This window comes from Streptomyces sp. NBC_01166, from assembly GCF_045039765.1.
Lineage (GTDB): Bacteria > Actinomycetota > Actinomycetes > Streptomycetales > Streptomycetaceae > Streptomyces.
Window position 1 is genome coordinate 3,246,184 of the sequence record NZ_CP108613.1, and the last position, 54,857, is coordinate 3,301,040.

59 protein-coding genes, 1 tRNA gene and 1 riboswitch (1 of these 61 running past the window's edge) are annotated in these 54,857 nt (G+C 70.2%); of the genes, 27 read left to right on the forward strand and 33 right to left on the reverse strand.

The genetic code is table 11. The features are described from left to right. The first annotated feature begins 87 nt into the window (after window positions 1-87). Window positions 88-396, forward strand: a complete 309-nt coding sequence (locus OG379_RS14930) for a hypothetical protein (protein ID WP_405662933.1) — start codon at window positions 88-90, stop codon at window positions 394-396. 22 nt (window positions 397-418) lie between these two features. Here OG379_RS14930 and OG379_RS14935 read toward each other — a convergent pair whose 3' ends face one another. The 3 genes from OG379_RS14935 to aac(3) form a co-directional block, all read right to left on the reverse strand. Beyond that, window positions 419-1,501 (reverse strand): tyrosine-protein phosphatase, encoded by a 1,083-nt coding sequence (locus OG379_RS14935; RefSeq protein WP_405662936.1) that lies wholly within the window; start codon window positions 1,499-1,501, stop codon window positions 419-421. Between the two features lie 111 nt (window positions 1,502-1,612). Beyond that, entirely contained in the window at window positions 1,613-1,981 is a 369-nt protein-coding gene (locus OG379_RS14940; protein WP_405662938.1) for a hypothetical protein, read from the reverse strand. 96 nt (window positions 1,982-2,077) lie between these two features. After that, the gene (aac(3), locus tag OG379_RS14945; RefSeq protein WP_405662941.1) at window positions 2,078-2,950 is read right to left on the reverse strand and encodes an aminoglycoside 3-N-acetyltransferase; all 873 of its coding nucleotides are present in this window, start codon (window positions 2,948-2,950) and stop codon (window positions 2,078-2,080) included. 208 nt (window positions 2,951-3,158) lie between these two features. On the opposite strand from aac(3), the gene OG379_RS14950 reads away from it, so the two are divergent. From OG379_RS14950 to OG379_RS14970, 5 genes are all read left to right on the forward strand, one after another. Continuing rightward, a complete protein-coding gene (locus OG379_RS14950; RefSeq protein WP_405662943.1) occupies window positions 3,159-3,827 on the forward strand; it encodes a hypothetical protein in 669 nt (222 codons plus the stop codon). A gap of 172 nt (window positions 3,828-3,999) precedes the next feature. After that, window positions 4,000-5,679 carry a cellulase family glycosylhydrolase gene (locus OG379_RS14955; protein WP_405662945.1) on the forward strand — a complete coding sequence of 560 codons (1,680 nt, stop codon included), beginning with the start codon at window positions 4,000-4,002 and terminating at the stop codon, window positions 5,677-5,679. A gap of 76 nt (window positions 5,680-5,755) precedes the next feature. Continuing rightward, complete coding sequence (locus tag OG379_RS14960) at window positions 5,756-6,043, forward strand: hypothetical protein (protein ID WP_405662947.1); 288 nt, start codon at window positions 5,756-5,758, stop codon at window positions 6,041-6,043. Between the two features lie 29 nt (window positions 6,044-6,072). Beyond that, window positions 6,073-6,657 carry a cysteine hydrolase family protein gene (locus tag OG379_RS14965; protein ID WP_405662949.1) on the forward strand — a complete coding sequence of 195 codons (585 nt, stop codon included), beginning with the start codon at window positions 6,073-6,075 and terminating at the stop codon, window positions 6,655-6,657. Window positions 6,658-6,829: 172 nt separating this feature from the next. Continuing rightward, window positions 6,830-8,170: an SGNH/GDSL hydrolase family protein gene (locus OG379_RS14970; RefSeq protein ID WP_405662951.1), complete on the forward strand. Its 1,341-nt coding sequence runs from the start codon at window positions 6,830-6,832 to the stop codon at window positions 8,168-8,170. Between the two features lie 75 nt (window positions 8,171-8,245). Here the strand turns inward: OG379_RS14970 and OG379_RS14975 are convergent, their stop codons facing one another. Next, window positions 8,246-8,608: a hypothetical protein gene (locus OG379_RS14975; protein ID WP_405662953.1), complete on the reverse strand. Its 363-nt coding sequence runs from the start codon at window positions 8,606-8,608 to the stop codon at window positions 8,246-8,248. Between the two features lie 163 nt (window positions 8,609-8,771). On the opposite strand from OG379_RS14975, the gene OG379_RS14980 reads away from it, so the two are divergent. Together OG379_RS14980 and ligD are read left to right on the forward strand one after the other, a co-directional pair. Continuing rightward, complete coding sequence (locus OG379_RS14980; RefSeq protein ID WP_405662955.1) at window positions 8,772-9,365, forward strand: dihydrofolate reductase family protein; 594 nt, start codon at window positions 8,772-8,774, stop codon at window positions 9,363-9,365. 46 nt (window positions 9,366-9,411) lie between these two features. Then, the gene (ligD, locus tag OG379_RS14985; protein ID WP_405662957.1) at window positions 9,412-10,371 is read left to right on the forward strand and encodes a non-homologous end-joining DNA ligase; all 960 of its coding nucleotides are present in this window, start codon (window positions 9,412-9,414) and stop codon (window positions 10,369-10,371) included. A 141-nt stretch (window positions 10,372-10,512) separates the two neighbouring features. Here the strand turns inward: ligD and OG379_RS14990 are convergent, their stop codons facing one another. The 3 genes from OG379_RS14990 to OG379_RS15000 form a co-directional block, all read right to left on the reverse strand. Continuing rightward, window positions 10,513-11,445 carry a Ku protein gene (locus tag OG379_RS14990; RefSeq protein ID WP_405662959.1) on the reverse strand — a complete coding sequence of 311 codons (933 nt, stop codon included), beginning with the start codon at window positions 11,443-11,445 and terminating at the stop codon, window positions 10,513-10,515. 168 nt (window positions 11,446-11,613) lie between these two features. After that, entirely contained in the window at window positions 11,614-12,099 is a 486-nt protein-coding gene (locus OG379_RS14995) for a GNAT family N-acetyltransferase (protein ID WP_405662962.1), read from the reverse strand. A 66-nt stretch (window positions 12,100-12,165) separates the two neighbouring features. Beyond that, the gene (locus OG379_RS15000; RefSeq protein ID WP_405662964.1) at window positions 12,166-12,861 is read right to left on the reverse strand and encodes an SDR family oxidoreductase; all 696 of its coding nucleotides are present in this window, start codon (window positions 12,859-12,861) and stop codon (window positions 12,166-12,168) included. 231 nt (window positions 12,862-13,092) lie between these two features. Here OG379_RS15000 and OG379_RS15005 point away from each other — a divergent pair, with 231 nt between their 5' ends. The 4 genes from OG379_RS15005 (at window position 13,093) to OG379_RS15020 (ending at window position 16,812) form a co-directional block, all read left to right on the forward strand. Then, entirely contained in the window at window positions 13,093-13,914 is an 822-nt protein-coding gene (locus OG379_RS15005) for a helix-turn-helix transcriptional regulator (protein ID WP_405668515.1), read from the forward strand. 254 nt (window positions 13,915-14,168) lie between these two features. Beyond that, on the forward strand, window positions 14,169-15,014 hold the full coding sequence (locus OG379_RS15010; RefSeq protein ID WP_405662966.1) for an excalibur calcium-binding domain-containing protein: 846 nt from the start codon (window positions 14,169-14,171) through the stop codon (window positions 15,012-15,014). Between the two features lie 146 nt (window positions 15,015-15,160). Beyond that, entirely contained in the window at window positions 15,161-16,003 is an 843-nt protein-coding gene (locus tag OG379_RS15015) for a ketose-bisphosphate aldolase (RefSeq protein WP_405662968.1), read from the forward strand. 29 nt (window positions 16,004-16,032) lie between these two features. Then, the gene (locus OG379_RS15020) at window positions 16,033-16,812 is read left to right on the forward strand and encodes a DeoR/GlpR family DNA-binding transcription regulator (RefSeq protein ID WP_405662970.1); all 780 of its coding nucleotides are present in this window, start codon (window positions 16,033-16,035) and stop codon (window positions 16,810-16,812) included. Between the two features lie 9 nt (window positions 16,813-16,821). Here the strand turns inward: OG379_RS15020 and OG379_RS15025 are convergent, their stop codons facing one another. Next, window positions 16,822-17,349: a hypothetical protein gene (locus OG379_RS15025; RefSeq protein ID WP_405662973.1), complete on the reverse strand. Its 528-nt coding sequence runs from the start codon at window positions 17,347-17,349 to the stop codon at window positions 16,822-16,824. A gap of 133 nt (window positions 17,350-17,482) precedes the next feature. Between OG379_RS15025 and argG the strand changes: the two genes are divergently transcribed. Then, complete coding sequence (gene argG / locus OG379_RS15030; protein WP_362926923.1) at window positions 17,483-18,931, forward strand: argininosuccinate synthase; 1,449 nt, start codon at window positions 17,483-17,485, stop codon at window positions 18,929-18,931. A gap of 109 nt (window positions 18,932-19,040) precedes the next feature. After that, window positions 19,041-19,346 (forward strand): hypothetical protein, encoded by a 306-nt coding sequence (locus tag OG379_RS15035; protein ID WP_405662975.1) that lies wholly within the window; start codon window positions 19,041-19,043, stop codon window positions 19,344-19,346. Window positions 19,347-19,494: 148 nt separating this feature from the next. Here the strand turns inward: OG379_RS15035 and OG379_RS15040 are convergent, their stop codons facing one another. After that, window positions 19,495-20,820, reverse strand: coding sequence for a DUF445 domain-containing protein (locus OG379_RS15040; RefSeq protein WP_393766686.1), 1,326 nt, complete (start codon window positions 20,818-20,820; stop codon window positions 19,495-19,497). Window positions 20,821-20,973: 153 nt separating this feature from the next. Between OG379_RS15040 and OG379_RS15045 the strand changes: the two genes are divergently transcribed. Beyond that, window positions 20,974-22,236 (forward strand): SGNH/GDSL hydrolase family protein, encoded by a 1,263-nt coding sequence (locus OG379_RS15045; RefSeq protein ID WP_405662978.1) that lies wholly within the window; start codon window positions 20,974-20,976, stop codon window positions 22,234-22,236. A gap of 3 nt (window positions 22,237-22,239) precedes the next feature. Here the strand turns inward: OG379_RS15045 and OG379_RS15050 are convergent, their stop codons facing one another. Genes OG379_RS15050 through OG379_RS15065 form a run of 4 tightly spaced genes read right to left on the reverse strand, consistent with a single transcriptional unit; the run spans window position 22,240 to window position 25,630 of the window. After that, a complete protein-coding gene (locus OG379_RS15050) occupies window positions 22,240-22,923 on the reverse strand; it encodes a DUF1707 domain-containing protein (RefSeq protein WP_405668517.1) in 684 nt (227 codons plus the stop codon). A 54-nt stretch (window positions 22,924-22,977) separates the two neighbouring features. Continuing rightward, window positions 22,978-23,946 (reverse strand): ATP-binding cassette domain-containing protein, encoded by a 969-nt coding sequence (locus OG379_RS15055; RefSeq protein WP_405668519.1) that lies wholly within the window; start codon window positions 23,944-23,946, stop codon window positions 22,978-22,980. An 18-nt stretch (window positions 23,947-23,964) separates the two neighbouring features. Beyond that, window positions 23,965-24,837 carry an ABC transporter permease gene (locus OG379_RS15060; protein WP_405662981.1) on the reverse strand — a complete coding sequence of 291 codons (873 nt, stop codon included), beginning with the start codon at window positions 24,835-24,837 and terminating at the stop codon, window positions 23,965-23,967. After that, window positions 24,830-25,630, reverse strand: a complete 801-nt coding sequence (locus tag OG379_RS15065) for an ABC transporter permease (RefSeq protein ID WP_405662984.1) — start codon at window positions 25,628-25,630, stop codon at window positions 24,830-24,832. Before OG379_RS15065 ends, OG379_RS15060 begins: the two co-directional genes overlap by 8 nt. Before the next feature lie 147 nt (window positions 25,631-25,777). Here OG379_RS15065 and OG379_RS15070 point away from each other — a divergent pair, with 147 nt between their 5' ends. After that, window positions 25,778-28,204, forward strand: a complete 2,427-nt coding sequence (locus OG379_RS15070; protein WP_405662987.1) for a transglycosylase domain-containing protein — start codon at window positions 25,778-25,780, stop codon at window positions 28,202-28,204. A gap of 358 nt (window positions 28,205-28,562) precedes the next feature. Next, entirely contained in the window at window positions 28,563-30,404 is a 1,842-nt protein-coding gene (asnB, locus tag OG379_RS15075) for an asparagine synthase (glutamine-hydrolyzing) (protein WP_405662989.1), read from the forward strand. Between the two features lie 56 nt (window positions 30,405-30,460). Here asnB and OG379_RS15080 read toward each other — a convergent pair whose 3' ends face one another. The 3 genes from OG379_RS15080 to OG379_RS15090 form a co-directional block, all read right to left on the reverse strand. Next, window positions 30,461-30,781 carry a multidrug efflux SMR transporter gene (locus OG379_RS15080; protein ID WP_099172860.1) on the reverse strand — a complete coding sequence of 107 codons (321 nt, stop codon included), beginning with the start codon at window positions 30,779-30,781 and terminating at the stop codon, window positions 30,461-30,463. 35 nt (window positions 30,782-30,816) lie between these two features. Further along, window positions 30,817-30,883, reverse strand: a riboswitch (guanidine-III (ykkC-III) riboswitch). Between the two features lie 53 nt (window positions 30,884-30,936). Further along, window positions 30,937-31,272, reverse strand: coding sequence for a co-chaperone GroES (locus tag OG379_RS15085; RefSeq protein WP_099173024.1), 336 nt, complete (start codon window positions 31,270-31,272; stop codon window positions 30,937-30,939). 76 nt (window positions 31,273-31,348) lie between these two features. Next, entirely contained in the window at window positions 31,349-31,696 is a 348-nt protein-coding gene (locus OG379_RS15090) for a DUF3618 domain-containing protein (protein ID WP_405662991.1), read from the reverse strand. Between the two features lie 129 nt (window positions 31,697-31,825). Between OG379_RS15090 and bcp the strand changes: the two genes are divergently transcribed. The 4 genes from bcp to OG379_RS15110 all read left to right on the forward strand — a co-directional run bounded on the left by bcp (window position 31,826) and on the right by OG379_RS15110 (window position 34,702). Beyond that, complete coding sequence (bcp, locus tag OG379_RS15095; protein WP_104786200.1) at window positions 31,826-32,293, forward strand: thioredoxin-dependent thiol peroxidase; 468 nt, start codon at window positions 31,826-31,828, stop codon at window positions 32,291-32,293. A gap of 129 nt (window positions 32,294-32,422) precedes the next feature. Then, window positions 32,423-33,919 (forward strand): glycine betaine/L-proline transporter ProP, encoded by a 1,497-nt coding sequence (gene proP / locus OG379_RS15100; protein WP_405662993.1) that lies wholly within the window; start codon window positions 32,423-32,425, stop codon window positions 33,917-33,919. Between the two features lie 504 nt (window positions 33,920-34,423). Beyond that, window positions 34,424-34,555 (forward strand): hypothetical protein, encoded by a 132-nt coding sequence (locus OG379_RS15105; RefSeq protein ID WP_405668521.1) that lies wholly within the window; start codon window positions 34,424-34,426, stop codon window positions 34,553-34,555. Between the two features lie 63 nt (window positions 34,556-34,618). Continuing rightward, a tRNA-Leu gene (locus OG379_RS15110) sits at window positions 34,619-34,702 on the forward strand. A gap of 52 nt (window positions 34,703-34,754) precedes the next feature. Here the strand turns inward: OG379_RS15110 and rdgB are convergent. The 4 genes from rdgB to OG379_RS15130 form a co-directional block, all read right to left on the reverse strand. After that, window positions 34,755-35,357: an RdgB/HAM1 family non-canonical purine NTP pyrophosphatase gene (rdgB, locus tag OG379_RS15115; RefSeq protein ID WP_405662995.1), complete on the reverse strand. Its 603-nt coding sequence runs from the start codon at window positions 35,355-35,357 to the stop codon at window positions 34,755-34,757. Window positions 35,358-35,378: 21 nt separating this feature from the next. Further along, complete coding sequence (locus OG379_RS15120; RefSeq protein ID WP_405662998.1) at window positions 35,379-35,765, reverse strand: hypothetical protein; 387 nt, start codon at window positions 35,763-35,765, stop codon at window positions 35,379-35,381. Between the two features lie 112 nt (window positions 35,766-35,877). After that, window positions 35,878-36,615: a ribonuclease PH gene (rph, locus tag OG379_RS15125; RefSeq protein WP_405663000.1), complete on the reverse strand. Its 738-nt coding sequence runs from the start codon at window positions 36,613-36,615 to the stop codon at window positions 35,878-35,880. 127 nt (window positions 36,616-36,742) lie between these two features. Next, window positions 36,743-36,976 (reverse strand): glucose PTS transporter subunit EIIB, encoded by a 234-nt coding sequence (locus tag OG379_RS15130; protein ID WP_014156020.1) that lies wholly within the window; start codon window positions 36,974-36,976, stop codon window positions 36,743-36,745. A 221-nt stretch (window positions 36,977-37,197) separates the two neighbouring features. Here OG379_RS15130 and OG379_RS15135 point away from each other — a divergent pair, with 221 nt between their 5' ends. Together OG379_RS15135 and OG379_RS15140 are read left to right on the forward strand one after the other, a co-directional pair. Then, window positions 37,198-38,457 carry a PTS transporter subunit EIIC gene (locus OG379_RS15135; protein WP_405663003.1) on the forward strand — a complete coding sequence of 420 codons (1,260 nt, stop codon included), beginning with the start codon at window positions 37,198-37,200 and terminating at the stop codon, window positions 38,455-38,457. Window positions 38,458-38,708: 251 nt separating this feature from the next. Next, the gene (locus tag OG379_RS15140) at window positions 38,709-39,962 is read left to right on the forward strand and encodes a PTS transporter subunit EIIC (RefSeq protein WP_405663006.1); all 1,254 of its coding nucleotides are present in this window, start codon (window positions 38,709-38,711) and stop codon (window positions 39,960-39,962) included. A 76-nt stretch (window positions 39,963-40,038) separates the two neighbouring features. Here the strand turns inward: OG379_RS15140 and OG379_RS15145 are convergent, their stop codons facing one another. Next, window positions 40,039-40,791, reverse strand: a complete 753-nt coding sequence (locus tag OG379_RS15145; protein ID WP_405663009.1) for an MBL fold metallo-hydrolase — start codon at window positions 40,789-40,791, stop codon at window positions 40,039-40,041. A 172-nt stretch (window positions 40,792-40,963) separates the two neighbouring features. Between OG379_RS15145 and OG379_RS15150 the strand changes: the two genes are divergently transcribed. Continuing rightward, window positions 40,964-41,434: a type II toxin-antitoxin system PemK/MazF family toxin gene (locus tag OG379_RS15150; RefSeq protein WP_405663012.1), complete on the forward strand. Its 471-nt coding sequence runs from the start codon at window positions 40,964-40,966 to the stop codon at window positions 41,432-41,434. 81 nt (window positions 41,435-41,515) lie between these two features. On the opposite strand, the gene OG379_RS15155 is transcribed toward OG379_RS15150, so the two are convergent. The 7 genes from OG379_RS15155 to clpS all read right to left on the reverse strand — a co-directional run bounded on the left by OG379_RS15155 (window position 41,516) and on the right by clpS (window position 46,315). Next, window positions 41,516-42,466, reverse strand: coding sequence for a PLP-dependent cysteine synthase family protein (locus OG379_RS15155; RefSeq protein ID WP_405663015.1), 951 nt, complete (start codon window positions 42,464-42,466; stop codon window positions 41,516-41,518). After that, window positions 42,466-42,744 carry a MoaD/ThiS family protein gene (locus OG379_RS15160; protein ID WP_104786217.1) on the reverse strand — a complete coding sequence of 93 codons (279 nt, stop codon included), beginning with the start codon at window positions 42,742-42,744 and terminating at the stop codon, window positions 42,466-42,468. Before OG379_RS15160 ends, OG379_RS15155 begins: the two co-directional genes overlap by 1 nt. A gap of 111 nt (window positions 42,745-42,855) precedes the next feature. After that, window positions 42,856-42,969 (reverse strand): putative leader peptide, encoded by a 114-nt coding sequence (locus OG379_RS15165; RefSeq protein ID WP_362926943.1) that lies wholly within the window; start codon window positions 42,967-42,969, stop codon window positions 42,856-42,858. A gap of 119 nt (window positions 42,970-43,088) precedes the next feature. Further along, on the reverse strand, window positions 43,089-43,523 hold the full coding sequence (locus OG379_RS15170) for a Mov34/MPN/PAD-1 family protein (protein WP_393766304.1): 435 nt from the start codon (window positions 43,521-43,523) through the stop codon (window positions 43,089-43,091). A gap of 112 nt (window positions 43,524-43,635) precedes the next feature. Then, window positions 43,636-45,066 carry an amino acid permease gene (locus OG379_RS15175; protein ID WP_405663020.1) on the reverse strand — a complete coding sequence of 477 codons (1,431 nt, stop codon included), beginning with the start codon at window positions 45,064-45,066 and terminating at the stop codon, window positions 43,636-43,638. A gap of 311 nt (window positions 45,067-45,377) precedes the next feature. Beyond that, window positions 45,378-45,965, reverse strand: coding sequence for a DUF2017 domain-containing protein (locus tag OG379_RS15180; RefSeq protein ID WP_393766306.1), 588 nt, complete (start codon window positions 45,963-45,965; stop codon window positions 45,378-45,380). Window positions 45,966-46,006: 41 nt separating this feature from the next. Further along, a complete protein-coding gene (gene clpS, locus OG379_RS15185; protein ID WP_031100168.1) occupies window positions 46,007-46,315 on the reverse strand; it encodes an ATP-dependent Clp protease adapter ClpS in 309 nt (102 codons plus the stop codon). A gap of 88 nt (window positions 46,316-46,403) precedes the next feature. On the opposite strand from clpS, the gene OG379_RS15190 reads away from it, so the two are divergent. Next, entirely contained in the window at window positions 46,404-47,732 is a 1,329-nt protein-coding gene (locus OG379_RS15190) for a nicotinate phosphoribosyltransferase (RefSeq protein ID WP_405663023.1), read from the forward strand. A gap of 235 nt (window positions 47,733-47,967) precedes the next feature. Continuing rightward, a complete protein-coding gene (locus OG379_RS15195; protein WP_362926948.1) occupies window positions 47,968-48,552 on the forward strand; it encodes an isochorismatase family protein in 585 nt (194 codons plus the stop codon). 19 nt (window positions 48,553-48,571) lie between these two features. Here the strand turns inward: OG379_RS15195 and OG379_RS15200 are convergent, their stop codons facing one another. Together OG379_RS15200 and OG379_RS15205 are read right to left on the reverse strand one after the other, a co-directional pair. Beyond that, window positions 48,572-48,916, reverse strand: coding sequence for a hypothetical protein (locus tag OG379_RS15200; RefSeq protein WP_362926949.1), 345 nt, complete (start codon window positions 48,914-48,916; stop codon window positions 48,572-48,574). A 122-nt stretch (window positions 48,917-49,038) separates the two neighbouring features. Continuing rightward, window positions 49,039-51,438, reverse strand: coding sequence for an immune inhibitor A domain-containing protein (locus tag OG379_RS15205; RefSeq protein ID WP_405663028.1), 2,400 nt, complete (start codon window positions 51,436-51,438; stop codon window positions 49,039-49,041). A gap of 392 nt (window positions 51,439-51,830) precedes the next feature. Here OG379_RS15205 and OG379_RS15210 point away from each other — a divergent pair, with 392 nt between their 5' ends. Beyond that, entirely contained in the window at window positions 51,831-52,121 is a 291-nt protein-coding gene (locus OG379_RS15210; RefSeq protein ID WP_405663031.1) for a hypothetical protein, read from the forward strand. 6 nt (window positions 52,122-52,127) lie between these two features. Here the strand turns inward: OG379_RS15210 and OG379_RS15215 are convergent, their stop codons facing one another. The 3 genes from OG379_RS15215 to OG379_RS15225 form a co-directional block, all read right to left on the reverse strand. Further along, window positions 52,128-52,784 carry an RDD family protein gene (locus tag OG379_RS15215; RefSeq protein WP_393766310.1) on the reverse strand — a complete coding sequence of 219 codons (657 nt, stop codon included), beginning with the start codon at window positions 52,782-52,784 and terminating at the stop codon, window positions 52,128-52,130. 99 nt (window positions 52,785-52,883) lie between these two features. Continuing rightward, window positions 52,884-53,684, reverse strand: a complete 801-nt coding sequence (locus OG379_RS15220; RefSeq protein WP_405663034.1) for a GNAT family N-acetyltransferase — start codon at window positions 53,682-53,684, stop codon at window positions 52,884-52,886. Between the two features lie 72 nt (window positions 53,685-53,756). Further along, window positions 53,757-54,857 carry the 3' portion of an RDD family protein gene (locus tag OG379_RS15225; RefSeq protein ID WP_405663037.1) on the reverse strand. 423 nt of this gene lie beyond the right edge of the window, so the window shows 1,101 of its 1,524 coding nt (coding positions 424-1,524); its start codon lies beyond the right edge, outside the window; its stop codon occupies window positions 53,757-53,759.

Genomic DNA, 54,857 nt, shown 5'->3' on the forward strand with positions numbered 1-54,857 from the left:
CAGGATCAGGTCCGGTACGGTTCGGACCCGTACGGAGCTGTACGACGACTCTGTCGTCGACGGCACAAATGACATGTGCTTATTGGCATGAACATCGAAGACGACACCTCAGTGGTGGCCCGTACGCAACCGAATCCGTTCACGATGCTCTCGCCAACGGAATGCGCTCCGGTTACACCGGCGTCGGCCACTTCGCCGCACGATGCCAAGCGGCTTCTGGACGTGATCTCTCTGCTGGCTCTGATCTCCTTGGCAACCGCGCAGTCAGGCAAGGCCACACCTCCGGGGCGGAAGGACTTCGTGAAGAAGGCTGGACTGGCCGCTATAGGCGGCGCGGTCTCCGGGACCGTCCGCGTCGTGGCTGCCGCGATCCGCGACGCTCTCTTCGGGGAATGAGTGTGGCAATCCCCACCTCACGTCACCCCACCAGCAGGTCCCGCTTCAGCTCGCGGATGTCCTTGGCGTCCAGGCCGAGCGCCTTCTTCTCGTACGTGCCGAACGAGCCGAACGTCTTCCCGACCTCCTGGAAGCCGGAGTTGAGGTACTCGGGGCGCACGTCCAGCAGCGGCTTGTACACCGCCGCCTGCTCGGCCGGCATCGAGGCGAGGGCTGCCGCGTTGGCCTCGGCGCGGTAGTCGTTGGAGGCCAGGTAGTCCTCCATGACCGTGGAGCGCGGGACGCCTAGCGCCGTGAGCAGGGCCGCGTTCGCCCAGCCCGTGCGGTCCTTGCCCGCCGTGCAGTGGAAGACGAGGGCGCGCGAGTCCTCGTCCGCGACGCTGCCGAGGACGGTCCGGTAGGCGGCCTTGGCGGTGTCGCCGCTGACCATGAACTTCTCGCCCTCGACCATCATCGCGACCCCCTCTTCCGGGGTCGTCGGCATCTCGGTGAAGGCCGGTGACCCCGCCAGCACGTCCGCCACGACGTGCGTGGCACCCGCCGGGACGCGGTCGGGCGCGGCCGAGCGCTCGGACTCCGTGCGGAGGTCGTGGACCGTACGGATCGACAGCCGCCGCAACTTCGCCAGATCGGCGGTGGTCAGCTTGTCCAGGGCGTCGGAGCGGTAGATCTCGCCCATCTTCACCCAGTGGCCGTCGGCGGTGCGGTAACCACCCGCGTCACGGAAGTTGACCGATCCTTCGAGCGCGACGAGCCGGTCGGCGAGGCGCAGGGAGCCACCGTGCTCGGGCACCAGGTCGAACCACTGGCGGTCGGCGGCGGGCAGCCCCCGCACGGTGACCTTGCCGGTCGCCCCGCCGGAGGCCACCGTGCGCCCGTTCGCCTTGACGGCGACGCGGCGTATGCCGGGCGCCTTCCACTCCACCGTGTACGAGCCGTCGTCCGCCGCGGTGACCTCGGCCTGCGTGAACGGGATGCGCGCGCGCGAGCCCTGCGCGGGGCCTGCGGGGGCGCCGTGTGCCGAGACGGCGGGAGCGGTGATCCCTACGAGGAGCGCGGCGGCCAGGGCGCAGGAGGAGGCCTTTACACGAGTCATGTGCGTCATGGGGTGATGGTCGGAGGGCTCGACGTGTGCTGCCGTAATGGCTGGTGAACACAGCCGTAAGGCGAACCGAACACCACGATCCGCCGCGCGGCGGGAGCGCGCACCCCTCTGCTAACGGCTCGTCAGGCCGTGGAACGCCGTGAGGACCAGCACGATGCTGCTCGCCCAGAGCGTGACCGCCCCGGCCAGGGCACCCCTCGCGGCGGGAAGACCGGTGGGCCGGTCCCGCAGCGTGGCGACCGTCCAGCCGCACACGGCCCCCGCCACCGGGAGACCGGTGATCAGCAGGGCACTCCGCTGCAGGGCCCGCTTCGTCTCGTGGTTGGCCTGCCAGTCGGTGGCGCTCTTGTGCTGGAGCGCGTCGGTGGCGCCGTACCAGAGCATGATCACGAGGGGGAGCAGCAGAACGGCCGTGACGACGAGGTCGGTGACGACCTTGCGCCGCGTGTGCCGCGTGGTGTTCGTGCCGGCGTCGGTCATCCGGACAGGATGCGCGGAGCGGCCGCACAGCACCACCCGTACGCGTACTCATGCGGAGGCGGGCCGAGCGAGCGGTCCGCCGCCCGAACAAGGCCTCTACCGGGCGCCGCCCAGTCGCTCCTGGATCCAGGCGACGCCGTAGCGCACGACCTCCTCGGCCTCGAAGAGGTGGCTGTCGGCGGCGCCGACCCTGCCCCGGCGGCCGATCCCGGCGGCCAGCATGTCCCGGACGATCGTCTCGAACGGGTCCTGGCCGTCCGGCGAGACGGTGGAGTAGTCGAAGGCCCCCTTCGACGAGTCGATGTCCCGGAAATGGTGCCAGACGCGCCGCCCGTCGTTGTCCAGGACCGGCTGCTCGTACTCGACGAACCGCTTGCCGGGCGCCTCGGCGAGCGCCTCGGCGTGGTGCAGGAGAGTGAGGGTCTCCAGCGGCGCGCCCAGCATCAGCACCCGCCCGCCCAGGGCGACCAGCCGGGCCAGCGGACTGCCGGGCCCGTGCGGGTCGTCCCACGGGTGGTCGGCCATCAGCTCGACGGCGGCCGCTCCGAGCGCGGCGCAGCTCACGTCGGGATGCCGGCTGCGGACGGACCCCGGCCACCGGCGCAGCGCCTCGGGGAGCCGGCCGTTGTCATGGTCCGCCTCACTCAAATCCGGTTCGTACGCCGGATGCTCTGCGTGCACGGCGTCCCGCCACGCCTGCGGCCACGTGGCGAAGTCGTACGGCAGGGCGTCGTTCCAGCCGCAGGTCACCATCAGGGTCCCGCGCTCCCCCACGACGTCCCGCAGGGCACCGATGAGGGTCTGGGGGCCGCCGGCCACGTAGCCGATGGCGGACATCCGGGTGTGGAACATGACGGTGTCGCCCGCGAGGAGACCCATCGCGGCCAGATCTCGGACGAGCCTGCCACGCGTGACGGGGCCGTCGGCGCGCGCGAGCAGGGCGCCCTGGTCCGGGGGCGGTTGGTTCATGGAGGCGACGGTATCGCCTCCTGGACCGCGTCCCCGGCGATGAGGCGACTGCCGAGCCCGGACTCGCCCGACGTGCACTCCGTGCCGATCCCGACCACTTGTCGCACCACGGGAACCGCCTGCCGTGATTCGGCCGTCCTCAGGCCCGAAATACCGCGCGAGTCACAGTGGGTGCCGTGCGGATCACGCCACGCATCCAAGGAGCAGCATGACCGCCCACGGCAGTACGCGCCCCCGTAACAGCCGCCCGAGCAGCACCGGTTCCCCGTCGACGCGCGGCACTCGCACGGCTCTCCGGGACTGCGCGAAGGGCGTCCTGATCCTCACGGTCGCACTAGGTGCCGCCACGGCATGCGGGCCGCTGTCGGACAGCGGCAGCGGGTCGTCGAAGGGCAGCAGCCAGAAGTCCAGGGACTGGAAGGTCGGTGACTGCGCGGGTCCGGACACGAGTCAGTCGAAGGACGGCTTCCAGGGCCTCGACTGCGACGACCCGAAGGCGACGATCAAGGCGCTCGCGGTGAAGGACGGCGAGATCTTCGCCGGGGCCGTCGAGTGCCCGGCCGGGACCGACGAGATCATCTCGGTGAAGGTCTCCTTCGGCGGGGACGCCTCCACCAGCGGCATCCCCAGCAAGACCATCTGCGGCCGCAACCTCTCCGGCGACCACCCCGGGGACGCGGGCGCGGGCGGCGGGCAGCTGGTGGTGGGCGACTGCGTGAGCGACGAGGCGAAGGAAGTGCCCTGCGCGAGCGGCGGGAACAAGGTCCTCGCCCTGACCAAGACCGCCGAGGAGTGCCCGGCGAACGCCGACAACCCGATCGAGCTCTTCCCGAGCCCGGGTCGCCCGTACGACGCGATCTGCACCAGCAAGGCCTGACGGCGGTCCGGCAGGGGGCCCGCCCCGCCGGGGGGCGGGCCACCCGGGGCTCCACGCGGCCAGGAGGCCGAAGTGTGCGCGATCTCTTGACGTGCCCCTGCCGAGGTGGCTTTTATGGGAGCGCTCCCACGTCATCCGATGCTTGCGTTCCGGCACCCACCTTGGAGTCGCAGTGAGATCAGCAACGAATACGGCACGGAAGAGCCCCTTGACCGTCCTGCTGAAGGGCCTGGCCGCCCTTGTCGGCGTCGTCCTGCTGGGCGCGCTCGGCCCGGCCGCGGCGCAGGCCACGCCCGCGCGGGCGGAGACCGCGGCCACCGGCCTGCACATCAGCAACGGACGTCTGCTGGAAGGCAACGGCAACGACTTCGTCATGCGCGGCGTCAACCACGCGCACACCTGGTACCCGGGCGAGACGCAGTCGCTGGCCGACATCAAGGCCTTCGGCGCGAACACCGTCCGCGTCGTCCTCTCCGACGGTCACCGCTGGACGAGGAACGGCCCCGACGAGGTCGCGGGCATCGTCGAGGACTGCAAGGCCAACCGGCTGATATGCGTCCTGGAGGTGCACGACACCACCGGTTACGGCGAGGACGCCGCGGCGGGCACCCTGGACCACGCGGCCGACTACTGGATCAGCCTCAAGGACGTCCTCGCCGGCCAGGAGGACTACGTCATCATCAACATCGGCAACGAGCCCTGGGGCAACACCGACCCCGCCGGCTGGACCGCGCCGACGACAGCCGCCGTCCAGAAGCTGCGCGGCGCCGGATTCGCCCACACGATCATGGTGGACGCGCCCAACTGGGGCCAGGACTGGCAGGGCGTCATGCGCGCCAACGCCCAGGCCGTGTACGACGCCGACACCACCGGCAACCTGATCTTCTCGATCCACATGTACAGCGTCTACAACACGGCCCAGGCGGTCACCGACTACCTGAACGCCTTCGTCGACGCCGGACTACCCCTTCTCATCGGTGAGTTCGGTGGCCCCGCCGACCAGTGGGGGGACCCGGACGAGGACACCATGATGGCCACCGCCGAGCAGCTCGGCCTCGGCTACCTGGCCTGGTCCTGGAGCGGCAACACCGACCCGATCCTCGACCTGGCCATCGACTTCGACCCGAGCCGACTGAGCTCCTGGGGCGAGCGCATCTTCCACGGTGCGAACGGCATCGCCCAGACCTCCCAGGAGGCCACCGTCTTCGGTGACGGCGGCGACCCGGACGACACCCAGGCCCCGACCGCCCCCGGTACCCCGGCCGCCTCCGCCGTGACGGCCACGTCGGCCACCCTGACCTGGGCCGCGTCGTCCGACAACGTTGCCACCACCGGCTACGACGTCGTCCGCGTCAGCGGCGGCGCCGAGACCACGGCCGCCTCCTCCACCGCCAACAGCGTCACCGTGACCGGCCTCACCGCCGGTACGGCGTACGAGTTCGCCGTCTACGCCCGCGACGCGGCGGGCAACCGCTCGGCCCGGTCCGCCACGGTGAGCGTCACCACCGACGAGAGCGGCCCCACGCCGGGCGTGGGCTGCTCCGTGGGATACCGGGTGATCGGCGACTGGCCCGGGGGGTTCCAGGGCGAGATCACCATCCGCAACACCGGCACCAGCGCCGTCAACGGCTGGAATCTCGGCTTCACCTTCGCCGACGGCCAGACCGTCTCCAACATGTGGGGCGGGACCCCCACGCAGAGCGGTGCGGCGGTCAGTGTGGCCCCCGCCGGCTACACGGCCTCGATCGCCGCGAACGGCTCGGTCACGGTCGGCTTCACCGCGACCAGGAGCGGCACCAACACCGCCCCGACAGCCTTCACGCTCAGCGGCACCACCTGCACGACGGCCTGACCCCGGCCGTTCCGCCGGCCGGCAGGCCCCGTCCCCGACCCTGCCGGCCGGCGGCACCCCCTGAGAGGATGGGCCCGTGATCCGCGACCTGTACAACGTGCACACCGTGGGGCCCGGGCCCGGCCCCACCCCTCTGACGCCCGACGAGGAACAGCGGGCCAGGGCAACCCTGTTCACCGAGCTGGGCAACGCGATCGCCGATCGCGGCTGGACGCGATTCCCCGCGTACAGCCCCGAGGAGCGTCGGCGGCTCGTCGCCGTCGGCCGCATGCTGAGCGAGCACTGGGGCATCCCCGTCACCGTCGAGGCGGAGGACGCGTGCGCCATGCGCCTCTCCCTGGCGGGACACGCCCTGAGCGCCTGACGGCGGAGCCGCCAGGCCACCATGACTCCATGACCTCTCACGCAACACCCGTGCAGGCACTGCTCGTTGTCGACGTCCAGCGGGCCTTCGTCCGCGGCGACGGTGCGCTTCCCGAGGCCGCGCGCCTCGTGGACCGGACGGCGGACCTGATCGCTCGGGCACGGGCGGCCGGGGCGCTCGTCGTCCACGTCCAGAACGACGGAGCGGCCGGTACGGACGACGAGCCCCACACCGCCGGCTGGGAGCTCCACCACCACGTCGAGGCGGGGCCCACGGAAGTGGTGATCCGCAAGACCCACGACGACGCGTTCCAGGAGACCTCGCTGGCAGCCCTGTTGACCGCGTCCGGGGTGCGGTCGCTCGCCGTCTGCGGCCTGATGTCCGAGATGTGCGTGCAGGCGACGGCACGCACGGCCGTGGCGCTCGGCTACCGGGTCACCCTGCCCCACGACGCCCACGCGACGCACGACATCCCCGCGGAGCCCGGGATCAGCGCGGCGGTGCCGGCTGCCACGGTCTCGCGGGTCGCGGCCTGGCCCCTCAGCAGGGACGCCGATGTCACCGCCCGCGCCGCGGACGTGGCTTTCGCGGCGCCTTCGCCCACCGGTTCCTGAACTCCCCTCCCTGGCACGGCGTCCAGCCGAAAGTTTTCGAAGCTTTCGGAGCATTGACCGAAATTTATCGGAGCAGCTAGCCTGCCGCTCGAATCCCCGGACGCCGGTGAAGAAGCCGTCCACACCTGTGGATTCATCCTGCTTCCCCCACCCAGCCAGAGGGAGCACCACCGTGATCCGAAGATCGTCGATCCTCAGCCTGTTCGCCGCCGCCGCGGTCACCGCCGCCGTCGTCACCCCCGCTCTCGGCGCCGGGGACGGCCACGGCCCCGGCAGCTCACCGGCGCCCGGCGAGCGCAACGCCCGCTGGGTGAGCACCTGGACGTCCATGCCGCAGCTGACGGAGCCGGGCAACATGCCCCCTGCCCCGTTCACCCAGGACGGATCGGTCCTCGACGACGCGACCCTTCGCCAGACGGTCCACGTGTCCACGGGCGGTGAGCACATCCGGCTCCGCTTCTCGAATGCTTTCGGTGGCACCGCGCTGCCGATCACCAAGGTGTCGGTGGCCCTGCCGCTCGACGGCGGAGCGGGGGTCAGCGCGGTGAAGGCGGGGACCACGCGGCCCGTGACCTTCCAGGGCCGCTCCTCGGTATCGGTCCCGGTGGGCGCCCAGGCGGTCTCCGACCCGCTGGACTTCGCGCTCGCGCCTGGGTCCAACCTCACGGCGACGGTGTATCTGGCGACCGGGCAGGCGTCCACGTCCATCACCTCGCACCCCGGTTCCCGTACGACGTCCCACCTGCTCGCCGGGGACCACGTCAGCGACGCGGACCTGCCCGGGGCGACGCCCACCGACCACTGGTACTTCCTCAGCGGGGTCGAGGTCTGGTCCAGGAGCACCACTTCGGCGGCCGTCGTGCTCGGCGACTCGCTCACCGACGGCAGGGGCTCCACCACCAACATGAACGACCGCTGGCCCGACCTGCTGCAGAAGCGGCTGAAGGCCGGTGCCGCCACTTCGAAGACCGCCGTCGTCAACCAGGCGGCCGGCGGGAACCGGCTGCTCAAAGACGGCCTGGGGCCCAACGGCCTGGCCAGGCTCGACCGTGACGTCCTGGCGCAGAGCGGCGTGGACTGGCTGGTCGTCTTCGAGGGCATCAACGACATCGGCACCGCCGAAGCCACTCCGGCCGCCCAGAAGCAGGCCGCGGCCGACGTCATCGCCGCGTACGAGCAGATCATCACCCGGGCCCACACCCAGGGCATCCGCGTCTACGGGGCGACACTGACCCCGATGGGCGGCAACACGGGGTACGACGACCCGGACGGCTACCGCGAGCAGGCACGGCAGACCGTCAACACGTGGATCCGCACGAGAGGGCGCTTCGACAGCGTGATCGACTTCGACCGGACCGTCCGCGACCCGCTGGAGCCCGGGCAGCTCCGGGCGGAGCTGGACACCGGCGACCACCTCCACCTCAACCCCACGGGCTACCGGGCGATGGCGGACTCCGTCCCCACCCGGCTGTTCCAACAGGCGCCGCTGCCCCGGGGCTTCGGATACAACTGACCCGGCCGTACGGCCTTCCTCCCGGGGGAGGGAGGCCGTACGGGCGGTGCGGTCCGGAGAGCGGCACGTCGGCGGTCATCCATCGCCGTCGATCCTGCTGACCACGCGCCGGAGCTCACGGGCGCCGCGTGGCGACAGCGCCCCGATCACGGTGTCGAGGAGCTCCCGCGCCTCCGACGGATCGCCGCAGCAGTCCCAGTGGGTGTCGCCCAGCTCGTGGTCGCGCCACAGCACGCGCAGCGACTGCCGCCTGTGCCGCTTCCACGTGCGCACGGCCTCGCCGACCTCACCGGGCGCGAGGTAGTTGCGGCTCAGCTCCAGGCGGGTGATCTCGGCGAGCGTGCGTGAGGAGAGCCCGTCGACGACGGTGCTCGTGCCGCCGGTCCGGCGAGGGTACGCCCGGCCCTTTCGGAGGTGTCCCGACCGGCTACGCGGCATGGACCTTTCGGTTCGTCGTCATGGCGGTCATGGTGCCATGCGTACGCGCGTTCGTTCCCGTCATTTTCGGCGCCCAACTCATGCGCGGACAGCACCGATCACTTTCCCGTCGTGCGGCAGTCTTCATGGCAGTGGATCCGGAACGGAAAGAGGAGCGAGAGCCGTGCGCATCGTCATCAACGAGTTCATGAGCCTCGACGGCGTCGTGCAGGCGCCCGGCGGGCCCGAGGAGGACACCGACGGCGGCTTCACGCAGGGCGGATGGACCCATCCGTACTTCGACGAGGTGGTGGGCGGGGCCTTCGACGCCGCGCTGAAGGACGCCGACGCGCTGCTCTTCGGACGCCGTACGTGGCAGAACATGGCCGCGGCGTGGCCGGAGCGGGCGGGCGACCCCTTCGCCGACCGGATGAACTCCATCCCGAAGCACGTCGTCTCCAGCACCCTCGGGGACGACAAGCTGACGTGGACCAACACCACCCGCATCCCCGGCGACTCGGCCGTCGCCCGCATCCGGGAGCTGCGCGCGGCCGAGGGCCGCGACCTGCTGCTCATGGGGAGCCCCACGCTCGCGCGGACCCTGCTGCACGAGGGCCTCGCCGACGAGCTGCGGCTCCTGATCATGCCGGTGATCGTCGGCGGCGGTAAGACGATCTTCCCCACCGACGGTGCGCTGCGCCCGCTCGAACTGGTGTCGACGGTGATCAGCGGCACGGGCGTGCACGTGTGCACCTACCGGGCCGCCGACCCGGCGTAGAGAGTGTCCGCGGGCCCGGCGGCGTCACCGCTGAGAAGCTGCTGTCATGGCCCCTCTGCCCCGGATCGCCCCCATGCTCGCCACCCCCGGCCACCTGCCGTCGGCCGCCGTCGACGAGCAGTGGGCGTACGAGGTGAAGCAGGACGGCCAGCGCGCCATGGTCTATCTGCCGGGGGATGGATCGGTCGAGCTGCTGGCCAGGTCGGGGGCCGTCATCACCCCCGCGTATCCGGACCTGGCCGCGCTCGGGCCCGCGCTCGGTGGCGTACCGGCGGTACTGGACGGCGAGATCGTCGCGCTGGACGACCAGGGGCGCAGCGACTTCGAGCGGCTGCAGTCGCGGATGGGGCTCTCCGGGTCTCCCGCGAAGGCAGCCCGCATGGCGCAGCGGGTGCCGGCGCACCTGGTGCTGTTCGACGCCGTGTTCCTGCGGGACCGGAGCCTCGTGCCGTCGCCCTACGCCGAGCGCCGGGCGGCACTGGAGGAGCTCGCGCTGGACGGACCGCGCTGGTCGACGCCCTCGGTGGTCGTGGGGCACGGCGAGGAGGCCCTCACCATGACCCGGGAGGCCGGGCTGGAGGGCGTGATCGCGAAGCGGCTGACCTCGGTGTACGAGCCGGGGGTCCGCTCCCGCACGTGGATCAAGATCCGCCACGCCCGCACGCTGGACGTGATCGTCGGGGGCTGGGTGCCCGGACGCGGCCGGCTCGGCGGCCTGCCGGGCGCGCTGCTGGTCGGCGAGCGGCATCCGGGCGGTCTGCGTTACGCGGGCAGCGTCGGGACGGGGTGGAGCGACGCCGAACGGACCAGGCTCGCCGAACTGCTCCGTGTCGCCGCGGTCGACACCTGCCCCTTCGACGAGACGCCCCCGGTGGCCGGGGCGCGCTGGGTGCTGCCGCGGCTGGTCGGCGAGGTGCGGTACTCGACGCGGACGAAGGCGGGGAAGCTGCGCCAGCCCTCCTGGCACCGGCTCCGCCCGGACCTGGCACCCGACGACATCGGGTGACGGGGCCCGGCCGTCACCCCATGCCGCGTGGGTGACGGGGCCGGCCGCCAACCCCATGCCGCGTGGGTGACGGGACCGGCCGCCAACCCCATGCCGCGTGGGTAACGGGGCCGGCCGCCACCCGAGGTCGTCGGGCGACGCTCAGGAGGCGGTCCGCTTCTTCGCCGCCGTCTTCCTCGCCGGCTGCTTCTTGGCCGCCGTCTTCTTGGAGGCCGTCTTCTTCGCCGCAGGGGCGGCCTTCTTCCGGGCGCGGGACTTCCCTGGCTTCATCTCGTGCACGGTCGCGTCCTCGCCCCGCGTCTCCTTGGCCGCCTTCACCGAGGCGTTCAGCGCGGCCATCAGGTCCATGACCTTGCCCGGCTCCTCCTCCTCTTCCCCTGCCGCCGCCGGGAGCGCCTTGCCCTCGGACTTGGCCGCGAGCAGCTCCTCCAGGGCCTCCCGGTAGCGGTCACGGAAGCCGGAGATGTCGTCCAGGGCCATGCTGTCGGTGAGCTGCACGGCGCGTTCGATCTCGTCCTCGTCGAGCTCCGTCTCGCGGGGGGCGAGGGACTCCGGGCTGCGGATCTCGTCCGGCCAGCGCATCGAGTGCAGCACGATCGCGTCCTCCCGCACCCGCAGCAGGCCGAGCCGCTCACGGTTGTGCCAGGCGAACTTCGCCACGGCGACCTTGTCGCTGCGCTCCAGCGCCTTGCGCAGCAGGGCGTACGGCTTCGCCGCGACCTGCCCGTCGACCGCGAGGTAGTAGCTGTCGCTGATCCTTACGGGGTCGATGCTGTCGGCCTCGACGAACGCGACGATCTCGATGGCCTTCGCCGTCGGCAGCGGCATCCGGTCGAGCTCCTCGTCGGTGACGGGCACGGTCCGGTCCTTGGCGACCTCGTACCCCTTGCCGATCTCGTCCTGCGAGAGGACCTTGCCGTCGATCTCGCACACCTTCCGGGTGCGGATCCGGCCCATGTCCTCCTGGTGGTACTGGTGGAAGGAGATCGAGTGGTCCTCGGTGGCGGAGACCACCTTGATCGGGATCGTGACCAGCCCGAAGCTGATCGCTCCTGTCCACAGGGGCCGCGGCATCCAGTACCTCCATACCCCCCTGGTGGCTTGGCCGGGAGGCGGACCGGAGCGCCTGGAAGGGAGAAACCGACCCGAGAGGGCCGAGGCGCGGCCGGGCCACCGCCCGTAATCACGATCCTCGCGCCCCCGCCCCCGGACCGCATGTGGATCACCCGGGGGAGCTGCCGGTCAGCCGCGCGGCAGGTCCATCTCGCCGACCACCTGGTCCTCGCTCATCTCGCCGGTCATGTGGAAGCCGAGCCGCTGATAGAACTCCTCGGGACCGTGCTCCCCCTGCCCCCAGGTCACCGTCACGCGCTTCTGTCCGCGCCGGAGGATCTCCTCACAGACGGCGTCCACGGCGAAGCGCCCGTACCCCTTGCCCTGCTCGTCCGCGGCGACGGCCAGCCGCCAGAGTCCGGAACGGAGCCGGTTCTCGGGATCAGTGGGGCCACCGAGCCCGAAACGCACGTCGAAGAAGGCCATCACGAAGGCGACCAGCCGGTCACCGTCGTAGACCAGCCGGGGCCAGGCCTTGTCCGGATCGGCGTACGCCTCGGCCAGCGACCGCGCGACCGGGGCGACGAACCGTTCCTGCTCGGGGGCGACCTTCAGTCGGCACGCGTCGAGGACGTTGTCCGAGGTCACCTTTTCCAGGCGGAGCTGCGCAGTCATACGCGCACCGTACGGGCGGACCCGGGCGCCGGGCCATGGAATTCCCCGCCCGGGCCGGCACACGGGTCACCAGGCGGCGGGGCCGTCCTCGTCGAAGAAGCCGCCGGTCGGGCCGTCGGCGCCGACGAGAGCCATACGGACGATGATGTCCGCGCCCTTCTCCACCGTCTTGGGGCCCGAGTGGCCGTTGAGGTCGGTGGCGGTGTAACCGGGGTCGACGGCGTTGAACCTGATGCCCGGGAAGGCCTTCGCGTACTGCGAAGTCACCATGACCAGCGCGGTCTTGGACGAGTTGTAGTCGAGCGCCGCCACGGTGAACTCGACACGGGACGGGTCGTTCGTCGCCGCCAGCGAGCCGAGGCCGCTGGACACGTTCACGACGACCGGGTCCTTCCCGGCCTCCAGCAGCGGCAGGAAGGCCCTGGTCACGCGCACGGCACCGAAGACATTGGTCTCGTACGTGCTCCGCATGTCCGCCCCGGTCACCTCGCCCACCGGCTTGCGTGCGCCGACGATCCCGGCGTTGTTGACCAGGACGTCCAGCCGGCCCGCGTCCTTCGTCACGAAGGCGGCGGCGGCCTCGACGGAGTCCTCGTCCGTGATGTCGAGCTGCACGAAGCGCGCACCGAGCCGCGCCGCGGCCTCCTCGCCGCGCCGGGCGTCGCGGGCCCCGGCGTAGACGGTGTGCCCGGCCTCGATGAGGCGGCGGGCGGTCTCGTAGCCGAGACCCTTGTTCGCTCCGGTGATGAGGGTGATGGTCATGGTGGCGCTCCCGTGTTCGGCGGTCGGTGGGGTGATGCCTCCACCCTGCTCGCGCCGCCGGCGGACAGGGAGTGCCCGCCTCAGCGGGTGGACCGGCAGTACCAGGCTGTGCGGCGGGGCCGCGCGGATACTGGAGGGGTGAGCGCATCCAAGGACGCACCATCCGCACCCTCCAAGACCCCGTCCAAGGCCCCGTCCGGGCACCCGTCCGGCGACCCGGGCTCCAGGGATCTGGGCAAGGCCCTGCACGGCTGGCGGGACCGGATCTCCCCGGCCACGGTCGGGCTGCCCGCCGGCGGGGTGCGGCGGGCGGCGGGGCTCCGGCGCGAGGAACTGGCCCAGCTCGCCGCCCTCTCCGTCGACTACATCACCCGCCTCGAACAGGGCCGCGCCACATCCCCGTCACCGCAGGTCCTCGCCTCCCTGGCCCGCGCACTGCGCCTCTCGGAGGCCGAACGCACCTACCTGTACCTGCTCGCGGGACAACCCGAGCCCGGTCCCGGCCACATCTCGGACCACATCCCGCCGGGGCTCCGCCGACTGCTCGACCAGCTGAACGGCGCCCCGCTGAGCGTCCACGACGCCGCCTGGAACCTCGTCGAATGGAACCCGTCCTGGGCGGCCCTCCTCGGCGACCCCTCCGCTCTGCGCGGCCGCGAACGCAACATGATCTGGCGGCACTTCACCGGCCTGCCTGGCCGGGTCCGCCAGACACCGGAGCAGAAGGCGGACTTCGAGGCGACGATGGTGGGCGACCTCAGGGCTGCCACCGCCCGCTACCCGGCCGACCTGGGGCTGCGCTCACTGGTCAAGGACCTGCGGGAGACCAGCACCGCCTTCGCCGGCCTGTGGGACTCGGGCATCGTGGGCATCCACCGGTCCGGCGCCAAGGCGATCGTCCACCCGGAGATCGGCACGCTCACCCTCGACTGCGACGTCCTGGTCGCCGCGGGCAGCGACCTGCGCGTCGTCGCGTACACCGCGGCCCCCGGCAGCGACGACGCCGCCCGGCTCGGCCTGCTCGCCGTCATCGGCACCCAGGCCATGACCTGATCCGGACGGGTGACACGCCCACCGGCCGGCGCTGCTCGCCGGTGACACCGTCGCGAGTGCACGAACCACGTCGAGCAGGCCGACGACGAGCGGTGCCCCTGACACAAGCCGACCCCTCCAGCACCCTTCACTCCTCCTCCACATTTTCATCACAATTCCGCCTCCTTCTCGTGGAAGCCACCACCCCACCGGAACACCGCTGCGAGCATCACCCCCTCAACCGCACAGCAGCACGGAAGCGCCTTGGGGGGCACATGAACACACGCGTGACGAACGGCAGGCTCAGAATGTCGGCGGGGGCCGCGGTCCTGACACTGGCTCTGGCGGGATGCGGGGGCGACGGCGGCGGCACGGGTCAGGACGCCAAGCCCGCGGCGGCGTCCGCGTCGCCCTCAGCCGAGCGGGCGCTCGCGCTCGCCGACGACACGGCGAGCGTGGAGCGCGGCCAGGAGATCGCGATCGAGGCGCTGGACAACGACCTCGTGACGCTGGAGGACGGAACCGACGCCGCGCTCCTGGACACGTACGAGCCCGCCGAGTTCACCGTCACGGTGGAGAGCCCGACCCCGCACGGGACCGTCACGGCCGAGGGCACCACGCTCGTCTACACCCCCGCGGCCGGATACGCCGGAGAGGACGAGTTCACGTACGAGGTCGCGGTGAAGGGGAAGGGCCCGGCGGGCGACAGCGCCGTCGTACGGATCACCGTCTCCGAGCCCACCCCGTCCCCGACGCCGAAGCCGACGCCGACGGTCACGCCGGCCCCGAAGGCGAAGGCCACCAAGCCTGCCGCACCCTCCGTGTACTACGAGAACTGCGACGCCGCACGAGCCGCCGGGGCTGCCCCGGTCCGGCGTGGCGACCCCGGCTACGCCGCCCACCTGGACCGTGACGACGACGGAGTCGGCTGCGAGCCGTACGGATCGTCAGGCGGAGGCTCCACAGGCGGGAGTTCGGGCGGGGGCTCCACCGGCGGGAGCGACGTCTCGTACGCCAACTGCACCGCCGTACGCGCCGCAGGGGCCGCCCCCATCCACCGAGGGGACCCCGGGTACGGATCCCACCTCGACCGCGACGGCGACGGAGTCGCCTGCGAGTAAATCCCCCCGTCAGCACCTCGGCAGCCGCCTCCGGAACCCTCCGCAGGCGGCTGCTCTTTTCCAATCTGCTTCAAACAGGCTATAAATGAGCAACTTCGAGCACCATTCGCCTGGGTTCACGCAGCCCGCATCCGCGAAGGACGCCCATGCCGCTCATATCCACCGGTGTCATCACGCACGGCGCCCGGACCGACGCGACCGGCGTCGGGGCCTTCAACGTCGTGCAGATCGAACACGCGCAGGCCATCGCGGGCGGGGCGGAAGCCGCCGGGCTGCCGGTGATCCTCCAGGTCAGCGAGAACACCGCCCGCTACCACGGCGGCCTCGAACCCATCGGGCTCGCCTCGCTCGCCGTCGCCCGGGCGGCGGGCGTGCCGGTCTCCGTGCATCTGGACCACGCCGAGTCGGCCGAGCTGGTGCGCGAGGCCGTCCGGCTCGGCTTCACCTCCGTCATGTTCGACGCATCGGCGCTCCCGTACGCCGACAACGTCGCCGCCACCCGCGAGATCACCGCCTACTGCCACAGCCACGGCGTCTGGGTGGAGGCGGAGCTCGGCGAGATCGGCGGCAAGGACGGGGCGCACGCCCCCGGCGTACGTACCGACCCGGACGAGGCCCGGGCGTTCGTGGAGGCCACGGCCGTCGACGCGCTCGCCGTGGCCGTGGGCAGTTCGCACGCGATGCTGACCCGGGACGCCGTCCTCGACTTCGCGCTCATCTCCCGGCTCCGCGACACGGTGGGGGTCCCGCTCGTCCTGCACGGCTCCTCGGGGGTCGGCGACACGGGCCTCGCGGCGGCGGTCGGCGCCGGCATGACGAAGGTCAACATCTCCACGCACCTGAACAAGCTGTTCACCCGGGCCGTCCGCGACTATCTGGACACCCACGCCGAGGCCGCGGACCCCCGCGCCTATCTCGGCCCGGCCCGCGACGCGGTCGCGGTGGAGGTGGCACGCCTGCTGGGCGTCCTGGCGCGGCCCGGACGATAGGCTTGTGAGCTGCGAGCGAGGAGGATCCGGTGGCGGCACACACACGGTGGACCCGGCTGCTGGAGATCCTCGGCGACCAGGGCCATCTCGACGTACTCGACGCCGCCGAACAGCTCGGCTGTTCCGCCGCCACCGTCCGCCGCGACCTGGACGAGCTCGCCCGGCAGAATCTGCTGACCCGCACCCGGGGTGGTGCGGTGGTGAGCGCCGTGGCCTACGACCTGCCGTTGCGCTACAAGGCGGCCCGCAGGGCGGACGAGAAGCAGCGCATCGCGAAGGCCGCGGCCGAGCTGATCCCGACGGGCTCCACCGTCGGCCTCAACGGCGGCACGACGACCTCCGAGGTCGCCAGGGAGCTGGCGCTGCGGCCCGAGCCGTCGGGCGGGGGCGTGGCGCTGACCGTGGTGACCAACGCGATCAACATCGCCAACGAGCTGGCGGTCCGCCCCCAGGTGAAGATCGTCGTCACCGGTGGGGTGGCCAGGCCGAATTCGTACGAGCTCGTCGGCCCCCTGGTCGACTCGGTCCTGCGCGGCCTCGCGCTCGACTACACGATCCTCGGCGTGGACGCCGTGCACGCCCGGTTCGGCGCGGCCACGCACGACGAGTCCGAGGCCGGCGCCAACCGTGCCCTCGCCGAGTGCGCCGGCACGGTGATCGTGGTCGCCGACTCCTCCAAGCTCGGGCGCCGGGCCTTCGCCCAGGTGTGCGAGACCGGCGCGGTGTCGGTGCTGGTCACGGACCGGGACGCGCCCGAGGACGTCGTCGAGGAGTTCACCGCCCTGGGGATCGACGTCCTGCGGGTGTGACCCCGCAGGTCAGCGGTAGTCCTCCGGGTGGCCCTGCATCCACGTGTTGATGCGGTCCCGGGTGCCGATCAGCTCCGTACGGTGCTTCTCCAGGTTCGGGGTGGAGACGTCGCCGTCCAGCGTCGTGCGCAGCGTGCCGATCCAGGCGATGGGCTCCTTGAAGTGGCCAGGGCCCTTCTTGTCCGCCTTCATCGCCTTGTCCAGGCCGTTCAGTTCGTCGTCGACCCGATCCAGGAAGTAGGCGCAGTCGCCGGCTCCGGGCGTGCAGGTGTCGTCCAGCGTCGCCTGGAGCCCGGCGAAGGCGTCGCGGACCAGCTCGGGTGCGTTCGGGTCCTCCTGGATGATCAGCGTGGGTGTCGGTGACGGCGTGGGCATCAGGGATGGCGCCTTGTCGGCCGCGGCTTCGGCCGCGGACGGGTCCACGTACGGGAGGTCACCGCCCGGCCCGTCGGTGGTGGTCGCCGCGCTGCAGCCGACCAGCAGCGCCCCCAGAATTACGGCCGGTACCGCGGCACGCAGGCCGGTACGGATCAACATGAGGCCCCCTCGTCGTGTTGGACCGGAACCTTATCGCCGCCCTCACGGACGCGCCCGCTCGGCCCGAGCCAGGTCCGAAACGGCAGCCACGCACCCATTTGCATATACATACAATCGAGTGCATACTCTTCCTATGTCTAAGGTTCTCACCTCCCTGCCCACCGGCGAGCGCGTCGGCATCGCTTTCTCGGGCGGCCTCGACACCTCGGTCGCGGTCGCGTGGATGCGCGACAAGGGTGCCGTCCCGTGCACCTACACCGCCGACATCGGCCAGTACGACGAGCCCGACATCGCGTCGGTGCCCGGCCGCGCGAAGGCCTACGGCGCCGAGATCGCGCGCCTGGTCGACTGCCGGGCGGCACTGGTCGAGGAGGGCCTGGCAGCGCTCGCGTGCGGAGCCTTCCACATCCGCTCGGGCGGGCGTGCCTACTTCAACACGACGCCGCTCGGACGCGCCGTCACCGGCACCCTGCTGGTCCGGGCGATGCTCGAGGACAACGTGCAGATCTGGGGCGACGGCTCCACGTTCAAGGGCAACGACATCGAGCGGTTCTACCGCTACGGCCTCCTTGCCAACCCCCACCTGCGCATCTACAAGCCGTGGCTCGACGCCGACTTCGTCACCGAGCTCGGCGGCCGCAAGGAGATGTCGGAGTGGCTGGTCGCCCACGGGCTGCCCTACCGCGACAGCACGGAGAAGGCGTACTCCACCGACGCCAACATCTGGGGCGCCACCCACGAGGCGAAGACGCTGGAGCACCTCGACACCGGCGTGGAGACCGTCGACCCGATCATGGGCGTCCGGTTCTGGGACCCCTCGGTCGAGATCGCCACCGAGGACGTCACCATCGGCTTCGACCAGGGCCGCCCGGTGACGATCAACGGCAAGACGTTCGCCACCCCGGTCGACCTGGTGATGGAGGCCAACGCGGTCGGCGGCCGTCACGGCCTGGGCATGTCGGACCAGATCGAGAACCGCATCATCGAGGCGAAGAGCCGCGGCATCTACGAGGCGCCCGGCCTGGCCCTCCTGCACGCGGCGTACGAGCGCCTCGTCAACGCGATCCACAACGAGGACACCCTCGCCCACTACCACAACGAGGGCCGGCGCCTCGGGCGGCTGATGTACGAGGGCCGCTGGCTGGACCCGCAGGCCCTGATGGTCCGCGAGTCGCTGCAGCGCTGGGTCGGCTCGGCCGTCACCGGCGAGGTGACGCTGCGGCTGCGGCGCGGTGAGGACTACTCGATCCTCAACACCACCGGCCCCGCCTTCAGCTACCACCCGGACAAGCTGTCGATGGAGCGGACCGAGGACTCGGCGTTCGGCCCCGTGGACCGCATCGGCCAGCTCACCATGCGCAACCTCGACATCGCGGACTCGCGCGCCAGGCTCGAACAGTTCGCCGGCCTCGGCCTCGTCGGCACCACCCAGCCCTCGCTGATCGGCGCCGCGCAGGCGGCGGCGACCGGCCTGATCGGCGCCATGTCCGAGGGCGGCGCGCAGGCCATCGCCTCGCGCGGCGAGGTCTCCCGTGACGACGAGCTGCTGGACCGCGCCGCGATGGAGTCCGGCACCGACTGACCTCCCGGCCCGCCGGCCGACCGGCTGACCGGCCGGCCGGACCGGGACCTTATCCTCGGATTCTCGGCGGTCACGCCGACGGAGACGCAGGAAAGCGAAGGTGGCGGCAATGACGAAGGTCCCGGCAGCGGCAGTGGCGGCGGGCGGACTCGTCGGCGGGTACGGAATCGCCCGCTGGACCGGGAAGCGCCCGCTGGGCGGCGTCGCGCTGGCCGCCGCGGGCTCGGTGGCGGCGTACGAGTGGAACCGGCAGGCCGGGTCCCGCGCGGCCACCGCACTGACCGCCGCCTACGTCGCCGCCTTCGCCGGCTCGCACCCCCTGGCCAAGAAGCTCGGCGCCTGGCCCGCGGTGTTCACCGTGGCGGGCGGCGTCGCCGCCGCGTCGTGGGCGGTCACCCGGCGCGGCACCCGATAGATCCACCGGGGAGCAGCCGCGCGCGGCGGCGTCTCCGAGAAAGTCCGGCCCCAGGGATTGAACACGGGCGCCGCGGGGTGCGTACTGAAGAGCAACTCCCCGCGTGACCCGGGGGCGTGCCCGTCCGACAGAACGGGCACGTCTCCGGTCAGCCTCCCAGCGCGTGTGACACCGAATAGATCGCCAGGCCGGCCAGCGCACCCACCACGGTGCCGTTGATCCGGATGAACTGCAGGTCACGGCCGATGTGCGCCTCGATCTTCTTCGACGTCTGGTCCGCGTCCCAGCCGGCCACCGTGTCGCTGATCAGCGAGGTGATCTCCGTGCGGTACGTCGTGACGACATACGCCGCCGCGTCCTCCAGCCAGCCCTCCAGCTTCGCCTGCAGCCGCTCGTCCGTGGAGAGCCTGGCGCCCAGGGAGATCAGCGACGCCCGGGCCCGCATCCGCAGCTCGCTCCGCTCGTCCTCGGCCGCCGCGATGATCATCGTACGGACGGAGGACCAGGCGGAGGCGATGACGTCCTGGACCTCACCGCGCCCCAGGATCTCCGACTTCAGCCGCTCCACCCGGGCGCGGGTGTCGCTGTCGGTCTGGAGGTCGGACGCGAAGTCCGTCAGGAACGTGTCGATCGAGCCGCGCGCCGGATGGCCCGGCATGTCACGCATCTCCGTGACGAAGCGCAGCAGCTCCTTGTAGACCCGCTCCCCCACCCGCTTGTCGACGAACCGGGGCGTCCAGCCGGGTGCCCCGCCCTGTACCGCGTCCATCACGGAGTCACCGTGCAGGACCAGCCAGTCGTGCGCCCGTACGCAGACGAGGTCGACGACCCTGCGGTGACCGCCGTCCTGGACGATCTTCTCCAGCATCTTCCCCATCCCCGGCCCGACTTCCACCGCGTCCGCCCGCCGGGTGATCGCCTCCCCGACCACCGCCTGCACATCGGAGTCCCGCAGCACGGTCAGCGCACCGCGCAGCGCGGTGGCCAGCTCGGCGGTGACCCGGTCGGCGTGTTCCGGCTCCGCCAGCCACGCTCCGAGCCTCTTGCCGACCCCCAGAGCGTGAATTCGGTCACGAACGACGTCCCCGGAGAGAAAATTCTCGCCCACGAAGGAACCGAGTGATGCCCCCAACTGGTCCTTCTTGGTGGGAATGATGGCGGTGTGGGGGATGGGCAGACCGAGCGGACGCCGGAACAGCGCCGTGACGGCGAACCAGTCCGCCAGCGCACCGACCATTCCCGCCTCGGCGGCCGCTGCGACGTAGCCCGGCCAGCCGCCCACACCCGCGTTCTTCGCCCAGGTGGCGAGGACGTACACGAGCGCGACGAGCAGGAGCAGACCCGTGGCGGTGGTCTTCATACGGCGCACACCGCGCCGCTTCTCCTCATCGGCGGCCGTGTACGCGAACCCGCCCAGTCCGGACCCGCGGCCCTCCGCCCCGGATACCGATCCCTGTCCCGCGTCCTGTTCCATCCGCTCCACCCGTCCGCGTACACGTCACCCAGTGCCGTACGCATTGTCCCTACCTCACCTACTCCTGGGCCGCACGTCGAGTTCCCCAGGGCCTGTCGCATCATGAGAGCGACCCGAACACCGGGCCGGACACCGCAAGGAGAACCACCACAGATGCCCAGGCGCCAGGGGTATGCCCTGCTCATCGCCCTCGTAGCAGGCACCGTCGCGCTCGCCGCCGCCGTCGCGTTCGGTACATCGCTCATCGCCGCGAAGAGGCAGGAACCGCTGAGCGGCTCCCAGACCCATGCGGCGGCACGCAATCCCGCCGCACCGGCCAACTCCCTCGGCACCTGGGTCGCCACCTGGACCGCGGCTCCCGTCAGTGCGGAGCCGAATTCCGCACAGGGCTACCCCGGCAGCACCATCCGCAACATCGTGCACACCAGCGTCGGCGGCGACGCCGCCCGCATCACGCTGTCCAACCTCTTCGGCGCCGCACCGCTCGTCATCGACCAGGCCACCGTCAACACCCGCCAGGTGACCTTCCGCGGCCGGCCCACCGTCACCGTCGCCGCCGGCCTCCAGGTCGTCAGCGACCCGGTCGTGGTGCCCGTCGCCCCGGACGCCGATCTGGAGGTCACTCTCCGCACCCCGTCCGGCGGCGGGCCCGTCACCCAGCACCAGAACGCGCACCAGACGTCCTACCTGGCCGACGGCCGGGGCACCTGGAGCACCACCCGGTGGCGCTACCTGACGGCCGTCGACGTCCGCAACGAGGCGTCGCCCGGATCGATCGTCGTGCTCGGCGACTCCCTCACGGCGGGCAGCGGCTCCACGACCGACGCCAACACCCGCTGGCCGGACGTCCTTTCCGACCGGCTGCGGCACGCCTACGGCGTCGCCAACCAGGGGATAGCCGGCAACCGGCTCCTGCGCGACAGCCCGCTCACGGTGGACGGCGTCAGGAACGTGGGCGGCCGGAGCGGTGCCCACCGCTTCGAGCGCGACGTCCTGTCCGTCGCCGGAGCGAAGACCGTGATCATCGCCCTCGGCATCAACGACGTACAGCAGTACCCCCAGGAGCCCGACCCCCAGCGCATCACGGCCGGGCTCCGCGCCCTCACCGAGCGCGCCCACGCCCAGGGGCTGCGGGTCGTCGGGGCGACCCTGACGCCCTTCCAGGGCTACTCCACCTGGTCGCCCCGGAGCAACAGCGTGCGTCTGGCCGTCAACAAGGAGATCCGCTCCGGCCGGATCTTCGACGCGTTCGTCGACTTCGACCGCGCCGTACGCGACCCCTACGCGCCCAACCGGATCCTGCCCGAGTACGACTCCGGAGACCGGCTGCACTTCAACGACGCCGGCTACAACGCACTGGGCCACGCGATCGACCTCGGCGCCGTGGACGGGACGCCGAAGGCCGACACCTTCTGAGGCTCAGCCGAGCTCCTTGCGCCCGTCCCCCGTGTCCGGCTTCTGCAGCCGCAGCCGCTCCTGCTCCTGCAGCCGCCGCTTCTCCGCCCTGCTCCGCTTGCGCTCCACGCCGACCCCGCCCATCAGCGCGAAGCCGGTGATCTTCACCCGTGGGGAGTCCGGAGCGGGTTCCGGTTCCTCGTCGAGCTTGGAGTTCTCGCCGAAACCGCCCATGATCCCGAGGCCGTTGACCTGGACGTTGAGGTCCGGCGGGACCGTCACCTGCATGCCGCCCATGATCGTGAAGCAGCGGATCACGACATCGCGCTCAGCGAAGCGGGCCTCGCGCAGATCGATCTCGCCACCGCCCCACATCGCGAACGCGGTGAACTTCGGGCCCACCGTCCAGCGGCCCTTGCGGCTGAAGCCGCCCCAGAAGGCGAAGGCCCCCGACGAGGTGGCGGTGCCACCGATCCGCGCGGGCCAGTTCGCGGACGACCCCTTGCGCTCGGCCACCGCCCCCACCGGCCGGACAAGATCGCCCGGCACCGGCAGGTCGCGTACGAGCGGGACCAACTCCCCGTGCGTACGCGCCTTGAACGTCGCGTCGAGCCGCTGCTCGAACTCGTCCATCTCCAGCCGGCCCTCGGCCACGGCCTCCCGCAGGGTCTCGGCGACCCGCTCACGTTCCGCGTCGGAGGCACGCATGTCCGGGCTGTCACTTGTCATACCGGCACCCTATAGAGCAATCACGGAACGGGCCTAGAGAGCAGAATCCGACACGTACATCTTCGCGATCACGGACTCGATGTCCGGCTCCCGCACCGAGAGGTCCACCAGCGGATAGTCCGCCGCGATACGCGCCACCAGGGGGGCGGCCGACGCCGCGGCCGGGAACGCCAGCCACTGCCGGGGCCCCTCCACCTTCACCACCCGCACCGAAGGCTCCGCCCCCAGCTCGATCGGCGGCAGCTCCCTCTCCAGGTCCACGACGAGCGTGCGCTCGCTCTCCCCCACCTCGTGCAGCCCGGCGAGCGCACCGTCGTAGACCAGGCGGCCGTGGTCGATCACCATCACCCGCTTGCACAGCTGCTCGATGTCGGTCAGGTCGTGAGTGGTCAGCAGCACCGTCGTGGACCGCTCCGCGTTCAAGTCCCGCAGGAACCCCCGCACCTTGGCCTTGGAGATCACATCGAGCCCGATGGTGGGCTCGTCCAGATACAGCACCTCGGGATCGTGCAGCAGCGCCGCCGCGATGTCGCCCCTCATCCGCTGCCCCAACGACAGCTGACGCACCGGGACGTCCAACAGCGCCCCCAGATTCAGGAGTTCGACGCAACGGTCCAGATTCTCCCGGTAACGGCTGTCCGGTATCCGGTACATGCGGTGCATCAGCCGGTACGAGTCACGCAACGGCAGGTCCCACCACAGCGTCGTACGCTGCCCGAACACCACACCCATCCGGTGCGCCAGCTTCGTACGCTCCCGGCTCGGGTCGATCCCCGCGACCCGCAGCCTGCCACCGCTCGGCGTGAGAATGCCCGTCAGCATCTTGATCGTCGTCGACTTGCCCGCACCGTTCGGGCCGATGTAGCCGACCATCTCGCCGCGCGGCACCCGGAAGCTGATCCCGTCCACCGCCCGCACCTCACGCCGTTCACGGCGCATGAAGCCCGTCTTACGGCGCACGTCGAAGACCTTCTCGACGCCGTCCAGCTCGATGAAGTCCATGTCGTCCACGCCCACTCCTCAGCTTCCCGTACTGCGGTACGACCGCAGCCCCACACGCCACACCAGCCCCGCGAGCACCCAGCACCCCGCCGCGACCACCGGAGGCAGGAACGCCACCCATCGCGGCAGGTCCAGCGGATAGTCCCGCCCCAGCACGTACAGGGCCGGCAGCCAGCTCACGAACGCCAGCGGCACCACGAACGTCACCCCGCGCACCAGGTCCTTCGCGAACACCGTCGGCGGGTACTGCAGCATCGTCGTCCCCCCGTACGTGAAGGCGTTCTGCACCTCGGAGGCGTCCTGGGCGTAGAACTGGAACGCCGCTCCCACCACGAACACCGCGCCGAAGATCGCCGCCCCGCTCAGCACCATCATCGGCAGCATCACCACCTTCAGCGGCGACCAGTCGATGTCCAGCGTCAACAGGGCGTATCCCAGCACCAGCAGACCCTGCGTGATCCGCCCCAGCCGGCGCAGCGCGAACCGGTCCGCCGCCACCTGCGCCAGCACAGGGACGGGCCGCACCAGCAGCGTGTCCAGCGTCCCGTCCCGCACCCGGCGCCCCAGCCGGTCCATCGACCCCAACGCCAGGTCGGCCAGCCCGAAAGCGGTCGCCGACGTCCCGTACAGCAACGCGACCTCCGGCAGGGTGAACCCGCCCAGCACGTCGACGTGCGCGAACATCAGCATGATCGTGATGAAGTCGAACGCCGTCGACACGAAGTTCCCCACGGTCGTCATCACGAACGACGCGCGGTACGCCATCGTGGAGCGCAGCCACATCGCCACGATCAGCCCGTACGCCCGCACGCCCTCGACCAGCCGGGGCCGCTCGGCGAACGCGGTCTCCGGCTCCACGGCCGCAACACGCCCGACCCGGACCTCAGCCACCCTGGACCACCACCCTTCTGGTCGCCACCGACTGCAGGAGCCTCCCGGCCAGCAGCAGCACCACCGCCCAGCCGGCCTGGAAGGCGTACGCCCGAACGACATCCCAGCCCGCGTACCTGCCGAGGAACACATCGGCCGGGACCTGGAGCAGCGACGACCACGGCAGGACGCGGGCCAGCTCCCCGAGCCAGCCGGGGAACAGCGTCAGCGGCAGCATCATCCCCGAGAAGAACAGCCCCGCCAGCCAGGCGATCTGCATCGCGCCGGCCCCGTCCATCAGCCAGAACGCCGACAGCGCGACCAGGAAGCGCACCCCGAAGCTCACCACGACGCCCAGCCCCACCGACACGAGGAAGGCCAGCCAGGTCCACGGAGAGCGCGGCATCGCGAGATCGAAGGCCAGGGCCCCCAGCACCATGGGCACGATCCCGCGCCCCAGCAGATGGAACGCGGCCCGGCCCAGGTCCCCCGCCAGCCACCACAGCTGCAGATCGGCGGGCCGGTACAGATCGACCGCGATGTCACCCGTGCGGATCCGCTCCATGAGCTCGTCCTCGAAGCCGCCGCCCATCATCGCGCAGGTCATCAGCAGGGCCTGACCCAGCCACACATAGGTCAGCGCCTGCGACATGTCGTAGCCGCCGAGCTGCGGTCTCTCGTCCCACAGAGCGATGTAGGTGTACGCCATGATGAAACCGAAGACGGTGTTGGTGAACACCCCCGCGAGCGTCGCCACCCGATAGGTGGCATACCGCCGGAACCCCCCGGCCGCCACCACGGCATAGAGCCGCACCTCGCCCCCCTCAATCCGCCAAAGCGCACGACCTTAGTCCAGGGCGTCCGGCCGCCGCGACCCCATTTCCGTGGAGGGATCCGAGGGTTATCTGTCCGAAAAGTGCACTATAGGAAAATCATCCGTAGTCGAGGAGCCTCCACAGTCATGAGCCAAGAGCCACCGCAGCACGGCGGAGACCCTGGTCAGCAGGGCCCCCAGGGCTGGGCCCCCCGAGACCCCTCGGCCGCGGCCCCCGCCCCCGACCCCCGCCACCCGAACGGCGCACAGGACACCGAGGGGCGCAAAAAACGCCCCAAGCGGCGCAAGCGCACCGGCTGGCGCCGCGCCATCCCCACCTGGCGCATGACCCTCGGCGGCGTACTCCTCCTGGCGCTGCTCCTCGTCGGCGGATTCATCGCCGGCTACCAGCTCATCGACATCCCCGCCGCCAACGCCGCCGCGACCGCGCAGGCCAACGTCTACGTGTACGCGGACGGGAAGACCGTCATCGCCCGCGACGGCGAGATCAACCGCGAGAAGATCCCGCTGGACCGCATCCCCCCCACCATCCAGCACGCCGTACTCGCCGCCGAGGACCGGGACTTCTACTCCGAGGACGCCATCGACATCAAGGCCACCCTCCGCGCCGGCTGGAACACCGTCACCGGCAAGGGCAGGCAGGGCGGTTCCACCATCACCCAGCAGTACGTCAAGAACTACTACCTCGGCCAGGAACAGACCGTCGTCCGCAAGGCCAAGGAATTCTTCATCTCCATCAAACTCGACCGCGAACAGAGCAAGGACGAGATCCTCGAGGGCTACCTCAACACCAGCTACTTCGGACGCAACGCCTACGGCATCCAGGCCGCCTCCCACGCCTACTACGGCAAGGACGTCGACGACCTCGACGCCGGCGAAGGCGCCTACCTCGCCTCCCTGCTCAACGCCCCCAGCTCGTACGACGTCGTCGCCCACCCCGAGAACAAGAAGGCCGTCCTCGCCCGCTGGGACTACGTGCTCGACGGCATGGTGAAGCACCACTGGCTCAGCGCCGCCGACCGCGACGCGATGACCTTCCCCGTCCCCGACAAGGCCAAGCCCGCCACCGCGCTCTCCGGCCAGCGCGGCTACATCGTCCAGGCGGTCGAGGACTACCTCACCGCCAACAAGATCATCGACGCGGACACCCTCGCCACCGGCGGCTACCGCATCACCACCACTCTCCAGAAGAAGAAGCAGGACGCCCTCGTCGAAGCCGTCAAGGACAACGTCCTCTCCAAGACCAGCGACGACCGCGAGGCCGACCGCAACGTCCGCGCGGGCGGCGCCTCCATCGACCCCGCCACCGGCCACGTCGTCGCCCTCTACGGAGGCGTCGACTACACGAAGCAGTACGTCAACAACGCGACCCGCCGCGACTACCAGGTCGGGTCCACCTTCAAGCCGTTCGTCCTCGCCGCAGCCCTCGCCAACGGGTCCACCACCCAGAAGGACCGCGCCATCACCCCCAACACCCGCTACGACGGCACCAACAAACGCACCGTCCAGAGTGCCTCCGGCTCCACCGGCTACTCCCCCGCCAACGAGGACGACGTCGACTACGGCTCCATCACCGTCCGCGAGGCCACCGACAAATCCGTCAACGCCGTCTACGCCCAGATGGCGCAGGACGTCGGGCCCGAAGAGGTCAAGGACACCGCGGTCGCCCTCGGCATCCCCCGGGACACCCCCGACCTCACGGCCTCCCCCTCCATCGCCCTCGGCCCCGCAACCGCCAGTGCCGTCGACATGGCCTCGGCCTACGCCACCCTCGCCGACCACGGCAGACAGCGCCCCCACACGCTCGTCGCCAAGATCAGCAAGGACGGCACCGAGCTGGACCTCCCCGCCAGGAACACCCGGCAGGCCGTCAGCCGCGAAGCCGCCGACACCACCACCTCCGTCCTGCGGAGCGTCGTCGACGGCGGCACCGGCACCGCCGCCCTTGGCGCGGGCCGCCCCGCGGCGGGCAAGACGGGCACCGCCGAGGAGGACAGGGCCGCCTGGTTCGCCGGCTACACCCCCGACCTCGCCACCGTCATCGCCGTCATGGGCCAGGACCCCAGGACCGGCGTACAGAAACCCCTCTACGGCGCACTCGGCCTCGCCCGCATGAACGGCGGCGGTGCACCCGCCCAGACCTGGGCCGACTACACCCGGGCCGCACTCGAGGGCAGTGAGGTGCAGGGCTTCGAGCTCGAGGCCGACGAGGGCCCCGAGGAGCCCGACCCGGACGAGAGCGCGGAGGGCGAGGACACGGAGGAAGCGGGAGGCACCGACGAACCCGGCACCGGGGACTCCCGCGAGAAGCGGGACCGCGCCCCCCACCGCACACCGGACGCCGCCTCCGAAGCCTCGCCGGCCTCACGGACTCCCCGCACCGCCACCCCCGCCGACGCCCCCTCGCCCGCCCCGGCCGCAGCCACGGAACCCGCCGACAGCCGTCCTGCCGACCGCCAGGACGGGGACAGCAGGGACGACAGGGACGACAACGGCAGGGATACGAAGGACGACAGGGACGACCAAGGCCTCCTCGGCCCCGCCCGCCCCTGAACACGCGGCGAAGCGGACCGGCCGATCGGATACGGCCCGCCCGGATTGGCCAAGACTTTGCCCATGGCTGGATCCACGCCCACACCCGCCCCCTCCGGAAGCCCACAACCGGGCGGGGCGGGCCCTCGATGGGCATGTGTTCGCAAAGTTCCGCACTGTGTGCGTCCGAAAATCGCGGGGTGAGCTCGCCCGGCATGTCACCACCTGGTTGACCCGGGCCGCGGGCATGTCACAGGCTCATTACATAGGTGCTCACTACAACTGGTTTCGCCGGCCACCTGTCCGCCCTCCCCCGGCGTCCCCGCCGGAAACGGTGGCCCGGAGGCCGGACGGCGACCGGAAGCAGGAGGAATACCGGATGTGCGGCATCACCGGCTGGATTTCCTTCGACCGCGACCTTCGAGCCTCGGCCGAAACACTCGACGCGATGACGGAGACGATGTCCTGCCGCGGCCCCGACGACCGCGGAACCTGGATCAGCGGACCCGCCGGCCTCGGCCACCGACGGCTGGCCATCATCGACCTGCCCGGCGGACGCCAGCCCATGACCGTCGACACCCCCGAAGGTGCCGTGGCCATCGTCTACTCCGGCGAGACGTACAACTACACCGAACTCCGTCAGGAACTCGTCCGGCGCGGCCACCGGTTCACCACCGAATCCGACACCGAGGTCGTGCTGCGCGGCTACGTGGAATGGGGCGAGGCGATCGCCGAACGCCTCAACGGCATGTACGCCTTCGCCCTGTGGGACGGACGGCACGACAAGCTCGTGATGATCCGCGACCGCATGGGCATCAAGCCGTTCTACTACTACGAGACACCCGACGGCGTCCTCTTCGGGTCCGAACCCAAAGCCATCCTCGCCAACCCGCTCACCAAGCCCCGCGTCACCCTCGACGGCCTACGCGAACTGTTCACCTTCGTGAAGACTCCCGGCCACGCGGTGTGGGACGGCATGCACGAGGTCGAGCCCGGCACCGTCATCACCGTGGACCGCGGCGGCCTGCGCCGACACGTGTACTGGCAGCTGGAGACCCGGCCGCACACGGACGACCGCGAAACCACCATCGCCACCGTCCGCTCACTCCTCGACGACATCGTGCGCCGCCAGCTCGTCTCCGACGTGCCCCGCTGCACCCTGCTGTCCGGAGGACTCGACTCCTCCGCGATGACCGCACTGGCCGCCCGTCAGCTCGGCGAGACCGGTGAGACCGTACGCAGCTTCGCCGTCGACTTCACCGGCCAGACCGAGAACTTCGTCGCCGACGAACTCCGCGGCACCCCCGACACGCCCTTCGTCCACGACGTGGCGCGCACGGCGGGCACCGACCACCGCGACATCGTGCTCGACTCGGACTCACTCGCCGACCCCGAGGTGCGCTCCCGGGTGATCCGCGCCCGGGACATACCCATGGGCTTCGGCGACATGGACGCCTCCCTCTACCTGCTCTTCAAGTCGATCCGCGAGCACTCCACGGTCGCCCTGTCCGGGGAGTCCGCCGACGAGGTCTTCGGCGGCTACCTCCAGTTCTTCGACGAGGAGGCCCGCAAGTCCGAGACCTTTCCCTGGCTGGCACAGTTCAGCCGGCACTTCGGCGAGGACGCCGACGTACTCCGCCCGGACCTCACCACACGCCTCGACCTCACGTCGTACGTCGCGGACGGCTACCGCGACGCGGTCTCCGGCATCCAGCGGCTCGACGGCGAGAGCGACCTCGAGTACACGATGCGCAAGATCAGCCACCAGCACCTGACCCGCTTCGTCCGGGTGCTGCTCGACCGGAAGGACCGGGCGAGCATGGCCGTCGGCCTCGAGGTACGTGTGCCCTTCTGCGACCACCGCCTCGTCGAGTACGTCTACAACACTCCCTGGGCACTGAAGTCCTTCGACGGCCGGGAGAAGACTCTGCTGCGCGAGGCCACAGCCGACGTCCTGCCGCGCTCGGTGTACGACAGGGTCAAGAGCCCGTACCCCTCCACCCAGGACCCCAAGTACGCCGTGGCGCTCCAGGACCACGCCAAGGACCTGCTGTCCCGGCCCTCGCACCGGGTCTTCGAGATCGTCGACCCGGCACGCGTCGAACTGGCCGCCAACCGGGAAACGCCACAGATCTCCCAGGCGTCGCGGCGCGGTCTCGAACGCACCCTCGATCTCGCCCTCTGGCTCGACATGTACTCCCCGGAGCTGGTGCTGTCCTGACCCGACGGAAACCCGGGTCGCGCGGCCGGTCATGACGACCGGCCGCGCCACAGCCCTCAGTGCCCGGACGTCGCCTTCAGCCCCACCACAGCCACCAGCAGCAGACAGACGAAGAAGATACGGGCGGCCGTCACCGGCTCATGCAGCACCACCATGCCCAGCACCGCCGCACCGGCCGCGCCGATCCCCACCCACACGCCGTACGCCGTACCGATCGGCAGGGTCTTCGCCGCCTGCGACAACAGCATCATGCTGGCCACGATCCCCAGGCCGGTGAACACACTCGGCCACAGCCGGGTGAACCCCTCGGTGTACTTCATCCCGATCGACCAGCCCACTTCCAGCAGACCGGCGACGATCAACAGAACCCACGCCACGACAGACCTCCACGACGAAACACGCGAACAACACGGGCGCGTCGTCTTTGCGGAAACCCGGTACGGCGCATCTCGTCGGGGTCACACCAGCCTAGCAACACACAGCAGAAAGGCCTGGTGACAACGGTCACCAGGCCCACTCACCCCACACCTGCCTACAGATAGAGCCCGGTCGAATCCACCGAACCCTCGAACCGGTCCGCGGCCACCGCGTGCAGATCCCGCTCCCGCATCAGCACGTACGCCACCCCCCGCACCTCGACCTCGGCACGGTCCTCGGGGTCGTACAGCACCCGGTCACCCGGCTCCACGGTCCGCACGTTCTGGCCCACAGCGACCACCTCGGCCCACGCCAGACGCCGGCCGACCGCCGCCGTCGCCGGAATCAGGATGCCGCCGCCGGACCGCCGCTCGCCCTCGGGCGAATCCGACCGCACCAGCACACGGTCGTGCAGCATCCGGATCGGCAGCTTGTCGTCGGTGTTGCTCATGCCGTTGTCACTCACGACCCGAAACCTACCTGCCCCGAACCCCTCCGCACGCCCCAGGGCCGCACGGAGACCGCTTTCAACGCCTCCTGCGGCGCGCGCCCCGCGAAGACCGCGAGGACCGGGAGGAGAGCGTCAGCAACGCGACCGCCCCGGCCACCACCAGCGCCGCCGGAATCACCCGCTCCAGCCGCGGCGAACCGTCCTCCGCGACGAACTGCGCCTTCACGTCCGAAACCGAACGGTTCACGGCGACGAACGCACGCCCGGCCGTCCGGTCCACCGTCGACGCGACCTTGGCCTTCGCGTCACCCATCATCGTCTTCGGGTGCACCCGCACCCCGATCTCGTCCAGCACCACCGCAAGCTGCTCACGCCTGCTGATGATGTCCGCCTCGATCTGCGCAGGGGTCCTGGCATCCGACACTGCGCCGCCTCCGTGGTCGTCGTCGGGTAAACCTTCATCGACAGTCTGTCAGCTCGGGCGCCCCTACACCCGGCGGCACCCCCTATTACGCTCGGTGCCACACAGCACGCGTGCCACTCGAGGAGAAAAATGAGCGAGCGACTCCAGACCGGCGACACCGCCCCCGCCTTCACCCTTCCGGACGCCGACGGAAACGAGATCTCGCTCGCGGACCACAAGGGCCGCAAGGTCATCGTCTACTTCTACCCCGCCGCGCTCACCCCCGGCTGCACCAAGCAGGCCTGCGACTTCACGGACAACCTGGACCTCCTCACCGGAGCCGGTTACGACGTCATCGGCGTGTCGCCGGACAAGCCGGAGAAGCTCGCGAAGTTCCGTGAGAAGGAGAACCTCAAGGTCACACTGGTCGGCGACCCCTCCAAGGAGACCCTGGAGGCCTACGGCGCGTTCGGCGAGAAGAAGCTCTACGGCAAAGTGGTGACAGGTGTGATCCGCTCCACGATTGTGGTCGACGAAGAGGGCAAGGTGGAGAAAGCCCTCTACAACGTCAAGGCGACCGGCCACGTCGCCAAGATCATCAAGGACCTCGGAATCTGACCCCGGTTCGTGGGGATCTCGGCCGAAATGGGTGTGAGCGAGATCGCAATCATCCGCTGATTCGGTTTGCAACCGCCATGACTGCGCAGAAGCCTTTCCTGGAACACCGTTCGACGAAAGGAACCGGCCATGGCGGCCTCCGACCCCCACCAGGCGGCCGACCCTGATGCGGTCAAACGCCACCCAGCGCTCTTCCGGGCCATCCGGAAGCGTCAGAACCCCCGGCTCCGTCGGACCGACATCACCGTCACCGACGACCAGGCGGTCAAGCGTGCGGTGAAGGCGGCGTCGCTCGGTAACGCCATGGAGTGGTTCGACTTCGGCATCTACTCCTACCTGGCCGTCACCATCGGGCATGTCTTCTTCCCCTCCGGGAACGACACCACCCAGCTCCTCTCGTCGTTCGCGACCTTCGCCGTGGCCTTCCTCGTCCGGCCCCTCGGCGGCATGTTCTTCGGCCCCATGGGTGACAAGATCGGCCGCAAGAAGGTCCTGGCCCTCACCATGATCCTCATGGCGATCGGCACCTTCGCGATCGGCCTCATCCCCTCCCACGGCACCATCGGCGTCTGGGCGGCGGTCCTGCTCATCTTCTTCCGGATGCTCCAGGGCTTCTCCACCGGCGGCGAGTACGGCGGCGCCTCGACCTTCATCGCCGAGTACGCCCCCGACAAGCGCCGCGGCTTCTACGGCAGCTTCCTCGAATTCGGCACCCTGGCCGGATACGTCGGCGCCGCCGGGCTCGTGACCCTCCTGTACGCCCTGCTGGACACCCCCCAGATGGAGTCCTGGGGCTGGCGCATCCCGTTCCTCGTCGCCGGTCCCCTCGGCCTCGTAGGCCTCTACCTGCGACTGCGCCTCGACGAGACCCCCGCCTTCCAGAAGCTGGAGGGCGGCACCGCCCACGCCACGGAGGCCGCCGACCACGTCGAGACGACGGCGAAGGGCGACCTCGCCAAGATCTTCCGTCAGTACTGGCCGACGCTGATCCTCTGCATCGCCCTGGTCGGCGCGTACAACATCGCCGACTACATGCTGCTGTCGTACATGCCGACGTACCTCTCGGACGAGCTCGGCTACAGCGAGACCCACGGCCTGCTCATCCTGCTCGCCGTCATGGTCCTGCTGATGGTGATCATCAGCCAGTTCGGCAAGCTCTCCGACCGCTTCGGCCGCAAGCCGCTGCTGATGGCCGGAATGCTCGGCTTCCTGTTCCTGTCCCTGCCGTCGTTCCTCCTGATCCGCCAGGGCAGCATCCCGGCGATCGCCATCGGCATGGTCATGCTGGGCCTCTCCCTGGTCTGCATGCTGGGCACGATGTCCGCCGCCCTCCCGGCCCTGTTCCCGACCAACGTCCGCTACGGCTCCCTGTCGGTCGGCTACAACCTCTCGGCCTCGATCTTCGGCGGTACGACCCCGCTGGTGATCACCGCGCTGATCAGCTGGAGCGGCTCGAACCTGATGCCGGCGTACTACGCGATGGCGGCGGCCCTGATCGGCGTGATCGCGGTGGCCTGCATGAAGGAGACCGCCAACCAGCCCCTGGCCGGCTCCCCGCCCTCGGTGGAGACCGAAGAGGAAGCGGCCGAACTGGTCCACGCCCAGAGCCCGGACCCGAAGTTCTGACACACGTCCTCACAGAAGGGCCGGTACCGCCACAAAGCGGTACGGGCCCTTCCGCATCTCGTCGCATTACGGACGTGACCATCCGATTAGCGGTTCGTTGCTCCGTACGAGGCCGCGAACGCGCGGCCGGATGCGGAGGGGACATGCGGGCAAGCCCATACACGCGCGAGCGCCTCGCGGAGGCGGCCTCGTCGTCGCGGACGCTCTCGGAGGCGCTGACGAAACTCGGGGTCGATCCGAGGAGCTCGTCACGGCGATACCTCCTTGACCGCATGCGAAAACTCGGCGTGGATACTCGCCACTTCGAGAGCGAACAAGTGCGGTGGACGAAGGAACTCCTTACGGATCGGACCCACTCCGCGCAAGACTGCTGCACAGGTGCTGGTCAAACATGAGGGCAAGCGCCGCACGAAGACGGTGCTACTGCGCCGCGCTCTGCGGGACGTCGGCATCCCGGAGGAGTGCGCCGACTGCGGAACCGGCGCAGCCTGGTTGGGCGAGCCCATGACGCTGGAGGTGGATCACATCAACGGTGACTGGAGCGATGACCGTAGGGAAAATCTGCAGCTCCTGTGCCCGAACTGTCATGCGGTGACCCGCACCTGGTGCAGAGGCGGCACCATCTCGAGGCCCTGAAAGACTCTCCCCCCCATACCCGCCGCGTCTCCTCGCAGAGGGCAGTAAGCTGTGATCTGCTACGCGGCCGTAGCCAAACTGGTATCGGCGGGTGTTTTAGGGGCATCTGGGAGAAATCCTGTGTGGGTTCGAATCCCACCGGCCGCACGCATGGAAGGAGGGGGATCGTCCCGGTCGGGTTGATCCCCCTCTTTGCTTCTCAGCCCACCAGCTCCCGCACCACCGGCACCAGTGCCCGGAACGCCTTGCCTCGGTGGCTGATCGCGTTCTTCTCCTCCGGGGTGAGCTCCGCGCAGGTCCGGGTCTCGCCGTCCGGCTGGAGGATCGGGTCGTAGCCGAAGCCGTTCCCGCCGGCGGGGGCGGTGCGCAGGGTGCCTTCGAGGCGGCCCTCGACCACGCGTTCCGTGCCGTCAGGGAGGGCCAGGGCCGCCGCGCAGGCGAAGTAGGCGCCCCGGTGCGGGTCGGAGATGTCGCCGAGCTGGGCGAGGAGCAGGTCCAGGTTGGCCGCGTCGTTGCCGTGGGCGCCGGACCAGCGGGCCGAGAAGATGCCGGGGGCTCCGCCGAGTACGTCGACGCAGAGGCCGCTGTCGTCGGCGATGGCGGGGTGGCCGGTGGCCCGGGCCAGGGCGTGGGCCTTGAGGAGGGCGTTCTCGGCGAAGGTGACGCCGGTTTCCTTGACGTCGGGGATCTCGGGGTACGCGTCCGCGCCGACGAGGTCGTGGGTGAGGCCCGCGTCGGCGAGGATCGCGTGGAGTTCGGTGATTTTCCCGGCGTTGCGGGTGGCGAGGATCAGGCGCGTCATGCGTCGATTATCGCCGCCCGGTCACGGGGTGCAGACCTTGCCGATCTCCGTGGCCGCGTCGGTGACGGGGGTGATGTCGGGGGTGGCGTCGCCCTTGTCGATGGAGTCGCGGACATTGGTGACGCCTGACTGGAGGTCGTCGACGGCCTTGCTCAGGTCGGCGTTGTCCGTGGTGTCGCCGAGGTCCTTGAGCTCCTTGTCGATCTGGTCCAGGGCTTCCGAGGCCTGCGTCGGGTCGTTCGAGGCGTTGGATATCGCCTGCTGGAGGTTGTCGACGCTGGTGGCGATGGCGTCGGCGGTACGGACGCAGTCCAGCGCCTTGTCGACGGCGCCGCAGCCGACGGCGGCGGTGAGGGTCAGCAGAGTGGTCGTGACGACGAGTGCGGTGCGGTGGCGGCGCGAGGCCATGGCGCGGTCCCTCCCCGGGGGTGGATACGTGGACGGACGCACGGTTCGACCCGTGCGCCCGTACTCCTCACGACGCCGTGCGCTGCGTATTTGGTTGCTTCTTTACCCGCCTTCACTCGCCGAGGGTGCGGGCGAGTGCCTCTTCCTGGAGCTTGGCGAGGTCGGTGCAGCCGGCGGTGGCGAGGTCGAGGAGGGCGTTCAGCTCGTCGCGGTCGAAGGGTTCGGCCTCGGCGGTGCCCTGGACCTCGACGAAGCGGCCGTCGCCGGTGCAGACGACGTTCATGTCGGTCTCGGCGCGGACGTCCTCCTCGTAGCAGAGGTCGAGGAGGGGGACGCCGTCGACGATGCCGACGCTGATGGCGGCGACGGTGCCGGTGAGGGGCTTGCGGCCATGCTTGATGATCTTCTTGCCCTGGGCCCAGGCGATGGCGTCGGCGAGGGCGACGTACGCGCCGGTGATGGCCGCGGTGCGGGTTCCGCCGTCGGCCTGGAGGACGTCACAGTCGAGGACGATGGTGTTCTCGCCGAGGGCCTTGTAGTCGATCACGGCACGGAGGGAGCGCCCGATGAGCCGGCTGATCTCGTGGGTGCGGCCGCCGATCTTGCCGCGTACGGATTCGCGGTCGCCGCGGGTGTTGGTCGAGCGGGGCAGCATGGAGTACTCGGCGGTGACCCAGCCTTCGCCGCTGCCCTTGCGCCAGCGCGGGACGCCCTCGGTGACGGAGGCGGTGCAGAAGACCTTGGTGTCACCGAAGGAGATGAGTACGGAGCCTTCGGCGTGCTTGCTCCATCCGCGTTCGATGGTGACGGGGCGGAGCTGTTCGGGGGTGCGGCCGTCGATACGAGACATGCCGTCGAGCCTATCGGCTGCCGTGGCCGGGTCCGTTCGGGTGCACCGCAGGCCCCGCTCCGGGCCGGTGGGGGCGGGTGGAGCGGGGCCTGCGTGCGGACCTGGGTGGGCCGGCCGGGTCAGCCGGTCACATCATGTCTTCGATGTCGGCGGCGATGGGGTCGGCGTCGGTGCCGATGACGACCTGGATCGCGGTGCCCATCTTGACGACGCCGTGTGCGCCGGCGGCCTTGAGCGCGGCTTCGTCGACCTTGCTGGGGTCGTGGACCTCGGTGCGGAGGCGGGTGATGCAGCCTTCGATCTCGTCGATGTTCTCGATACCGCCGAGCCCGGCGACGATCTTCTCAGCCTTGCTGGCCATGTCCTTCTCCCTGGTCTGTTCGTGCGTGCGGCGGCCCACCGTGGGTCCGTTTCGTCACGGTAACGCACGGTTGGCCCAACTTCACGGGCGGGTAACCGCGCAGTCCCCAATGATGACGATCACCGGCGCCCTGCCTTCCGGCGGGGCTCCGCACCGTATCGCGACTGGTCTACACCAGTTTGCAACGCCCGCCAAACCTTGCGCGTTCCGGGAGGATGCCGATGAGTTCGAACGCGGCCACGCAACCGCAGCGGAAGTGGTGGAACGGGCCGGTCCAGGGCCTGCAGAAGGTCGGCCGCAGCCTGCAGCTGCCGGTGGCCGTGCTGCCGGCCGCGGGCCTCCTCGTCAGCCTCGGCAACCTCTTCGACTCCTCGCTGCACGGCGCCTTCTGGGACAAGTTCGCGAAGGTTCTCCTCAACGGCGGCACGGCGATCCTCGACGGTGAGGTGGGCCTGCCGCTGCTCTTCTGCATCGGTGTCGCGATCGGCTTCGCGAAGAAGGCCGACGGCTCGACGGCGCTCGCCGCGGTCGTCGGCTTCCTCGTGTACCGGGGCGTACTGGCGGCGTTCCCGGTGGACGACTCGGTGACGGAGGCGACGCCGGACGGGGTGCCGCAGAACCCGGGGGTCCTGGGCGGCATCCTCATCGGGCTGCTGACCGCCGTGGTCTGGCAGCGCTACCACCGCACCAAGCTGGTCGACTGGCTCGGCTTCTTCAACGGGCGCCGGCTGGTGCCGATCCTGATGGCGTTCCTCTGCGTGATCCTGGGCGTGCTGTTCGGGCTGCTGTGGCAGCCGGTGGGTGACGCCCTGACGTGGTTCGCGAAGCAGCTGATCGACCTGGGCGCCTGGGGCGCGGCGATCTTCGGTTTCGCCAACCGGCTGCTGATCCCGATCGGCATGCACCAGTTCCTGAACACCTTCTTCTGGTTCCAGGCGGGCGAGTTCACCGGGGACGACGGCGGCACCGTCCAGGGCGACATCTCGCGCTTCTTCGCCGGGGACCCGTCGGCGGGGCAGTTCACCTCGGGGTTCTTCCCGATCATGATGTTCGGCCTGCCGGCCGCCGCGCTGGCCATCGCCCACTGCGCCCGGCCGGAGCGGCGCAAAGAGGTGTCCGGGCTGATGCTGTCGGTGGCGCTGACGTCGTTCGTGACCGGGGTGACGGAGCCGCTGGAGTTCTCGTTCCTCTTCGTCGCTCCGCTGCTGTACGGGGTGCACGCGATCCTCACCGGTGTCTCGATGGGGGTCACCTGGGCGCTCGGCGTGCACGCGGGGTTCAGCTTCTCGGCCGGTCTGATCGACTACGTCGTCAACTGGCACCTGGACACGAAACCGTGGCTGATCATCCCGATCGGGCTGTGCTTCGCGGTGATCTATTATGTGATCTTCCGCTTCGCGATCACCAAGTTCAACCTCCAGACCCCAGGGCGTGAGCCCTTGGAGGAGGAGAAGAAGACCGAGGAGGACCTCACGAAGTAGAGGCCCCCTCAGCCCTTCCGCGCGGCCCCCGGACCTGACGGTCCGGGGGCCTTCGCCGTGTCACCCAGGGTGGTGGTGGAACTACGCGGCAAATGGGAGGGAATTGCAGGTTCCTTATCCAACCCTCACCGTGCTAAAACTGGTCTACACCACTGAGTGGTCCAGACCACGCGCGCGTTTTCCCGCCGCGTTCCTCAAGTCGCCGCCCCGAACCCTTCACACGGCGGCGCCTTGTCTACCGGAGGAAGTTCATGAGTACGGACACCGCTGCGGCGGCGGCTCCCGCGAAGAAGCGGGGCTCCGGCGTGTTCCAGGGCCTGCAGAAGGTCGGGCGCAGCCTCCAGCTGCCGATCGCCGTCCTGCCTGCGGCGGGGCTCATGGTGCGGCTGGGACAGCCGGATGTATTCGGCGCCGACGGTCTCGGCTGGGACAAGGTCGCCGCCGTGTTCGGCAACGCGGGCAGCGCGATCACCGGCAACCTGCCAATCCTGTTCTGCATAGGTGTCGCCATCGGCTTCGCGAAGAAGGCCGACGGCTCCACCGCCCTCGCCGCCCTTGTCGGCTTCCTGGTGTACAGCAAGGTCCTCGAGGCCTTCCCGGTCAGCGAAGCGGTGGTCCAGAAGGGCGCGGACATCGCGGCGACCTACAACGACCCGGGTGTGCTCGGCGGCATCATCATGGGCCTGCTGTCCGCAGTCCTCTGGCAGCGGTACCACCGCAAGAAGCTGGTCGACTGGCTCGGCTTCTTCAACGGCCGCCGCCTGGTGCCGATCATCATGGCCTTCGTCGGCGTGATCGTCGGCGTGTTCTTCGGCCTGGTCTGGGAGCCCATCGGCGAGGGCATCAGCAGCTTCGGTGAGTGGATGACCGGCCTCGGCTCGGGTGGTTCCGCTCTGTTCGGCCTGATCAACCGCGGTCTGATCCCGATCGGCATGCACCAGTTCGTGAACACGGTGGCCTGGTTCCAGCTCGGCGACTTCACCAACGCCGCCGGCGACGTCATCCACGGTGACATCCCGCGCTTCCTGGCCGGCGACCCCACCGCGGGCATGTTCCAGTCCGGCTTCTTCCCGATCATGATGTTCGGCCTGCCGGCCGCCGCGATCGCCATCGCCCACACCGCTCATCCCGAGCGCCGCAAGGCCGTGATGGGCATGATGGTCTCGCTCGCGCTGACCTCGTTCGTCACCGGTGTTACCGAGCCGATCGAGTTCTCGTTCATGTTCATCGCGCCGATCCTGTACGTCCTGCACGCGGTGCTGACCGCCGCGTCGATGGCCATCACCTGGGGCCTGGGCGTCCACGCGGGCTTCAACTTCTCGGCCGGGTTCATCGACTACGCGCTGAACTGGACCCACGCCACCAAGCCCTGGATGATCATCCCGATCGGCCTGGTCTTCGCGGTGATCTACTACGTGACCTTCCGCTTCGCGATCGTCAAGTTCAACCTCACCACCCCGGGCCGTGAGCCCGAGGAAGAGGTCGAGGACCTGACCAAGGCGTAAGCCCTGGGCGCCCTTCGACGAAGCCCCCATCTCCGCCCGGGAGATGGGGGCTTCGTCGTGTCGTCGTGGCCGCGCCCTAGATCTCGTACACCGCGCCCGGCACCGCCAGCTCGACCGGGCCGTCGTAGACCTCGCGTGCGTCGGCGAGGTTGCGTCCGGCGTCCGTCCACGGCGGGATGTGGGTGAGGACGAGGCGTCCCGCTCCGGCGCGGGCGGCGTATTCGCCTGCTTCGCGGCCGTTGAGGTGGAGGTCCGGGATGTCCTCCTTGCCGTGGATGAACGATGCTTCGCAGAGGAACAGGTCGGCGCCCTCGGCGAGTTCGGCCAGCGCCTCGCAGGTGCCGGTGTCGCCGGAGTAGGTGAGTGAGCGTCCGTTGTGCTCGACCCTGATGCCGAAGGTGTCGACGGGGTGGCGGAGCTTCTCCGTACGCACCGAGAAGGGGCCGATCTCGAACGATCCGGACTTCAGTGTGTGGAAGTCGAAGACCTCGCCCATCGCGTGGTCGGACGGGGTGTCGGCGTGGGCCGTGGTGAGCCGCTGCTCGGTGCCGTCGGGGCCGTACACGGGGATCGCGGCGGGGCGTCCGCCGTCGAAGCGGTAGTAGCGGACGACGAAGTACGCGCACATGTCGATGCAGTGATCGGCATGGAGGTGGCTGAGGAAGATGGCGTCGAGGTCGTAAAGACCCACATGGCGCTGCAGCTCGCCCAGGGCGCCGTTGCCCATGTCGAGGAGCAGCCGGAAGCCGTCGGCCTCTACGAGGTAGCTCGAGCATGCCGAACCCGCGGACGGGAACGAGCCGGAGCAGCCGACGACGGTGAGCTTCATGGAGCGTGAACCTCCGAGGCGTGGGAACGGGGAGGGTTCGTGCGGTCCGTCGAGCGTAAGGCGCGAAACCGGTGGTCGCTCCTCCACGGCCTGCCGTTGTGGGGGAACTCACCTGTGCTGTCACCGGTTCGATGGAAGGCGGCGTGTCGCCGGGCGCCGGTACGGTCTGGATATGAACACGTGGTGGTGGGTGGCGCTGGCCGCCGTTGTCCTGTTGGCGCTCGTGGCGACGGTCTCCGACGCGCGGGGGCGCGGCGGGCGCGGGCCGCGGCGGCCTGGCGGGCGGACGCGGCCTCCGGGGCGGGCTCCGGAGCGGAAGAAGGGGCGCCCGCACGGGCTGCCCCGGCCCGGGGAGATCTGGTGGGCGGATGTGCCGTTCGAGGACGGGCCCGGGTCCAAGGACCGGCCGTGTCTCGTGCTGTCGGTGCGGGGCGGCACGGCGGTCGTCGCCAAGATCACCAGCAAGCATCACGAGGAGCGGCCGGGTGTGATCGCTCTGCCGCCGGGTTCGGTGGGCGACGCGCGGGGGCGGCAGAGCTTCCTGGAGACGGACGAGCTGCGGGATGTGGCGGTGTCCGGTTTCCGCCGGAAGGCGGGCGAGCTGGACGGCGAGGTGTGGGGGCGGGTGCGCGGGCTGGGGTGAGCATGCGGGAGACGCGGGACGGCGTTCCGTCCCGCGCCTCCTGGGGTGCGCGGCCGCCGGTGCGGGCGGCTTGAGGGGCCCTCAGGCCCAGAGCTGGCCGTGCAGGGTCTCGATGGCGGCTTCCGTCGTGGGGGCGGTGTAGACGCCGGTCGACAGGTATTTCCAGCCGCCGTCCGCGACGACGAAGACGATGTCCGCCGACTCCCCCGCCTTTACGGCCTTGCGGCCGACGCCGATGGCGGCGTGGAGTGCGGCGCCGGTGGAGACGCCCGCGAAGATGCCCTCCTGCTGGAGGAGCTCCCGGGTGCGGGTGACGGCGTCGGCCGAGCCGACGGAGAAGCGGGTGGTGAGCACGGAGGCGTCGTAGAGCTCGGGGACGAAGCCCTCGTCGAGATTGCGCAGGCCGTAGACGAGGTCGTCGTAGCGCGGTTCGGCGGCGACGATGCTGACGTCGGGCTTGTTCTCCCGGAGGTAGCGGCCGACGCCCATGAGGGTGCCGGTGGTGCCGAGGCCCGCCACGAAGTGCGTGATGGACGGGAGATCGGCGAGGATCTCCGGGCCGGTGGTGGCGTAGTGGGCGCCGGCGTTGTCCGGGTTGCCGTACTGGTAGAGCATGACCCAGTCGGGGTGCTCGGCGGAGAGCTCCTTGGCCACGCGTACGGCGGTGTTGGAGCCGCCCGCGGCGGGGGACGAGATGATCTCGGCGCCCCACATGGTGAGGAGGTCGCGCCGCTCCTGCGAGGTGTTCTCCGGCATGACGCAGACGATGCGGTAGCCCTTGAGCCTGGCCGCCATGGCGAGCGAGATGCCGGTGTTGCCGCTGGTGGGCTCGAGGATCGTGCAGCCGGGTGTCAGCCGGCCGTCCTTCTCCGCCTGCTCGACCATGTGGAGCGCGGGGCGGTCCTTGATCGAGCCGGTGGGGTTGCGGTCCTCGAGCTTGGCCCAGACACGGACGTCCTCGGACGGGGACAGCCGCGGGAGGCGGACCAGGGGCGTGTTGCCCACGGCCGCCAGCGGGGAGTCGTACCGCATCAGCGCATGCCGCCGGCGACGGCCGGGAGGATGGTGACGTTGTCGCCGTCGGCGAGCTTCGTGGAGATGCCGTCGAGGAAGCGGACGTCCTCGTCGTTGAGGTAGACGTTCACGAAGCGGCGCAGCTGGTCGCCGTCGACGATGCGCTCACGGATGCCGTTGTGGCGGGTCTCCAGGTCGGCGAGGAGGTCGGCGAGGGTCTCCCCGCTGCCTTCGACCGCCTTGGCGCCGTCGGTGTAGGTGCGGAGGATGGTCGGGATGCGGACCTCGATGGCCATGGCGTGGGCTCCTGTCGAAAGCGTGGAGGTGGCGTGGGGCGCGCGTTTGTGCCCCCGCGCTGGGGTGGTGCGTACGTGATTGCGCTCGGACCGCGGCTCAGGCCGTGCGGTTCACGGGCAGGCGACAGCCGGACACATCGCGCTGGAGAGCCTGCACAGGTCGACGTGCAGCCGCGCGACGAGCAGCATGCCCGGGGCCTTTTCGCTCACGTCATGGGGAACCATGCGCTCATCGTATCGATTCCCCACCCCCGAGCCGGAGTGTGATCCCACATGGTGGATGGTGAGCGTTCGCCATGTGGACTCTCGATGGGGGCCGGTGCTGCCGGAGCGGCCCCGGGGCGTCACGCCGCGGTGGGGTAGGCGTCGACGACCTCGACCTCTTCCTCGGTGATCTCGCCGTCCACGATGCGGTACGAGCGGAACTGGAACGGGCCGGCGTCGTCGGTGTCCGCGGTGGAGACCAGCACGTAGTGGGCGCCGGGCTCGTTGGCGTAGGTGACATCGGTGCGGGAGGGGTAGGCCTCGGTCGCGGTGTGGGAGTGGTAGATGATCACCGGCTCCTCGTCGCGGTCGTCCATCTCGCGGTAGAGCTTCAGCAGGTCCGCGGAGTCGAATTCGTAGAACGTGGGTGAGCGCGCGGCGTTGAGCATGGGGATGAAGCGTTCGGCGCGGCCGGCTCCGGCGGGGCCGGCGACCACTCCGCATGCTTCGTCGGGGTGGTCCGCGCGGGCGTGCGCGACGATCTGGTCGTGGAGCGTCCGGGTGATGGTCAGCATGGCGCCAGGATAAGCAGACGGGCCCTCCCGTACCGAGGGGTGGTACGGGAGGGCCCGGATGCCGGACAGGGCCGTTGGGGCGGCCGGTGTCCCGGAGGCGCCGTGGCGCGGGTCAGCGCTTGGCGAAGGCGGTGTTCTCGGGGTTGCGGGCCTTGAGCACCAGGAAGGAGACACCGAGGATCAGGCCCCACACCGGTGCGCAGTAGAGCGAGATCCTGGCGTCCTTGTCGATGGCCATCATGACGATGACGAGGCCGATGAAGGCGAGGGCGAACCAGCTGCTGAACGGCGCCCCGGGTGCCTTGAAGGTGGACTGGGGCAGTTCGCCGCGGTCGGCCTTGGCGCGGTAGCGGATCTGGCAGATGAGGATCATGATCCAGGCCCACATGCCGGAGATGGTCGCGAAGGAGACGACGTAGTTGAACGCGTCGCCCGGCCACTGGTAGTTGATCCACACGCCGACGAGCATCAGCGCGGCGGAGAACGTGGTGCCGACCAGCGGGAGGCCGTTCTTCGTCAGCTTGGTGAAGGCCTTGGGGCCCTGCCCGTTGAGCGCGAGGTCCCGCAGCATGCGCCCGGTGGAGTACATGCCGGAGTTGCAGGAGGAGAGCGCCGCGGTGAGCACGACGAAGTTGACGATCGCGGCGCCGATGCCGAGGCCCATCTCCTCGAACGCGGCGACGAACGGCGAGACGCCCGGCTCGAAGGTGCTCCAGGGGACCACGGAGAGGATCATGATCAGCGCGCCGACGTAGAAGACGGCGATGCGCCACGGCACGGTGTTGATGGCCTTGGGCAGGACGGTCTTCGGGTCCTTGGACTCGCCCGCGGTGACGCCGACGAGTTCGACGGCGAGGAACGCGAACATCACGATCTGGAGGGTCATCAGCGTGCCGCTGATGCCTTCGGGGAAGAAGCCGCCGTCGTTCCAAAGGTTGGCGACGGTCGCGGTGTCACCGGCGTCCGAGAAGCCGACCGTGAGCACTCCGGCACAGATGAGGATCATGCCGAGGATCGCGGTGACCTTGACCATCGAGAACCAGAACTCGAGCTCGCCGAAGAGCTTCACGGAGATCAGGTTGGCACCGTACAGAATGATGGTGAACACCAGTGCGGACAGCCATTGCGGGATATCCCACCAGTACGTCATATAGGTGGCCGCGGCGGTGACTTCGGTGATTCCGGTGACGACCCAGAAGAGCCAGTACGTCCAGCCGGTGACGAATCCGAAGAAGGGGCCGAGGAATTCGCGCGCGTACTCCGAGAAGGAGCCCGACACCGGGCGGTACATGAGGAGTTCGCCCAGGGCGCGCATGATGAAGAAGATGACGAGGCCCGCGATGGCGTACGCCAGGATGAGGCTGGGGCCGGCTCTGTCGATGGCTTTGCCCGCGCCGAGGAAGAGCCCCGTGCCGATGGCTCCGCCGATGGCGATCATCTGGATCTGGCGGGCCCCCAGGCCACGCTGGTAGCCCTCGCCCGCCGGGGCGTCGACGGCCTTCGGGCCGTCCGCCTGTCCGTTGTCGACCTGCGCCGATGTCATGGTGGTGCGCCTTTCTCCACGCCGATCCGCGCCGTCGTCGGCGTCGGATCAGGTCCTGATCCCCCCGGATATGGATGGAGTGCCGCCGGCGTTCGGCCGGCTCGTAGCGCCCCCGGGGACAGGGGTGGCGTCCCCGGGCGGTCGTGAAGATTTATCACGGGTACCCGGTGAGGCCACCGGTCATTATGTGGCGCACGCCACAGGAAAAAGCGGACAAGAGTTTCCAGCCGCTGCAAAGAGAGCCATTCAGGTGACTGGATCGTTATTCGGATTTGAGCATCCGTTGAGCGAACCCGTCGGGCCGGCCGGGGTCAGTCGGGCATCAGCGTTTCGACGAGGGTTTCCTGCAGTGCGCCGAGCCAGAGATACGCCATCACCATCGGCTTGCGCGGATCGCTGTCGGGGAGCCGGTAGAGCGATCCGTCCTGGCCCTCGTCCTCGTCGGACACCTCCAGGCGGGTGCCGATGGTGAGCCGGAGGTCGTTGAGGGAGCCCAGCCAGTGGTGGCACTCGTCGGGGGTGAGGGTGAGCACCGCGCCGCTGTCCGCCACGGGCGCGAGCGCGTCGAGCGACCGTACGACGGCGAGGGCGTCCTCCCGCTTGCGGGTGCGCAGGTCGTTCTCGGTGAAGCGGCGGAACTCGGCCGAGGCCTCGCGGAGCTCCTTGTCCTCGTCGCCGTACGCCTCGGGGAAGAGCCGGGCCAGGGCGGGGTCGGCCGGCGGTTCGCTGGGCCCCTCGGCGAAGAGGGCGGCGAGCGGGTCCTCGCCCTCGACGGGCTGGTCGCCCGGGCCGATCAGTTCGAGCAGCTGGACGGCGAGGGAGCGCAGGATGGCGACCTCGACCTCGTCGAGCGCGACGGACGCGCCGCCGCCTGGGGTGGCCTGGAAGTGGCCGGCCATGAATTCTCCGATGGTGGGTCGGACGGAGGGCAGCGGTCGGGTCAGTTGCGGTCCTGGGTCAGCGTGGCCCAGAGCCCGTAGCCGTGCATGGCCTGGACATCGCGCTCCATCTCCTCGCGGCTGCCGCTGGAGACGACCGCGCGGCCCTTCTGATGGACGTCGAGCATCAGCTTGTGCGCCTTGTCCTTCGAGTAGCCGAAGTAGGCCTGGAAGACATACGTCACATAGCTCATGAGGTTGACCGGGTCGTTGTGCACCAGCGTCACCCAGGGGACATCGGGCTCAGGGACGGCGAAGGTCTCCTCGGCCGATTCGGGACGTTCGATCTCTACGGGGGCAGCAACGCTCACCTACCCCATGCTGCCACCAGAGAGGGCCCCACGCACAAACGGCGCCCCCATCTCGTCAGTTTGACGAATAGGGAGTAGCATCCCCGGCATGAACTCAGCGGACCTTGGGCGACGGGTCGGTGTGCCGTCGACCGCGCTCTTCACCGACCAGTACGAGCTCACGATGGTGCAGGCCGCACTGAAGGCCGGCACGGCGGACCGGCGCTCCGTCTTCGAGGCCTTCACCCGCCGGCTGCCCGAGGGGCGGCGCTACGGCGTCGTCGCGGGCACCGGGCGGGTGCTGGACGCGGTGGAGAACTTCCACTTCGACGACGAGATGCTCGCCTTCCTGCGCGACCAGCACGTCGTGGACGCCCGCACCGTCGACTGGCTGGCCGACTACCGCTTCAGCGGCGACATCTGGGGCTACCCGGAGGGCGAGGTCTACTTCCCGGGCTCGCCGCTCCTGCGGGTCGAGGGCTCCTTCGCGGAGTGCGTGCTCCTGGAGACCGTGATCCTGTCGATCCTGAACCACGACTCGGCGATCGCCGCCGCGGCGTCCCGGATGTCGTCCGCCGCGCAGGGCCGCCGGCTCATCGAGATGGGCGCACGGCGCACGCACGAGCTGTCGGCGGTGGCCTCGGCCCGCGCCGCGTACATCGGCGGCTTCCACACCACCTCGGACCTGGCGGCCGGTTTCCGCTACAACATCCCGACCGTCGGGACGAGCGCGCACGCCTTCACACTCCTGCACGACAGCGAGCGGGACGCCTTCCAGGCGCAGGTGGACTCACTGGGCCGGGGGACCTCGCTGCTCGTCGACACGTACGACGTGACCGAGGCCGTCCGTACGGCGGTTGAGGTCGCGGGGCCGGAGCTCGGTGCCGTGCGGATCGACTCGGGCGACCTGCTGCTCGTCGCGCACCGGGTCAGGCAGCAGCTGGACGAGCTGGGTGCCACGGAGACGAAGATCGTGGTGACGTCCGACCTGGACGAGTACGCGATCGCCTCACTGGCCGCCGCTCCCGTCGACACCTACGGGGTGGGCACGCAACTGGTCACCGGGAGCGGGCACCCGACGTGCTCCATGGTCTACAAGCTGGTGGCGCGTGCGCGGTCCGCCGATCCGGCCGACCCGCTGCTGCCGGTGGTGAAGAAGTCGCTGGGCGCCAAGTCGTCGAGGGGCGGCCGCAAGTGGGCCGCGCGCCGGCTGGACGAGGCCGGGGTGGCCGACGCGGAGGTGATCGGCAGCGGAGAGATCCCGGCGGAGCTGGCGGACCGGCAGCTCCAGGTGGAGCTCGTCAGGGGCGGCGAGGTGATCGGCCGGGAGCCGCTGGAGACGGCGCGGGAACGCCACGTCGCGGCCCGGGCGGGGCTGCCGATGTCGGCGATGCAGCTGTCCCGGGGGGAGCCGGTGCTGCCCACGGAGTACGTGTGAGGCCCCGGGGTACAGGTGACACCTGCCCGCCCGTGCGCCCCCGGCCGCCGGAAGGCCTCCGACGCGGCCGGACCGGGTTCCTCCGGAACCGGCCCCGCACGGCCGGGCGCGCAGGGGAAGGAGAGCCGATGCGTGTGCCCCCTCCCGCAGGGTGCGCCGAGTCTCTAGGCTCGGTGGCATCCCCACCGCACCGGTCCGCGGAACCCGCAGGAACCCCCACCGAAGGACAACCGTCATGCATCGCGCCTTGATCGTCGTTGACGTTCAGAACGACTTCTGTGAGGGCGGCAGCCTCGCGGTGGCGGGCGGCGCCGATGTCGCCGCCGCCATCACCGACCTGATCGGTGAGGCCCAGCCCGGATACAGCCATGTCGTGGCCACCCGCGACCACCACATCGACCCCGGGGACCACTTCTCCGTCGCACCCGACTTCGAGCACTCCTGGCCGCCCCACTGTGTCGCCGGCACGGAGGGCGTGGGCTTCCACCCGAATTTCGCCCCCGCCGTGGCCTCCGGCGCGATCGACACCGTCTTCGACAAGGGTGCGTACGCCGCGGCGTACAGCGGCTTCGAGGGCGTCGACGAGAACGGCACGGGGCTCGCCCAGTGGCTGCGGGACAGGTCCGTGACCGCTGTCGACGTCGTCGGCATCGCCACGGACCACTGCGTGCGGGCCACAGCCCTGGACGCGGCCCGTGAGGGCTTCGCCACGCACGTGCTGCTGGACCTCACCGCCGGGGTCGCCGAGGGGACCACGGAGCGGGCCCTGGCGGAGCTGCGGACCGCCGGCGTGGAGCTGTCCGGCAAGCCGGTGGTCTGACGGGGCCGCCCGGCGGCGCTCAGGCCGCCGGGCGGGCCGGTCCCGCGTATCCGGAGGAGCCCAGCAGCGCCCGTATCGGGTGCCAGAGCTCCTGGCCGGTCTGCGGCGCCGTGCGCCAGAGCAGCCCGTCCGGGTGGTGCAGGACCGCCGTGATCTCGTCCGGGGTGGGCGGATGGGCGTTGCCCCGGAGGTAGACGGCCCGCAGTCCGAGGTTGCGCAGCCTGGTCAGGGCGCGCGCCCGGTTCACCGCGTGCACCAGCACCCGGACGGGCTCTCCCGGCCCGGATCCCCCGGCCGGGCTGTTCAGGGTCAGTGCCACCACCACAGTGCCGTTGGGCAACCTGCAGAAACCTCCGCCTGCCATGCTTCGCGCTCCCCCGTAAGACTTCGTGTCAATAAGGATCGGTAGGACGCACCTAAACACGACCGGCCGCCGCCCCGCTAGAGGGCGACGGCCGATCACGCTTTGACCAGGTGTTTTTCGGACTACTTGCCCGAGGGGCCGACCTTCACGGTCATCGTCGAGCCGCTGAGCGGCTCGTTCACGATGGTGATCCGGGTGTTGGTGTCAGTAACCTTGACACTTCCTGTCGGGTTTTCCTCGTACCAGTAGGTGCCCTTGCGGTCGTCGAAGACCGGGACGCCCAGCGACGGCTTGATCTTCAGCGCCACGTCCGCGTTGTGCAGCGTGAAGCCCTTGTTCGGGTACCAGCTGAACGGCGCGTCGAAGGGCTGGATCTTGTTGCGCAGGAGCGTGCCGTTCGTCCACTTCAGCGGCTTGGCGTGCGAGTCCACCGGCAGGATCAGACCCTGGCCGGGGTGGACCGAGGTGTTGTTGTCCTTCTGGGAGGTGTCCCAGAGCCAGACCATCAGACCGTTCTGGTACGAGTAGTGCTCGACCCAGTCGGGGCGGGTGGTGGAGAAGCCGAAGTTGTACGGGCCGACCTCGAGGGTCTTGTCGTACGAGACGTACTGGCGGTTCTCGGCGATGTAGTACTGCGGGTAGTCGTTGGTGAACGACTCACCGATGCGCGAGAAGCCCTTGGACGTCCAGCCGTTGTCGTCGCCCTCGGCGCCGTCCGTGAAGAGCGCGGAGCCGTCGGCGGTGACCGTGATGGCGTCGGCCGCGAAGCCCTTGCCGCCCGCGCCGCCGTCCGTCTGGTAGCGGAAGCGGATGTCGATCTTCTTGCCCGCGTAGGCGTCCAGCGGGAACGAGAGCTTCTTGTACGAGCCGGAGACGTCCGTCAGGGCCGGCTTGTCACTGGCGTCGCGCGGGATGGCCTTGCCGTCGGCCGTGCCGTCGAGCGCGGTCCAGCTGGTGCCGCCGTTCTCGGACACCTCGGTGTAGAGGTAGTCGTAGTCGGCCTCGATGTCGTACCAGCCGGAGAGGTCCAGCGAGGCGGACGACTTGCCGGTCAGGTCGACCGAGCGGGTCAGGGTGTTCGACAGGTCGTCGCCCATGTCGCTCCACCACTGCTTGGAGCCCTCGGCGGGCTTCGTGACCGTGGTGGTGACGGCCTTCTCGGGCAGCTCGACGACGAGCGCCTGCTTGTCCTTGGTGTTGTACTCCGAGACCCCCAGCTTGTGGGTCGACTTCGTCGCGGCCTTCGCCGTGGCGTAGTCGAGCCAGCCGAGCTGGAGCTTGTCCCAGGCGGTCATGTCGCCCGGTAGGTTGCCTATCTCGCCCTTGCCGGTGCCGAGCCAGGAGCCCGCCGACATCAGGGACCAGAAGCCGACCGAGTTCTCGCCGCCGCCGGAGGTGTCGTACAGGTCCGGGAGGCCGAGGTCGTGGGCGTACTCGTGGGCGAAGACGCCCAGGCCGCCGTTCTCGGGCTGCGCGGTGTAGTCGCCCACCCAGATGCCCGTGTCACCGATCTCGGCGCCACCGGCCTTGTTGCCCTCGGGGCCCGTCGCACCGGCGTTGGTGCCGTACGCGTACCAGCGGTGCGCCCAGATGGCGTTCGTGCCCTCGGTGCCGCCGCCCGCGGACTCGTCCTCGCCGGCGTGGACCAGCTGGAAGTGGTCGATGTAGCCGTCGGGCTCGTTGAAGTTGCCGTCACCGTCGAAGTCGTAACGGTCCCACTCGTCGTACCGCGCGAGGTCGGCCTTGATCTCGTCCAGGGTGCGGCCCTTGGCCTTCTGGTCGGTCACCCAGGCGTTGACGCCGTCGCGGACGGTGTCCCAGACGTTGGCGCAGTTGGTCGAGCCGCAGTAGTTGGAGCCGTAACGGGCCTCGTTGTACGGGACCTTGACCCAGTCCGAGACCTCGCCGTCGACGGAGTAACGCCCGGAGGACGTCTTCTCGTAGTACGTCTTCAGCGATTCCTTGCCCTTGCCCTCACCGAAGTAGAGGTCCTGGAAGTGGGCCTGGTCGTAATCGGCCTGCCAGGCGGTGCTGTTGTCCTTCGCCGGGTCGGGCTCGGCTATCTCGTTGTGCAGCGGGCCGGGTGTGCCGCCGTACTTCTTGACGGGCGGCTTGGGGCCGTCGCCGTCGGGGTCGAACATCGTGGTGTCGTCGACCTGGTCGCCGAACTCCACGAGGATGGTGAAGATCTTGTCGGTCTTCTCGCGGCCGAGCTCGACGTACTTGCTCTTGCCGAGCTTGACGACCTTGGAACCGCCCTTGGCGGTCACCTTCTTGTCGCCGGACAGGACCTGCTCCAGCGCGGCCTGACGCTGCGCGTCCTGCTCCTTGCTGAAGGGGCCTTCCAGGTCGTGCTCGTGCGCCTTGGCCGGCGCGGGATCGCGGCGGTCCACGATGGAAGCGCCCGAACCTGACGTCCTGTCGTCCGCCTGCGCCGTGGCGAAGGCGGATGCCGTCGCGGCGGTGGCGGCAAGGCACACGGCTACGGCGGTGGCGCGTAGCGCCCGTCTCTGAGTGGTCACTTGATGCAGTCCTCCCCGGCGTTCGCGTCCGCGGCCAGGGGGTGAATTCGGGCCGCGCGCGTTCAACGCGTCACAAGTGACGACATTCGATCGGAGTTATGAGAGAAAAGACAGATCTTGACTTGCACATACCAAGTGCACTATGCGGGAGCTCTTTTCCGGTATCCGGACGCGAATCCCGGCGGACCGGGCAGCGGACGGGGCAGCCGACCGGCGCGCCGAGGGCCCGTCCCGGCGTCGGTGTGACTCAGTGCGCCCCCCGTGCACCGGTACCGTGGGTTAGGTCACGCTTACTACCCGTTCCTCACGGGCATCCACCGTCGTAGAGTCGATTGACAGTGCGAACGTGTTGAGAGACTTCCCTATCCGACGCCCCGAGGACGGATACCGCCATGCCGCGTCCGACTGCCGCACAGTTCTTCTACGGTTCGGCCACCGTCGTCATCTCCGCCCTCGCCCTGCTCCTCCTGTTCCGCACGGAGTCGGGCATCGGTGTCGCCGCCGTCTCCACCGTGGCGCTGGTCCTCGGCCTGCTGGTGGCCATGGCCCTGCCCGCACGCACGAGGGCGGTCCGGCGGGCGACGGCACCGCCCACCACCGCCCGCACACACCGCACGATCGAGGACATCGAGATCGCCGCCGCCCAGCGGGAGCACATCGCAGAGCACTCCCTGCACCGCTGAGAGGACTCAGGTCGCGGTGACGACCACGGTCTTGCCCGCCTTGTCCTGCAGACCCTGCCGGTAGGGCTTGTCCGTGAACATCAGCACGATGTTGATGAGCCACCAGAGACACGGGCAGCACAGCAGCGCGGGCAGCCAGAGCACGACGGCCCGCATCAGCGAGGAGCTCGTGTCGGGGACCGAGCCGTCGTTGAGCATCGCGACGCGCATCTTCAGCAGCCGCTTGCCGAGCGTCCGGCCGTCCTTGTGGGTGAAGTACGTGTCGTAGGCGACGTAGACCACCAGGCCGATCAGCGACCACACCAGCTGATGACCGGTGTAGGTGTTGCCGATGGCGTTGCCGAAGTCGTCGTTGCCGTCGTCCGAGGAGACGTCGACCGCGCCGCCGAAGGGCAGCGAGATCAGGTACAGCGGGATCGAGATGATGAGGAAGTCGATCAACCGCGCCAGGATCCGCTTGCCCGGTTCGGCGAGCGGCGGCATGCCGGCCAACGGATCCGCGCCACCGTAGGGACCACCGCCGTAGGGGTCGCGCGGCGGCGGGGGCGGCGGCGGCCCGCTGTCGTAGGGCGAACCGCTCGACGGGGGCGGGGGCCCCTGCGGCGGCCGCTTCGAGAAGGGGTCGTCCTCGGGCGGCGGCGGAGGCGGTGGTTCGTTACTCATGGGGGCAGTGCACCCCGGCCCGCGAAGGCCCGCAACGGCTGAGGTCCCTTCGGGGGACGGGGCGTCAGCACGCGGGCGTAGTCGTCATGCCTCTCCGCCTCAGCTCTTCAGGGCGTAGAAGGCCATCGGGGAATTCGGTTCGAAACCGATGCGGGGATACACGGGCGCGCCGGCGGCGGTCGCATGCAGGGTCGCACGGGTCAGGCCGGTGGCCCGCCCTCCCTCGTACAGCGCCTTGCGCGTCACCGCCTCGCCGTAGCCGTTGCGCTCCCACGCCGGGGCCGTGGCGACGAGCACGACGAAGAGCCGGCCCGCCACCTCCACCGTCGCCGCGCACGTCACCGGCGCTCCGTCCCGCATGCCCAGGTAGGCGTGAACCCGGTCCCTCCACATCGCGGAGCCGACGAGGCCGTCGCGGCCGTCCTCCAGGGGGAAGCCGTAGGCCTGGGAGTTGAGGTCGGCGTAGGCCCGCAGGTGTTCGTCGGTGGTCACGCGTACGAACGTCAGGTCGCGGTGTACGGGGTCGGGAAGGGGCAGCAGATCTCCGGCCATGCCGGTGCCGGGGAAGGCGTGTTCGAGGCCCGCCTCCCCGGCCGCCGTCCCGAGTGCCTCGCGCGCCTCGCCGGTCAGGAGGTCCTCGAAGATCCACAGGAACCCCGGCCGCTCCTTGCCGCGCATGATCTCGGCCGCCTCGCTCAGCCGCTGCCGCACGAGCTCCGGGTCCGCGCCGACGTCGGTCAGGGTGACGCAGTTCCAGAAGGCGAACCGGGAGTCGGCCCACCGTACGGCGATGCCCGGGAGGTCGCGCACGTCCGCGCCCGCGTCCCGGTCGAGCACCAGCTCACGCCAGCCCACGACGAGCTGCTCCATCGACTCGACGGCATCCGCGAGATCCTCCACCAGGGCTCCTGAGTGGCGTAGAAGGAAGGGCAAACCGGACGGGCGGGATCTGGAGCTCCCCGGGGAGCTCCCTCAGCCCGCGACGAACGTACGGGCCGCCTTGTCGTGCCAGCACTGGCGCCACGGACGGTCGATCAGACACCAGAGCACATTGAGCACTCCGACGACGACCAGGCCCAGCACCCCGTACACGAGCCAGCGGCGCAGTGCGGCGCCCAGGGTCGGGGCGTCGTGGGACTCGATGTCCCGCACCTCGAGGCCGCACAGCTTCTTGCCCAGCGTGCGGCCCCACTTGGCGGTGGGCACGGCCTCCAGGACGAAGCCGAGGACGAGGAACGCGGCGAGCACTCCTCCGAACAGCCCGGCCGTGGTCGAGTCCAGGAGCCAGACGGTGACGGTCTCTCCGGAGAGCTTCGCCGCCTCGATCTTCTGGTCGATGTGGTCCGTCGCCTGAGTGACCAGCGGGAAGCCGGCCGCGCCGACGAACACACCGAGGACGACCGTGTCGATGATCCGGGCGGCCAGCCGCTTGCCCAGCCCGGCGGGCCTCGACGAGGCCTGGGACCGGACGAGCTGCTGGAACGGGTCCTCGACCGGGGGCTTCCAGGGCACGACGGGCTGCTGCTGCTCGGGCCCGGCGCCCTGATGCTGCGCGGGCACCGGGCTCTGCTGCTGGGGCCGCGGCTGCTGCGGGCGGGCCACCTGCTCGGGCTGGGCGAGCTGGTGGACCTGCTGCGCCCAGGAAGCGGCACCACCGCCGGGGCCCGGGGTCAGGGGCGTGTTCAGCGGCGCCTGCGCCTGCGGCGGGGCGGGCGACGGCGCGGGAGCGGGCGGCTGCTGGGTGGAGCCGGGCGGGACGGCGCGGATCGCCATCGTGCCGTCGGCGGGGGCGGGGCCCTCCTCGCGCGGCCGCGGGGGACGGCCGCCGGACCCCACCGCGCGGATCGTGACCGTGCCGTCGGTCGGCGGGCGGCGGCCGGCGTCACCGCTGCCGGGCCGGTCGAGGCGGATGGCGACGGTGCCGTCGGTCACCTCGTCGTTGCCGTCCCGCATGCCGGGCAGGGCGCCGCGCGTCGGGTCCGGGGTACCGGGCTGCCGGGGGTCGGCGGGCTCGTCCGGCGGGGGCGCAGGGGCGGGGGCGGCGGGCGGTGTCCGCGTCCCGGCCTCGGGTGT

Coding starts and splice junctions, on each gene's coding strand:
- OG379_RS14930 (WP_405662933.1), top strand. CDS start 88: ATGAACATCGAAGACGACACCTCAGTGGTGGCCCGTACGCAACCGAAT.
- OG379_RS14935 (WP_405662936.1), bottom strand. CDS start 1,501: ATGACGCACATGACTCGTGTAAAGGCCTCCTCCTGCGCCCTGGCCGCC.
- OG379_RS14940 (WP_405662938.1), bottom strand. CDS start 1,981: ATGACCGACGCCGGCACGAACACCACGCGGCACACGCGGCGCAAGGTC.
- OG379_RS14950 (WP_405662943.1), top strand. CDS start 3,159: ATGACCGCCCACGGCAGTACGCGCCCCCGTAACAGCCGCCCGAGCAGC.
- OG379_RS14965 (WP_405662949.1), top strand. CDS start 6,073: ATGACCTCTCACGCAACACCCGTGCAGGCACTGCTCGTTGTCGACGTC.
- OG379_RS14975 (WP_405662953.1), bottom strand. CDS start 8,608: ATGCCGCGTAGCCGGTCGGGACACCTCCGAAAGGGCCGGGCGTACCCT.
- ligD (WP_405662957.1), top strand. CDS start 9,412: ATGGCCCCTCTGCCCCGGATCGCCCCCATGCTCGCCACCCCCGGCCAC.
- OG379_RS14990 (WP_405662959.1), bottom strand. CDS start 11,445: ATGCCGCGGCCCCTGTGGACAGGAGCGATCAGCTTCGGGCTGGTCACG.
- OG379_RS14995 (WP_405662962.1), bottom strand. CDS start 12,099: ATGACTGCGCAGCTCCGCCTGGAAAAGGTGACCTCGGACAACGTCCTC.
- OG379_RS15000 (WP_405662964.1), bottom strand. CDS start 12,861: ATGACCATCACCCTCATCACCGGAGCGAACAAGGGTCTCGGCTACGAG.
- OG379_RS15010 (WP_405662966.1), top strand. CDS start 14,169: ATGAACACACGCGTGACGAACGGCAGGCTCAGAATGTCGGCGGGGGCC.
- OG379_RS15015 (WP_405662968.1), top strand. CDS start 15,161: ATGCCGCTCATATCCACCGGTGTCATCACGCACGGCGCCCGGACCGAC.
- OG379_RS15025 (WP_405662973.1), bottom strand. CDS start 17,349: ATGTTGATCCGTACCGGCCTGCGTGCCGCGGTACCGGCCGTAATTCTG.
- argG (WP_362926923.1), top strand. CDS start 17,483: ATGTCTAAGGTTCTCACCTCCCTGCCCACCGGCGAGCGCGTCGGCATC.
- OG379_RS15035 (WP_405662975.1), top strand. CDS start 19,041: ATGACGAAGGTCCCGGCAGCGGCAGTGGCGGCGGGCGGACTCGTCGGC.
- OG379_RS15040 (WP_393766686.1), bottom strand. CDS start 20,820: ATGGAACAGGACGCGGGACAGGGATCGGTATCCGGGGCGGAGGGCCGC.
- OG379_RS15045 (WP_405662978.1), top strand. CDS start 20,974: ATGCCCAGGCGCCAGGGGTATGCCCTGCTCATCGCCCTCGTAGCAGGC.
- OG379_RS15050 (WP_405668517.1), bottom strand. CDS start 22,923: ATGCGTGCCTCCGACGCGGAACGTGAGCGGGTCGCCGAGACCCTGCGG.
- OG379_RS15055 (WP_405668519.1), bottom strand. CDS start 23,946: ATGGACTTCATCGAGCTGGACGGCGTCGAGAAGGTCTTCGACGTGCGC.
- OG379_RS15070 (WP_405662987.1), top strand. CDS start 25,778: ATGAGCCAAGAGCCACCGCAGCACGGCGGAGACCCTGGTCAGCAGGGC.
- asnB (WP_405662989.1), top strand. CDS start 28,563: ATGTGCGGCATCACCGGCTGGATTTCCTTCGACCGCGACCTTCGAGCC.
- OG379_RS15085 (WP_099173024.1), bottom strand. CDS start 31,272: ATGAGCAACACCGACGACAAGCTGCCGATCCGGATGCTGCACGACCGT.
- bcp (WP_104786200.1), top strand. CDS start 31,826: ATGAGCGAGCGACTCCAGACCGGCGACACCGCCCCCGCCTTCACCCTT.
- proP (WP_405662993.1), top strand. CDS start 32,423: ATGGCGGCCTCCGACCCCCACCAGGCGGCCGACCCTGATGCGGTCAAA.
- OG379_RS15105 (WP_405668521.1), top strand. CDS start 34,424: ATGACGCTGGAGGTGGATCACATCAACGGTGACTGGAGCGATGACCGT.
- rdgB (WP_405662995.1), bottom strand. CDS start 35,357: ATGACGCGCCTGATCCTCGCCACCCGCAACGCCGGGAAAATCACCGAA.
- OG379_RS15120 (WP_405662998.1), bottom strand. CDS start 35,765: ATGGCCTCGCGCCGCCACCGCACCGCACTCGTCGTCACGACCACTCTG.
- rph (WP_405663000.1), bottom strand. CDS start 36,615: ATGTCTCGTATCGACGGCCGCACCCCCGAACAGCTCCGCCCCGTCACC.
- OG379_RS15130 (WP_014156020.1), bottom strand. CDS start 36,976: ATGGCCAGCAAGGCTGAGAAGATCGTCGCCGGGCTCGGCGGTATCGAG.
- OG379_RS15135 (WP_405663003.1), top strand. CDS start 37,198: ATGAGTTCGAACGCGGCCACGCAACCGCAGCGGAAGTGGTGGAACGGG.
- OG379_RS15140 (WP_405663006.1), top strand. CDS start 38,709: ATGAGTACGGACACCGCTGCGGCGGCGGCTCCCGCGAAGAAGCGGGGC.
- OG379_RS15145 (WP_405663009.1), bottom strand. CDS start 40,791: ATGAAGCTCACCGTCGTCGGCTGCTCCGGCTCGTTCCCGTCCGCGGGT.
- OG379_RS15150 (WP_405663012.1), top strand. CDS start 40,964: ATGAACACGTGGTGGTGGGTGGCGCTGGCCGCCGTTGTCCTGTTGGCG.
- OG379_RS15155 (WP_405663015.1), bottom strand. CDS start 42,466: ATGCGGTACGACTCCCCGCTGGCGGCCGTGGGCAACACGCCCCTGGTC.
- OG379_RS15160 (WP_104786217.1), bottom strand. CDS start 42,744: ATGGCCATCGAGGTCCGCATCCCGACCATCCTCCGCACCTACACCGAC.
- OG379_RS15165 (WP_362926943.1), bottom strand. CDS start 42,969: ATGGTTCCCCATGACGTGAGCGAAAAGGCCCCGGGCATGCTGCTCGTC.
- OG379_RS15170 (WP_393766304.1), bottom strand. CDS start 43,523: ATGCTGACCATCACCCGGACGCTCCACGACCAGATCGTCGCGCACGCC.
- OG379_RS15175 (WP_405663020.1), bottom strand. CDS start 45,066: ATGACATCGGCGCAGGTCGACAACGGACAGGCGGACGGCCCGAAGGCC.
- OG379_RS15180 (WP_393766306.1), bottom strand. CDS start 45,965: ATGGCCGGCCACTTCCAGGCCACCCCAGGCGGCGGCGCGTCCGTCGCG.
- OG379_RS15190 (WP_405663023.1), top strand. CDS start 46,404: ATGAACTCAGCGGACCTTGGGCGACGGGTCGGTGTGCCGTCGACCGCG.
- OG379_RS15195 (WP_362926948.1), top strand. CDS start 47,968: ATGCATCGCGCCTTGATCGTCGTTGACGTTCAGAACGACTTCTGTGAG.
- OG379_RS15200 (WP_362926949.1), bottom strand. CDS start 48,916: ATGGCAGGCGGAGGTTTCTGCAGGTTGCCCAACGGCACTGTGGTGGTG.
- OG379_RS15210 (WP_405663031.1), top strand. CDS start 51,831: ATGCCGCGTCCGACTGCCGCACAGTTCTTCTACGGTTCGGCCACCGTC.
- OG379_RS15215 (WP_393766310.1), bottom strand. CDS start 52,784: ATGAGTAACGAACCACCGCCTCCGCCGCCGCCCGAGGACGACCCCTTC.